This window comes from Geobacillus sp. WSUCF1 (genome assembly GCF_000422025.1).
GTDB lineage: Bacteria > Bacillota > Bacilli > Bacillales > Anoxybacillaceae > Geobacillus > Geobacillus zalihae.
This window is the reverse complement of sequence record NZ_ATCO01000103.1, coordinates 1-44,450: the sequence shown is the minus strand read 5'-3', so window position 1 is coordinate 44,450 and position 44,450 is coordinate 1. Positions and strand designations below refer to the sequence as shown.

General features: G+C 52.8%; 38 protein-coding genes and 6 pseudogenes. 39 read left to right on the top strand and 5 right to left on the bottom strand.

All coding sequences use genetic code 11. From position 1 onward, the window contains the following. From I656_RS19260 to I656_RS05730, 3 genes are all read left to right on the top strand, one after another. The coding region (locus I656_RS19260) for a hypothetical protein (protein ID WP_207563490.1) at positions 1 to 272 on the top strand (272 nt) is incomplete at its 5' end. Positions 273 to 359: 87 nt separating this feature from the next. Next, positions 360 to 773, top strand: coding sequence for a cupin domain-containing protein (locus I656_RS05725; protein WP_020755604.1), 414 nt, complete (start codon positions 360 to 362; stop codon positions 771 to 773). A gap of 10 nt (positions 774 to 783) precedes the next feature. After that, positions 784 to 1,173: a DUF2255 family protein gene (locus I656_RS05730; RefSeq protein WP_235048637.1), complete on the top strand. Its 390-nt coding sequence runs from the start codon at positions 784 to 786 to the stop codon at positions 1,171 to 1,173. Between the two features lie 168 nt (positions 1,174 to 1,341). Here the strand turns inward: I656_RS05730 and I656_RS0115935 are convergent. Together I656_RS0115935 and I656_RS05735 are read right to left on the bottom strand one after the other, a co-directional pair. Next, positions 1,342 to 1,891, bottom strand: a pseudogene (locus tag I656_RS0115935) (TetR/AcrR family transcriptional regulator). Positions 1,892 to 2,157: 266 nt separating this feature from the next. Continuing rightward, a complete protein-coding gene (locus I656_RS05735) occupies positions 2,158 to 3,072 on the bottom strand; it encodes an AraC family transcriptional regulator (protein WP_020755600.1) in 915 nt (304 codons plus the stop codon). 327 nt (positions 3,073 to 3,399) lie between these two features. On the opposite strand from I656_RS05735, the pseudogene I656_RS0115930 reads away from it, so the two are divergent. From I656_RS0115930 to I656_RS05765, 6 genes and pseudogenes are all read left to right on the top strand, one after another. Beyond that, positions 3,400 to 4,142 (top strand): annotated as a pseudogene (locus tag I656_RS0115930) (aldo/keto reductase). Positions 4,143 to 4,164: 22 nt separating this feature from the next. Continuing rightward, a complete protein-coding gene (locus I656_RS05740) occupies positions 4,165 to 5,154 on the top strand; it encodes an aldo/keto reductase (protein ID WP_020755597.1) in 990 nt (329 codons plus the stop codon). A gap of 179 nt (positions 5,155 to 5,333) precedes the next feature. Then, on the top strand, positions 5,334 to 6,314 hold the full coding sequence (locus tag I656_RS05745; RefSeq protein WP_020755596.1) for an aldo/keto reductase: 981 nt from the start codon (positions 5,334 to 5,336) through the stop codon (positions 6,312 to 6,314). A 321-nt stretch (positions 6,315 to 6,635) separates the two neighbouring features. Then, a pseudogene (gene licT / locus I656_RS05750) lies at positions 6,636 to 7,479 on the top strand (BglG family transcription antiterminator LicT). Between the two features lie 180 nt (positions 7,480 to 7,659). After that, a pseudogene (locus I656_RS05755) lies at positions 7,660 to 9,575 on the top strand (beta-glucoside-specific PTS transporter subunit IIABC). A 47-nt stretch (positions 9,576 to 9,622) separates the two neighbouring features. Further along, positions 9,623 to 11,071: a glycoside hydrolase family 1 protein gene (locus I656_RS05765; protein ID WP_033005940.1), complete on the top strand. Its 1,449-nt coding sequence runs from the start codon at positions 9,623 to 9,625 to the stop codon at positions 11,069 to 11,071. Between the two features lie 103 nt (positions 11,072 to 11,174). On the opposite strand, the gene I656_RS05770 is transcribed toward I656_RS05765, so the two are convergent. After that, on the bottom strand, positions 11,175 to 11,528 hold the full coding sequence (locus I656_RS05770) for an Rpn family recombination-promoting nuclease/putative transposase (protein WP_020755588.1): 354 nt from the start codon (positions 11,526 to 11,528) through the stop codon (positions 11,175 to 11,177). 33 nt (positions 11,529 to 11,561) lie between these two features. Further along, positions 11,562 to 12,490, bottom strand: a pseudogene (rnhC, locus tag I656_RS0115925) (ribonuclease HIII). A gap of 111 nt (positions 12,491 to 12,601) precedes the next feature. Between rnhC and zapA the strand changes: the two are divergent. The 27 genes and pseudogenes from zapA (at position 12,602) to uvrC (ending at position 40,262) form a co-directional block, all read left to right on the top strand. Continuing rightward, the gene (zapA, locus tag I656_RS0115920; protein ID WP_015375564.1) at positions 12,602 to 12,877 is read left to right on the top strand and encodes a cell division protein ZapA; all 276 of its coding nucleotides are present in this window, start codon (positions 12,602 to 12,604) and stop codon (positions 12,875 to 12,877) included. Continuing rightward, positions 12,870 to 13,409, top strand: coding sequence for a CvpA family protein (locus tag I656_RS05775; RefSeq protein ID WP_020755584.1), 540 nt, complete (start codon positions 12,870 to 12,872; stop codon positions 13,407 to 13,409). The genes zapA and I656_RS05775 overlap by 8 nt, the downstream gene beginning before the upstream one ends. 42 nt (positions 13,410 to 13,451) lie before the next feature. Next, positions 13,452 to 15,175: pseudogene (gene polX, locus I656_RS0115915) on the top strand (DNA polymerase/3'-5' exonuclease PolX). Positions 15,176 to 15,195: 20 nt separating this feature from the next. Then, the gene (locus tag I656_RS05780) at positions 15,196 to 17,550 is read left to right on the top strand and encodes an endonuclease MutS2 (protein WP_317889383.1); all 2,355 of its coding nucleotides are present in this window, start codon (positions 15,196 to 15,198) and stop codon (positions 17,548 to 17,550) included. Between the two features lie 14 nt (positions 17,551 to 17,564). Then, a complete protein-coding gene (locus tag I656_RS05785; RefSeq protein ID WP_015375560.1) occupies positions 17,565 to 17,972 on the top strand; it encodes a DUF350 domain-containing protein in 408 nt (135 codons plus the stop codon). 13 nt (positions 17,973 to 17,985) lie between these two features. Continuing rightward, the gene (locus tag I656_RS18685) at positions 17,986 to 18,150 is read left to right on the top strand and encodes a hypothetical protein (protein ID WP_013144552.1); all 165 of its coding nucleotides are present in this window, start codon (positions 17,986 to 17,988) and stop codon (positions 18,148 to 18,150) included. 77 nt (positions 18,151 to 18,227) lie between these two features. Further along, positions 18,228 to 19,928, top strand: a complete 1,701-nt coding sequence (locus I656_RS05790; RefSeq protein WP_015375559.1) for a long-chain-fatty-acid--CoA ligase — start codon at positions 18,228 to 18,230, stop codon at positions 19,926 to 19,928. A gap of 59 nt (positions 19,929 to 19,987) precedes the next feature. Next, complete coding sequence (locus I656_RS05795) at positions 19,988 to 20,575, top strand: TetR/AcrR family transcriptional regulator (RefSeq protein WP_011232163.1); 588 nt, start codon at positions 19,988 to 19,990, stop codon at positions 20,573 to 20,575. Positions 20,576 to 20,600: 25 nt separating this feature from the next. Beyond that, positions 20,601 to 21,374 (top strand): enoyl-CoA hydratase, encoded by a 774-nt coding sequence (locus I656_RS05800; protein WP_020755578.1) that lies wholly within the window; start codon positions 20,601 to 20,603, stop codon positions 21,372 to 21,374. 65 nt (positions 21,375 to 21,439) lie between these two features. Then, on the top strand, positions 21,440 to 22,216 hold the full coding sequence (locus I656_RS05805) for an electron transfer flavoprotein subunit beta/FixA family protein (RefSeq protein WP_013144555.1): 777 nt from the start codon (positions 21,440 to 21,442) through the stop codon (positions 22,214 to 22,216). 65 nt (positions 22,217 to 22,281) lie between these two features. After that, positions 22,282 to 23,259: an electron transfer flavoprotein subunit alpha/FixB family protein gene (locus I656_RS05810; RefSeq protein ID WP_015375557.1), complete on the top strand. Its 978-nt coding sequence runs from the start codon at positions 22,282 to 22,284 to the stop codon at positions 23,257 to 23,259. Between the two features lie 151 nt (positions 23,260 to 23,410). Then, positions 23,411 to 23,725 (top strand): thioredoxin, encoded by a 315-nt coding sequence (gene trxA / locus I656_RS05815; protein ID WP_015375556.1) that lies wholly within the window; start codon positions 23,411 to 23,413, stop codon positions 23,723 to 23,725. Positions 23,726 to 23,962: 237 nt separating this feature from the next. Beyond that, a complete protein-coding gene (locus I656_RS05820; RefSeq protein WP_015375555.1) occupies positions 23,963 to 24,964 on the top strand; it encodes a sulfonate ABC transporter substrate-binding protein in 1,002 nt (333 codons plus the stop codon). Between the two features lie 137 nt (positions 24,965 to 25,101). Further along, positions 25,102 to 25,908, top strand: coding sequence for an aliphatic sulfonate ABC transporter permease SsuC (gene ssuC, locus I656_RS05825; RefSeq protein WP_020755574.1), 807 nt, complete (start codon positions 25,102 to 25,104; stop codon positions 25,906 to 25,908). A gap of 77 nt (positions 25,909 to 25,985) precedes the next feature. Then, the gene (locus I656_RS05830) at positions 25,986 to 26,768 is read left to right on the top strand and encodes an ATP-binding cassette domain-containing protein (protein ID WP_015375553.1); all 783 of its coding nucleotides are present in this window, start codon (positions 25,986 to 25,988) and stop codon (positions 26,766 to 26,768) included. Further along, the gene (locus tag I656_RS05835) at positions 26,769 to 27,761 is read left to right on the top strand and encodes an aliphatic sulfonate ABC transporter substrate-binding protein (RefSeq protein WP_020755573.1); all 993 of its coding nucleotides are present in this window, start codon (positions 26,769 to 26,771) and stop codon (positions 27,759 to 27,761) included. A gap of 148 nt (positions 27,762 to 27,909) precedes the next feature. Then, on the top strand, positions 27,910 to 28,452 hold the full coding sequence (gene ssuE / locus I656_RS05840) for an NADPH-dependent FMN reductase (protein ID WP_020755572.1): 543 nt from the start codon (positions 27,910 to 27,912) through the stop codon (positions 28,450 to 28,452). A 13-nt stretch (positions 28,453 to 28,465) separates the two neighbouring features. Further along, complete coding sequence (ssuD, locus tag I656_RS05845; RefSeq protein ID WP_020755571.1) at positions 28,466 to 29,584, top strand: FMNH2-dependent alkanesulfonate monooxygenase; 1,119 nt, start codon at positions 28,466 to 28,468, stop codon at positions 29,582 to 29,584. Between the two features lie 141 nt (positions 29,585 to 29,725). Next, on the top strand, positions 29,726 to 30,931 hold the full coding sequence (locus I656_RS05850) for a hypothetical protein (protein WP_033005938.1): 1,206 nt from the start codon (positions 29,726 to 29,728) through the stop codon (positions 30,929 to 30,931). A gap of 176 nt (positions 30,932 to 31,107) precedes the next feature. Next, complete coding sequence (locus I656_RS05855) at positions 31,108 to 32,052, top strand: NAD-dependent epimerase/dehydratase family protein (protein WP_033005946.1); 945 nt, start codon at positions 31,108 to 31,110, stop codon at positions 32,050 to 32,052. Then, complete coding sequence (locus I656_RS05860; RefSeq protein ID WP_033005937.1) at positions 32,042 to 32,971, top strand: lysylphosphatidylglycerol synthase transmembrane domain-containing protein; 930 nt, start codon at positions 32,042 to 32,044, stop codon at positions 32,969 to 32,971. The genes I656_RS05855 and I656_RS05860 overlap by 11 nt, the downstream gene beginning before the upstream one ends. Then, complete coding sequence (locus I656_RS05865) at positions 32,968 to 34,464, top strand: alkaline phosphatase family protein (protein ID WP_033005943.1); 1,497 nt, start codon at positions 32,968 to 32,970, stop codon at positions 34,462 to 34,464. Before I656_RS05860 ends, I656_RS05865 begins: the two co-directional genes overlap by 4 nt. After that, on the top strand, positions 34,421 to 35,182 hold the full coding sequence (locus I656_RS05870) for a glycosyltransferase family 2 protein (protein WP_020755566.1): 762 nt from the start codon (positions 34,421 to 34,423) through the stop codon (positions 35,180 to 35,182). Before I656_RS05865 ends, I656_RS05870 begins: the two co-directional genes overlap by 44 nt. A gap of 92 nt (positions 35,183 to 35,274) precedes the next feature. Beyond that, a complete protein-coding gene (locus I656_RS05875; RefSeq protein ID WP_015375544.1) occupies positions 35,275 to 36,036 on the top strand; it encodes a hypothetical protein in 762 nt (253 codons plus the stop codon). Between the two features lie 25 nt (positions 36,037 to 36,061). Then, positions 36,062 to 36,988, top strand: coding sequence for an FTR1 family protein (locus I656_RS05880; protein ID WP_015375543.1), 927 nt, complete (start codon positions 36,062 to 36,064; stop codon positions 36,986 to 36,988). A 47-nt stretch (positions 36,989 to 37,035) separates the two neighbouring features. After that, entirely contained in the window at positions 37,036 to 38,478 is a 1,443-nt protein-coding gene (locus I656_RS05885; protein ID WP_015375542.1) for a hypothetical protein, read from the top strand. A gap of 11 nt (positions 38,479 to 38,489) precedes the next feature. Beyond that, complete coding sequence (gene uvrC, locus I656_RS05890) at positions 38,490 to 40,262, top strand: excinuclease ABC subunit UvrC (RefSeq protein ID WP_020755563.1); 1,773 nt, start codon at positions 38,490 to 38,492, stop codon at positions 40,260 to 40,262. Between the two features lie 48 nt (positions 40,263 to 40,310). On the opposite strand, the gene I656_RS05895 is transcribed toward uvrC, so the two are convergent. Continuing rightward, the gene (locus I656_RS05895) at positions 40,311 to 40,763 is read right to left on the bottom strand and encodes a YslB family protein (RefSeq protein ID WP_014196467.1); all 453 of its coding nucleotides are present in this window, start codon (positions 40,761 to 40,763) and stop codon (positions 40,311 to 40,313) included. Positions 40,764 to 41,006: 243 nt separating this feature from the next. Between I656_RS05895 and I656_RS05900 the strand changes: the two genes are divergently transcribed. From I656_RS05900 to sdhB, 3 genes are all read left to right on the top strand, one after another. After that, on the top strand, positions 41,007 to 41,615 hold the full coding sequence (locus I656_RS05900; RefSeq protein WP_011232147.1) for a succinate dehydrogenase cytochrome b558 subunit: 609 nt from the start codon (positions 41,007 to 41,009) through the stop codon (positions 41,613 to 41,615). Positions 41,616 to 41,783: 168 nt separating this feature from the next. Next, positions 41,784 to 43,541, top strand: coding sequence for a succinate dehydrogenase flavoprotein subunit (gene sdhA / locus I656_RS05905; protein ID WP_015375539.1), 1,758 nt, complete (start codon positions 41,784 to 41,786; stop codon positions 43,539 to 43,541). A gap of 1 nt (position 43,542) precedes the next feature. Continuing rightward, positions 43,543 to 44,304 carry a succinate dehydrogenase iron-sulfur subunit gene (gene sdhB / locus I656_RS05910; RefSeq protein ID WP_015375538.1) on the top strand — a complete coding sequence of 254 codons (762 nt, stop codon included), beginning with the start codon at positions 43,543 to 43,545 and terminating at the stop codon, positions 44,302 to 44,304. The last annotated feature ends 146 nt before the right edge of the window (positions 44,305 to 44,450 follow it).

The window sequence follows — 44,450 nt, the reverse complement described above, 5'->3', positions numbered from 1 at the left end:
CCATATTCTATCCTATTCGTTGGCTGACGCCAACCGAAATTCATCTCCCACTTTCACTTCGTTTCAAAGTGGGAGACTTCTTTCGGAAAGATGTTAAAGAGAGACGATTTTGGGGACAGCCTCTTGTTTTTTGGCACGTCCAGAAGACGGGGAGATGGGCAAGGCGGTTTTCGATGATCAAATGGATGCTCGTTGTTCATTATTCAACAAATTGCGTTGATTTAGCTATTGAAGAGAAAGCGAGCTTTGATATCATCATAGACAAATGTTGAATATATGGACTATCGGGCGTCAACATGAAGACGGAGAGGCCATCTCTGCCTTGGCGCCCGAGCGGCCATGGAAAGGAGAAAACGCCAATGGAGGAAACAATCGAAATCGTCCGCAACGGCGCTCAGCCGTCGGCGAAAGGGCAGGAAGCGTATTTCACCGGAAGCGTCCGCGTTGATTCACTCTTCCAAGAAAACGAATTCGCTCCGTACTCGGCGGCATACGTCACGTTTGAACCGGGGGCGCGCACGGCATGGCACACCCATCCGGTTGGACAAAGGTTGATCGTGACATATGGTGTTGGATGGGTGCAGGAATGGGGCGGCCCGATTCGGGAAATTCGGACCGGGGACGTCGTTTGGTTCCCGCCGGGCGTCAAACATTGGCACGGCGCGACGCCGACGACAGCGATGACCCATATCGCTTTAACAGGAGTCGCGAACGGCAAAGCGGTCGAATGGCTGGAAAAAGTGAGCGATGAACAGTATCGCCGGGATGAATAGGAGGAACACGATGGATGGATGGTCGAACGAAGAGCTGCGTCGAATCGCGGAAACGGATGATTTGCACATTTCGCCGTTCCGCGAAGACGGCAAAACGTATGGAACACCGACGTGGATTTGGTCGGTGGTCGTTGGCGACTCCCTTTATGTGCGCGCCTACAACGGACAGCGATCGAGCTGGTATCAGGCGGCCGTCAAACAGAGAGCGGGGCGGATCACAGCAGCCGGCATGACGAAGGAAGTTGTGTTCGAACCGGTCGATGGATCGATCAATGATTGGATCGATGACGCCTACCGGGAAAAGTACAAAGGAAGTCCGTATTTGTCTTCGATGATCAGCCCGCGCCCGTGCAGCGACGGTGAAAATCATGCCGCGATGAACAGCGCCTTCCCAATATAAAAACCGTCACCGATTGCCAGCTTGCAGCCCGGCGTCGGTGGCGGTTTTTGTTGAGCGGCAAATCGATCAGCTCTTGGCCGCGTCCGTTGCCCTTCTTCCAGTCGATGGCGGTTTTGGTTAAGCATCGAAAGGGGATTTCATACGGCTGTCTAGGGGCGGAATGACGCTTTAATCAAAATTGCGGTCCAGCAAGCGCCCGGTCTGCTCGGCGATGACGCGCGCCGGCAGCGGCCTGCCTTGCTTGAACCACCATTCGACAATCCCGACGACGGCGGAGGCGAAAAATTGCAAGACGACGTCCTCATTCAGCCCTTTGTTTTTTCCGCTTGACGTGTCGACATCCGGCTTGAATTCCTCGATCACCAGCCGCAAAAACCGATTGCGGAAAAACGGCGCCCCTTTGCTTGACAGCATCGTCGAAAAAAAACAACTGATGGCGCTCAAAATATTCGTACCAAATGTAGTTTCCTTCCTCAAACGTCAAGTCAGCCGCCTCGCGGCAAAGCTGCCGCAAGTTGTCCATATGTTCTTCAATCAGCTTATCCAATAAATCGTATTTATCGGTGTAGTGAAGATAAACCGTTCCCCGGTTCACATTCGCCCGGTCGGCGATTTCTTGAATCGTGATGTCGTCAAACGGTTTTTCCGCCATCAGCTCGACGACCGCTTTTTTGATCGCTTCTTGGCTTTTCACAATGCGCCGGTCGATTTTCGCCATGGTGAACTCTCCCCTTGAAGGCAATATTATTTGGTTAAATTATAAACATATGTATTTTAATCAATCAATGATGATTTTTGAGAGAAATCATATGGAACCATGCAGGCGCTGGGCGACGCCAACCGGTTGAGAAACATTCCACACGGACCATCCCGTTAGGCGGGACGCATTCGCCAAAGACGATGGGAAGAGAAGAACGGACGGTTCGAATGCAACGGGAGAGCGATGCGCAAAAAAAAGACCAGCATATGAACCGACCTTCGCTTTTAGGCGTTCGCTCGTTCCGTAGACCCAGACCGCAAATGTTTCGCATCTTCCTTCGGCGGCCGCCCGAATAGTCGGGAATATTCACGGCTGAATTGCGACGGGCTTTCATAGCCGACTTGAAAGGCGGCGTCAGCGGCATCGATCGCCTCCGTCAGCAAAAGCCGCCGCGCTTCTTGCAGGCGCAGCTGCTTTTGAAACTGGATCGGGCTCATTCCGGTGACTTCTTTGAAATGGCGATGGAGCGATGCCGGACTCATATGAGACAACTCCGCCAGCTCTTCGATGCGAATCGGTTGACGATAGTGTTTCTTCATATATTCGATGACATGATGAATGTGATGGGTACGGCTGTTTTGGACGGCCATTTGTTTGAGGACGTCGCCATACGGCCCTTGCAGCACGCGGTATAAAATTTCTTTTTGGTACATCGGCGCTAAAATACGGATATCGTTGGGCGCGTCGAGCAAGCGAATGAGCCTCGTGACGGCATCAAGCAAATCCGGTTCCACCGCGCTGACAAACATCGCCCGCTTCGGTTTTTTCGGCGGACGAATATGGTTTTCGGTGCGCTGCAGCAGCTCGATGACTTGCTGGAGCGCTATTTCCATGCGCAAGGCCAAATACGGCGTCTGTTCGCTTGCTTCGACCACTTGGGAGATGACCGGCAAGTCGACGGAAGAGACAAGATAATGGGTTGGGCTGTACGTAAACCGTTCCCCCGCCAGCCATACGTCTTTTCGGCCTTGCACGATCAAGCAAAACGATGGGCGTTGGACGCCGTGCTTCGGTGTTGTTGGATGTGATTCGCGAAACAGAAAAAGCGATGGAATCTCTGTTTCGTAAACCCCGTCTTTTCCGGTATGGCGTTCGATGAGCGACGCCAATTTCTGTTGTTGCTCAATGATCGATTTCAACCGTTTTTCCCCCTTCCACTACAGTTATTTTACCTAACCCTTTTCCGTAACTGGAAGAGGGTTGAGAGAATTAGGCAATGATTTGCGAGAATTGTGATACCGGTTGCGGTGCAAAAGAGAGCATAATGACATTGTGGGTAGCGTTCTTCGTGGCGATGTGCGCTGCCGGTTTGCCATTGTCGCCATGATTAACCGAATCAAGCAAGGAGGTAGAGAACGATGCAAATGGTAGTGTTAAACAACGGCGTCAACATGCCGATCTTAGGCTTCGGCGTCTATCAAATCAACGATCTGGAATTGTGCGAACAATGCGTGTACGATGCGCTCATGACCGGCTATCGGCTCATTGATACGGCTGCGTCGTATCAAAATGAAGAGGCTGTTGGGCGGGCGATCAAACGGAGCGGCATTCCGAGAGAAGACATATTTGTGACGACAAAACTGTGGATTCAAGATGCCGGCTATGAGAGCACGAAAAAAGCCTTTGCGAGATCGTTGGAGCGGCTGCAGCTTGATTACATCGATTTGTATCTCATTCACCAGCCATTTGGGGATGTATACGGCTCTTGGCGCGCATGGAGGAGTTGTATCGCGAAGGGAAAGTTCGCGCGATTGGGGTGAGCAATTTCCACATGGACCGTCTCATCGATTTGATTCTTCATCATGACGTGACCCCGGCGGTCAATCAAATTGAAACGCATCCGTTCTGCCAACAAGTGGAAAGCGCGGAGTTCATGAAACAACATGGCGTCCAAATCGAGTCGTGGGCGCCTTTTGCGGAAGGACGAAACAATATGTTTCAAAATGAAGTGTTGGTCTCGATCGCGAACAAGCACAACAAATCGGTCGCCCAAGTCATTTTGCGCTGGCTGACGCAAAGGGGGATTGTGGCGATTCCGAAATCGGTGCATAAAGAGCGCATCATGGAAAACTTCCAAATCTTTGATTTTGAGCTCGACCAAGAGGATATGAACAACATCGCCGCCCTCGATACGAAGCAAAGCTTGTTCTTTTCCCATCGCGATCCCGAAATCGTGAAGTGGCTTTGCCAGCGCCGATTGGAGATTTAACGGAAAATAAAGGAGGAAGAGGATGCAAAAACGTCAATTAGGCAAAAGCGGCTTAGAAGTGTCCGCGATCGGGCTCGGCTGCATGGGGATGAGCTACGGCTATGGGCCGGCTGCCGACAAAAACGAAATGATCGCTCTCATTCATGCGGCCGTGGAGCGCGGGGTCACGTTTTTTGATACGGCCGAAGTGTACGGGCCATACGTGAATGAGGAATTGGTCGGCGAGGCGCTCGCTCCGTTCAAAGGAGAGGTGGTCATCGCCACGAAATTCGGCATTCAACTGAAAGACGGCAAGCAAGTGCTCGACAGCAAGCCGGAGACGATCCGCCGCTCGGTGGAAGGTTCGCTCAAGCGTCTGAGAGTGGAAGCCATTGACCTGTACTATCAACACCGCGTCGACCCGGACGTGCCGATCGAGGAAGTAGCCGGAGTGATCCAAGACTTGATGAAGGAAGGCAAAATTCGGCATTGGGGGCTTTCGGAAGCTGGGGTGCAAACGATCCGCCGCGCCCATGCGGTAGAGCCGCTTACGGCTGTCCAAAGCGAATACTCGTTATGGTGGAGAAGTCCGGAAGAAGAACTATTGCCTGCGCTTGAGGAGCTCGGCATTGGCTTTGTGCCGTTCAGCCCGCTTGGCAAGGGATTTCTGACCGGAGCGATTGATCGAAACGCAACGTTCGCCGAATCCGATTTCCGCCGCATTGTGCCGCGGTTCCAGCCGGAAAACCTCGAGGCCAATCAAGTGCTGGTCGAGCTCATCAAACGGTTTGCGGCCGAGAAACAAGCGACGCCGGCGCAAATCGCCTTGGCGTGGCTGTTGGCGCAAAAGCCATGGATCGTGCCGATCCCGGGAACGCGCAAATTAGAGCGCCTCGAAGAAAATCTTGGCGCGTTGGAGGTCGTGTTGACGGCAGAGGAATTGCAGCGGTTGAACGATGCCCTCGCCAACATCGACATTGCCGGCGACCGTTATCCGGCTGGTTCGGACTTTGCCAAGCGGGTAAGCAAATAGCGCTGGGGGATAAAGGCTGCTTTTTGGATCGCTCGATTGTAGTTGTGTATTTGGCGATCTTTTTTTTGCCAGGGCAAAAGCCGACGTTCGTTCCAATGATGGTAGACATTGTTGCTCGTTTTGTTCATTTCGCAAACACAGTGTAAAGCAAGCAAAGGGGAAAGAGAGGGTGAACCAACATGAAATATGTGAAACTTGGCAACACCGGTTTGGACGTTTCGCGCCTTTGCCTCGGCGGCATGAGTTTTGGCGTCCCCGGCCGCTGGATTCATCCATGGGTGCTTGATGAAGAGAAAAGCCGTCCGATCATCAAGCGGGCGCTGGAATTAGGCATCAACTTTTTTGATACCGCCAATGTGTATTCCGACGGAACGAGCGAGGAAATATTGGGGCGGGTGTTAAAGGACTACGCCGATCGAGATGAAATTGTCATTGCCACGAAAGTGTATTTCACGGCGCACGAAGGGCCAAACCGGAAAGGGCTGTCTCGAAAGGCCATCATGAGCGAGATTGACAAAAGTTTGAAACGGCTGGGCACCGATTATGTCGATTTGTATCAAATCCACCGCTGGGACTATGATACGCCGATCGAGGAAACGATGGAAGCGTTGCACGATGTGGTGAAAGCGGGAAAAGCACGATACATCGGCGCGTCTTCGATGTATGCTTGGCAGTTTTTGAAGGCCAATTATACAGCGGAAAAACACGGGTGGACGAAATTTGTGTCGATGCAAAATCATTACAATCTCATTTACCGTGAGGAAGAGCGGGAAATGCTGCCGCTTTGCCAAGAGGAGAACATCGCTGTGATCCCGTACAGCCCGCTGGCGTCAGGAAGGCTGGCGCGCGGCGCGTCAGAAACAACGCATCGTTCCGAAACCGATCAAATTCAACGATCAAAATACGACACCACGGCCGAGGCGGATCGAGTGATCATCGAACGGGTCTCTGAGCTCGCCAAAAAACACGGCGTGAAGCGCGCGCAAATCGCCCTTGCCTGGCTGCTGCAGAAAGAACCGGTCACCGCACCGATTGTCGGGGCGACGAAACTGTCCCATCTCGAAGATGCGGTCGGCGCGCTATCCATCTCGTTAACAGCAGAAGAAATCGCCTACCTAGAAGAACCGTACGTGCCGCATCCGATCGTTGGACATCGATAAGGTGAGATACCACGGACAAGCTGCCAAAAGAACCGATTTCATCGGTTTTTATAGGCAGCTTTTTTTGCGGCTTCTGCCTAGAAGGCCGGTGATGTAGTGAAACATCACAGAAAACGGACTCTCTTCTCAAATGGAGAAGCCTTGTCAAATCAATGCTTCTCTGTCAGCTGAAAACAAGGGTTTCAGCGGAATCGGCCGTTTTTCACCAGCCTTCTAGGCAAATTGAAAAAATTCTCATTGACAAACGTTTCAAAATCATCAATCCTTCTAAATAAGGACTTCATTGTTTTATCTGTGTTTTGTAGTGAAGGAGGGATTGGAGTGAAAATTGCGAAAGTCATTAACAACAACGTGATAAGCGTCATTGAAAATGGAAAAGAACTTGTTATTATGGGAAGGGGGATTGCGTTTCAGAAAAGGCCGGGGGATGAAGTGGATGAAACGAAGATTGAAAAAGTATTTAAGCTTGACAACAAAGATTTAATTAGCAAATTCAAAGAATTGCTGTATGAAGTGCCAACTGAATATATCCGCATTGCAGAAGAGATTATCCAGCACGCAAAAGAAGAGCGGAATAAAAAGCTGAATGATATTATTTACATCTCTCTTACCGATCATATTCACTTTGCGATTGAGCGACATCGACAAGGGATACAAATCGTAAATCCATTACTTTGGGAAATTAAACGAATTTATCAAGATGAATTTCAAATCGGCAAGAAAGCGCTGCAAATCATCCAACAGCGTCTTCGGATTGACCTTCCTGAAGATGAAGCAGGATTTATTGCCATGCATATTGTGAATGCTGAACTCAATGAACAAATGGGCGATGTAGCATCGATGACAAAAATGATTCAAGACATTTTAACGATTGTAAAGTATCATTTTAAAATTCAATTAGATGAGGAATCGTTGAACTATTTCCGTTTCCTTACACACCTTAAATTTTTTGTCCACCGTTTGCTGAATCAACATTTATTGAACCACGAGGAACATGATTTGTATGAACTCGTAAAACAAAAATATTGTGAGGCATACGAATGTACGAAAAAAAATTGCCGAGTATATTATGAAAACGATCGGATGCACGCTAACATCCGAAGAAGAAATTTATTTGACGATTCACATTGAACGAGTGACCAGTCGCCGATCCATTTCTGATTGACAAAAATGAAAGCGTATGCTAAAGTGAGGGTAGGAGATGAATATTCAGACAATTAGGGTTGTTACTGGTCATGCAGGCAAAACCTAAATTGTCTCGCCTTTTTATATATTGGCGGGGCAGTTTAGGTTTTTTTATTTTTCTACTGCCTGAAAGCAGATGTGAGAAAGAGGAGGTGCCATAATGGCAAAAAAAGATTACACACCATTATCCAAAAACATTTTAAGATTGGTGGGAGGGAGAGAGAATATTGAAAGCGTTTATCATTGTGTAACAAGGCTTCGCTTCAAATTAAAAGACGAGGCTTTGGCAGATACAGAAGCGATCAAGAATTTAGACGGCGTTGTAACCGTGATGAAAAGCGGGGGACAATATCAAGTAGTTATTGGAAACCATGTCCCCGATGTTTATGCCAACTTTTTAGAGGTTTCTGGGATTCATATGGACACATCAGAAAAGGACGAATCAAAAGAAAACAAAATGAGTTTAGGGGCAAAGTTCATCGACATCATTTCCGGTGTGTTTTCCCCAATTTTAGGGGTTTTAGCGGCCACAGGGATGATCAAAGGATTGGCAGCTTTATTGTTAGCGCTTCATTGGGTGACTGCAGAATCCGGAACATATCAATTGTTGAATATTGCTGGCGATGGATTGTTTACATTTTTGCCGATGTTTTTAGGTTACACGGCCATGAAAAAATTTGGCGGAACCCCGTTTGTCGGCATTGCCATTGCGGCCGCGCTCGTTCATCCGAATGTAAGCGCACTGTCTGCAGGTGAACCGTTGTATACGCTGTTTAATGGAACGATATTTCAGTCCAATATCCATATTACGTTTTTAGGAATCCCGGTCATTTTAATGTCATATGCATCGTCAGTCATTCCGATTATTGTATCAGCCTATTTTGCTGCGAAGTTGGAAAAACGATTAAAGCGAATCATTCCGGATGTTGTCAAAGCATTTGTTGTTCCATTTTTTACGATTATGATCATGGTCCCGCTCACTTTTATTGTGATTGGTCCCATTGCCACTTGGGCGGGCAGCTTGTTAGGTGCGGCGACTGTGTGGGTTTATAAATTAAGCCCGGTCTTGACGGGGATATTATTAGGCGGATTATGGCAAGTATTTGTCATGTTCGGGCTTCACTGGGGTCTTGTCCCGATTGCTATCAACAATTTAGCTACGTTAAAGTATGACCCGATTTTAGCGACTGTCACGTTTGTATGCTTTGCACAAATTGGAGCTGTGCTGGCTGTCATGTTGAAAACGAAAGACAAAAATGTAAAATCGCTTAGTGTGCCAGCCTTTATCTCAGGGGTTTTCGGTGTAACAGAGCCTGCGATCTACGGAGTGACGCTCCCGCTTAAAAAACCATTTATTATGAGCTGCATCGGCGGGGCAGTCGGCGGCGGAATGATTGGGGCGTTTTCAAGCAAGCTATGGATGATTGGAGGATTAGGAATTTTTGCCATACCCACATATATTCAGCCAGGCGGTAAGCTGGATTTGTCTTTCTGGGGAGCCATCATGCATTAGTCGCTTCTTTTATTGTCGGATTTCTGTTGACCTACTTTTTCGGCTTTCAAGGTAAAGAGACAGAAAATAAAGTAGAAACCACGTTGCCAGTAAATACAGAGGAAACAAAAAGGCTTGTTTTCATGAGTCCGTTAACAGGGAATGTCATTCCATTATCTCATATAGAAGATGGCGCGTTTTCAAGTGAAGCGATGGGAAAAGGGGTGGCGATTGAACCGACAGAGGGGAAAGTCGTTTCACCTGTTAACGGTGTTGTGACGGCCCTGTTTCAAACAAAGCATGCCATTTGCATTACATCAGAGGATGGGCTGGACATTTTAATTCATATCGGCATGGATACCGTAAAACTGGAGGGGAAATACTTCACCGCGCATGTGAAGCAAGGGGATGCAGTCAAGGTTGGAGATGTACTTGTTGAATTTGACATCGATCAGATTAAAGAAGCAGGGTATGAAATCGTGACTCCCGTTGTCATCACAAACAGCGATACATTTTCTGAAATCAAAGCGACTTCAAACCGTACAGTTAGACAACTTGAAGCATTGTTAGAAATTTATGCTTAGAAGGGTGTAGGAATGAAACACTATATTTGACCATGGAGGTTGTGGCAATGAATAAAACATACCGCTTTCCAGAAGGATTTTTATGGGGAGGAGCTACCGCAGCCAATCAATTGGAAGGGGCTTATCAAGAAGGAGGGAAAGGGCTCAGCATTGCAGATGTACTGCCTGGGGGGAAAGTGAGGCTGAATGTGCTGGCAGGAAATGAATTTGATTTTGAGATTGACAAGTCAAACTATGTATATCCGAACCATGACGGCATTGACTTCTATCATCGGTATAAAGAAGATATTGCCTTATTTGCGGAAATGGGATTTAAAGCGTATCGGATGAGCATTGCGTGGTCAAGAATTTTTCCAAATGGAGATGAATTAACCCCCAATGAAGAAGGATTGCAATTTTATGATCATGTATTTGACGAGTTAGATAAATATGGTATTGAACCCATTGTAACGATCTCTCATTATGAAATGCCGTTGCATTTAGTGAAAGCTTATGGAGGCTGGAAAAATCGCCAACTCGTTTCATTTTTTGAACGGTATGCAAAGACGTTATTTGAGCGTTATAAAAACAAAGTGAAATATTGGTTAACATTCAACGAAATTAATGGGGCCATTCATTTTCCGATTTTAAGCCTCGGTTTTGTGCCGAAGAGTGAAGACACTCGTTTACAGCATATTTTTCAAGGGTTGCATCATCAATTTGTTGCCAGCAGTTTAGCTGTAAAAGCGGCTCACGAAATTATTCCAGATGCAAAAGTTGGATGCATGCTGATTTATGCGCCGACGTATTCTTTTGATTGTCACCCGGAAAATGTGTGGCATGCTTTGCATGAGAATCGTATATTCAACTATTTATGCGGCGATGTGCAAGTACGGGGAGAGTATCCGGCGTTCGCCAAACGTTTCTTCCAAGAGAATGGGGTTGAACTGGAAATTCATGATGGGGATCTTGAGCTATTGAAACGATATCCTGTTGATTTTATTAGTTTTAGTTACTATATGTCTCGCACAGTCAAAAAGATCCCATCATCTGAGGAAATGACATCCGGAAATATTATTGGCGGAGTCAAAAACCCGTTTTTACAAGCTAGTGACTGGGGTTGGGAAATTGATCCAATCGGTCTTCGTATTGCATTGAATGAGCTTTATGATCGTTATCAAAAACCTTTATTCGTCGTTGAAAATGGGCTTGGGGCATATGACAAAGTCGAGGAAGATGGTTCAATCAACGACGATTACCGCATTGACTATTTGCGTGAACATATTAAGGCAATGGGAGAAGCCATTGAAGATGGAGTGGAGCTCATGGGCTATACGTCATGGGGCTGCATCGATTTAGTTAGTGCATCCACCGGTGAGATGAGCAAACGCTATGGTTACATTTACGTGGATAAGAATGATGATGGCTCTGGAACGTTAGAGCGGAAAAAGAAGAAATCGTTCTTTTGGTATAAACATGTTATTTCGACCAATGGAAGAGAACTTTATCATGAATAAAAAGGAGATTGTGTTCTTCCATCCGTTTGTCGAACTCTCGTTTCCAAATGGTATGCCTATATGGAACCAAACACAAAAGCCAGCGTGTTCAGCGCTGGCTTTTTCATGTTAATCCTTTCAGCCTTTCGTTTACGTCTTCTTCCGTCAGATCGAGTATATGCGCAATGTCCGCGATGCTCATGCCTTTTTCGCTCATTTTTTGGATCGCCTCTTGGATTCCTTCTTCTCTTCCCTTTTTCAACCCTTCTTGACGTCCTTCCTCCCGGCTGCCGCGAATGTTCGATAATTGATCGAGCAGCCATTTGAGCCGCATTTCATAGGCGTAGCAGTTTTCGGGATCCACGCTTAAGCTTTGCCATTCTTCTAATGCTTCTAAAATCTCTTGTTCCGTCATCGCGATTTCCTTCAGTTCGCGCAGCATCTCTTCGTCCGTTCGTTTTGTTCGCGACGGAGCCAACGCTGCCGTTTCCCACAGGTGTGATGGACATCACTACCGGCGCTTGGCGATGGCAAGCGCCTTTTTCGTATTGGCGAAATGAAGCTTGGCGCACGCCGCGAGCGCTTCTTCCCCCCGCGCGCGGATGATCCGGGCGGCGGCTTCGTCAACGATGGCGCCGGCACCTTTTGGAAGCAGGAGGCCGACGGCGTGGGATAATCGCTCCATTTCGTCTAAAAACACGTAGCGGGCGATGATCGAGGCGGCGGCGACTGATACGTGGACACTTTCCGCCTTGGGAAGGCAGTGCACCCGCTCGCGGATAATGCGATCTTCATCGGAAAGGTAACGGAAATACGAATCCCGTTTTAAAAATTCGTCGATGATGATTGCTTCTGGTTCGGCGGGCGCGATGGCGTCAACGAGTTTCACGAGCGTCCGGTTGTGAAGGAGCGCTTTCATTTTCGTCTGCGGCATGCCGCTTCGCTGCCAGCGGTTGTATTCGGCATTGTCCAACACGGTGACCGCATGCGGCACGGTTTCCATGATGGCGGGGGCGATCCGTTTGATTGCCTCATCGTTCAATTGTTTCGAATCTTTCACGCCAAGCGCCGCGATTTTGGCGATATGCGGCCGATCCACGTAGCGGCGGCGACGACGATCGGGCCGAAATAATCGCCGGTGCCGACTTCATCGGAACCGATGGCGGAAAGAGACCCGAGTTGATGAGCTGCCAAAGCGGACGGCTGGTGGTCAGCTGTTTCGTTTGAGGCGCTCGCCCCTGATATCCATTTCGCTGCTTCTTGCTCCGCCGCTTTCCCTTGAAACAGCACTTTGCCTGAGCGGTAGGCGGTGATGACGACATCCGGGCGCTTGACGGCAAACAACGCTCCAGCCGGAAGCCGGTCGGATAAGGCGTCTTGGTAGTGGGCGCGCAAGGCGTCAAGCAGCTGTTGGTCGGCTTGAATCACATAGTTTGACAACGTTCGATCGCTCCTTTATCTTCTCTATCGTTGCTGTGTGTCGCTTCTTTCCATTATACCAGCGTTCATGATATGATAAACAGTAGGATTTGGCGAAATGGGGGAGAAAGCTTGACAGAACAGCCAAAAACGCGGGTGAGCGTCCGCATCTATGGACAAGACTACACGATCGTCGGCGCGGAAAGCCCGGCCCACATCCGGCTCGTGGCGGCGTTCGTTGACGATAAAATGCATGAATTCAGTGAGAAAAATCCGCTCCTTGATGTGCCGAAGCTGGCCGTGTTGACGGCCGTCAACATCGCCAGTGAATATCTCAAACTAAAAGAAGAATATCAACGGCTGGCGGAACAGCTGAAACAGGAAAAGGACGGGAAACAGGATGATTGATGTCGTGCTGTTGTTTGTCCTGCTGCTGGGGGCGATGATCGGGCTGAAGCGCGGCTTTATTCTCCAATTCATTCATATGGCCGGGTTTTTCATTGCCTTTTACGTCGCTTACCGGTATTATGAACGGTTGGTGCCGACATTGCGCCTTTGGATTCCATATCCGACGTTCGGCGATCCGGAGACGATGAAGCTGCTGTTTCAGAGCACCCATTTAGACGATGCCTATTATCGGGCGATTTCCTTTGCACTTTTATTTTTTGTGGTGAAAATCGTGCTTCAAATCGTCGGCTCGATGCTCGATTTCGTCGCCCAGCTGCCGCTGTTGCGCAGCGTCAACCGCTTGGCCGGGGCGGCGCTCGGGTTTGCGGAAGTGTATTTGCTCGTCTTTTTGCTGTTGTATATCGGGGCGCTCGTGCCGATTGACAGCGTGCAAGAACAGCTGCAACGTTCGCTTATGGCGACCGTGATTGTGAAACATACGCCGGTGTTGTCGGAGATGCTTGGCAACTGGTGGATTCATGGCCGCGTCTGACCGAGCGCGGCCGTGGTTTTGCGGGAAAGGGAGGGAACGGGGATGAGCGTCCATAAAAAAGAGGTCATCCGCCTGCTTGAAACGATCGCACTGTATATGGAGATCAAAGGAGAAAATCCATTTAAGGTCAACGCCTTCCGCAAAGCGGCGAACGCCTTGGAAACGGATGAGCGGAGCCTCGCGGAAATTGGCGATTTCACCGCCATTCCCGGCATCGGCAAAAGCACAGCGGCGATCATCACCGAGTTTGTCGAAACCGGTTCATCATCGGTGCTCGAGGAATTAAAGCGCGATATTCCGGAAACGCTTCTTTCCTTGCTTAAGATCCCGGGGCTTGGCGGCAAAAAAATCGCCAAGCTGCATCAGGAGCTTGGCATTGTCGATATGGACGGATTGAAAGAAGCGTGCTTGGCTGGAAAAGTGCGCGCGCTTGCCGGTTTTGGCGCGAAAACGGAAGAAAAGCTGCTTGCGGCCATTGAAAAGGCAGGCAAACGCCCCGAGCGGCTGCCGCTCGCTCGGGTGCTCGCGATCGCGGCGGACATGGAACGCCAGCTCGCTTGTTTGGATGGCGTGATTCGCTTCTCGCGGGCCGGCAGCTTGCGGCGCTTGAATGAAACGGTGAAAGATTTGGATTATGTCATCGCTACCGACCGTCCGGCTGCGGTGCGCGACGGGCTGCTCGGCTTTGAGCGCGTCCGCGGGGTGCTCGCCGCTGGGGAGACGAAAGTGTCGCTTCTTTTCCAGTATGAGGATGAAGTGGCCGTTGACTTTCGGCTGGTCAGCGAGGCGCAATTCGCGACCGCGCTTCATCATTTCACCGGATCGAAGGAGCATAACGTGCGCATGCGCCAACTCGCCAAAGAGCGCGGCGAGAAAATCAGCGAATACGGCGTGGAAGACGAAGCGACAGGCGAAGTGAAAACGTTCCCGAATGAAGCGGCGTTTTACGCCCATTTCGGGCTGCCGCACATTCCACCGGAGCTGCGTGAAGATGGCACGGAAATCGAGCGGTTTTCCGCTGATCGGCCGCTTGTGCGCTTGAAGACATTCAAGGCGATTTGCATATGCATTCGGCGTGGAGCGACGGGTCGTGTTCGCTTGCGGAGCTCGCTGAGGCGTGCCGCCGCCGCGGCTACCGGTATATCGCCATCACCGACCATTCGCACTATTTGAAAGTGGCCAACGGCTTGACCCCGGATCGATTGCGGCGCCAGCGCGAGGAAATCGAACGGCTGAACGCGCGCTATTCGGATTTTACGATTTTGGCCGGCATTGAGATGGATATTTTGCCGGACGGGACGCTCGATTACGACGATGACGTGCTCAAGGAGCTTGATTTTGTCATCGCCGCCATTCACTCTGCGTTCAAACAGCCGCGCGAGACGATCATGAAACGGTTGGAGGCGGCGCTTCGCCACCCGTACGTCGATGTCATTGCCCACCCGACCGGGCGGCTGATCGGCCAGCGCGACGGCTATGACGTCGATATCGAGCGGCTCGTGGAGCTGGCGGCGGAGACGAACACGGTGCTTGAGTTAAACGCCAACCCAAACCGGCTCGACTTGTCGGCGGCCTACGTGAAAAAAGCCGAGGAAGCGGGGGCGTATATTGCCATTAACACGGACGCCCACCATTTGGACATGCTCGAGGATATGGCGATCGGCGTAGCGACGGCAAGAAAAGGTTGGATCCATAAGGAAACGGTCATCAACACATGGCCGCTTGAAAAGCTGCAACAGTTTTTGCGCGACAAACGAAAGAAATGAATCAGCTGGGGGTCAGATACGTGCAACGAAAAGTGCTTCACACCTTGGAGTTCGATAAAGTGAAAGAGCAGTTGGCAGAGCATGCGTCCTCGCCGCTCGGTTTGGAAAAAATCGACGCTCTCATACCGTCTTCTGACTTGGAGGAGGTGGCCGCCTGGCTTGACGAAACGGATGAAGCCGCCGCTGTTTTGCGGCTTGCTGGCTATGCGCCGCTTGACGGAGTAGTCGACATCCGTCCGCATCTCAAGCGGGCGGCGATCGGCGGCACGCTCAGCCCGCAAGAGCTGCTTGAAGTGGCGGCCACCTCGGCCGCAAGCCGGCAAATGAAGCGGCTGATTATGGATCTGCATGAAGAGCACGGGGGATTGGACCGTCTGTCCACTTATGCCGATGAGCTCGTGGAGGTGCCGGCGCTTGAACATGACATTCGCCGCTCGATCGACGACCATGGCGAAGTGTTGGATGCCGCAAGCGACCGCCTCCGCTCGCTGCGCGGGCAAATTCGGTCAGTGGAAGCGCGCATCCGCGAGAAACTCGAGAACATCATCCGCTCGCCGTCGGCGCAAAAGCGGCTGTCGGACGCCATCATTACGATCCGCAATGACCGATATGTCATCCCGGTGAAACAAGAGTATCGCGGCGCCTACGGCGGCATCGTCCACGACCAGTCAGCGTCCGGGGCGACGCTGTTTATTGAACCGCAGGCGGTCGTCGAGTTGAACAACGCGCTCCGCGAAGCGCGGGCGAAAGAAAAGCAAGAAATCGAACGCATTTTGCGCGAACTTTCGGCAAAAGTCGCTGAGCAGGCCGAGCCGCTTGCGCGGGCGGTTGAGTCACTTGCGGCGCTTGATTTTGCGTTCGCCAAGGCGAAATACGCCCGCCGGTTGCAAGCCGCGAAGCCAGCGGTCAATAGCCGAGGCTATCTTCGTTTTTTGCAGGCACGCCATCCGCTGCTGGATCAAGAAAAGGCGGTGCCGAATGACATTGAACTCGGCGGCGACTATACGACGATCGTCATCACCGGGCCGAACACCGGCGGAAAAACGGTGACGTTAAAAACGATCGGCTTGTTGACGCTCATGGCGCAAGCGGGGCTGTTCATCCCGGCGGCCGACGGATCGGAAGCAGCGGTGTTCCGTTCCGTTTTCGCCGATATTGGCGACGAGCAGTCGATCGAACAAAGCTTGAGCACGTTCTCGTCCCATATGGTCAATATCGTTGACATTTTGCGCCATGTCGATGGTGAAAGCCTTGTGCTGTTTGACGAGCTTGGGGCTGGCACCGACCCGCAGGAAGGGGCGGCGCTCGCGATCGCCATCTTGGATGAAGTGCACGGGCGCGGGTCGCGGACGGTGGCGACGACGCATTATCCCGAATTGAAAGCGTACGGCTACAACCGCCCCGGTGTCGTGAATGCGAGCGTCGAGTTTGACACCGAAACGCTCCGCCCGACGTATAAACTGTTGATCGGCATCCCCGGCCGCAGCAACGCCTTTGATATTTCGCGCCGCCTTGGGCTTGATGAACGCATCATCGAGCGGGCGAAAGCGCAAGTGAGCGCGGAAAGCCATAACGTCGAAAACATGATCGCGTCGCTTGAACGGAGCAAAAAGCAAGCGGAGGAAGAGGAAGCGCGGGCGCGGGCGGCGCTGGAGGAGGCTGAGCGTCTGCGCGCCGAATGGGAACAAAAATGGGAAGAGCTCGAAGAAGAAAAAGCGGAGCGGCTGGCGGAAGCAACGCAAAAAGCAGCCGACATCATCCGCGCCGCGGAACGCGAAGCCGAGCGGATCATTCAAGAGCTGCGCCGCTTGCAAAAAGAAAAGCAGGCGGAAGTGAAAGAGCATGAGCTCGTCGAGGCGAAAAAGCGGCTCGCTGCCGCTATGCCGAAAGTGGAGAAGCGGAAAAAGGCGAAAAAGGCTGCTTCACGCCATGTGTTCCAGCCGGGTGATGAAGTGAAGGTGACGAGCCTCAACCAAAAAGGCTACTTGATCGAAAAAGTGTCGGACGACGAATGGCAAGTGCAGCTTGGCATTTTAAAAATGAAAATCCGTGAACGCGATTTGGAGTATATCGGCAGCGCGCCGGCGAAAGAAGTGACGCCGATTGCGACGGTGAAAGGCAAGGACGCCCATGTGAGCCTCGAGCTTGACTTGCGCGGCGAACGGTACGAAGACGCTCTCCTTCGGCTTGAGAAGTACTTGGATGATGCTGTGCTCGCTGGCTATGCGCGTGTTTCGATCATTCACGGCAAAGGAACGGGCGCGCTCCGCCAAGGAGTACAGCAGTTTTTGAAGCAACATCGGGCGGTGAAAAGCTTCCGATTTGGTGAGGCGAATGAAGGCGGCACTGGGGTGACGATCGTGGAACTGAAATGATGGGGGCGATGGCAATGGCGTCGTTTTGGGAGCACGACATGGTGAAAACGGCGGCCAATTTCAGCGTCGCCGTGCTGTGCATCGTCGTCTTTTTAGCCGTATTTGAATTGGTGACGAAGTACAAAAACTGGGAAGAGATTCGCAAAGGCAATGTGGCGGTGGCGATGGCAACCGGCGGAAAGATTTTTGGCATCGCCAACATTTTTCGCTATGCGCTCGCCCGCCATGAATCGCTGCCGTCGATGATCGGCTGGGGGCTGTACGGGTTTTTGCTTCTGCTGGCCGCGTACTTTATTTACGAATTTTTGACGCCGAAATTCAATATTGATGACGAAATTGCCAATGACAACCGGGCCGTCGGCTTGATTTCCATGGTGATTTCCGTCGGTTTGTCGTTTGTCATCGGCGAAGGGATTCAGTAAAGGGGAACAACGAATGAACGCAGTAGTCAAATGGTTGTTGATCGCAGTCGGACTGCTTTTGATCGCCGGCATCGTCTATATGGCGGTGCGCAACCGATCGGTTGATGTGTTGGCGAAAATCTTGTTTGTCATTTGCGCGTGCTTTTTCTTCGTTGGTTTGGTGTACTGGTTTTGGTGACGTCTCGCTCAGGCGAGGCGTTTTTTTGATGAAAAATTAGAAAAAGTAAAATAAAATAGAAGTAAGGGGGGATTGGGATGGAAAAACCGTGGCTCGCTCACTACCCGCCGGAGATTCCGCATACGCTCGACTATCCAAAGAAAACGCTTTCCGACTATTTGCGGGAGACGGCGGAACAATTCGGAGACCATGAGGCGATCGACTTTTTCGGAAAGACGATGACGTTTCGCGAGCTGTACGAGCAAGCATTGACATTCGCGCATTATTTGCGGACGATCGGATTGAAAAAAGGGGATCGGGTGGCGGTGATGCTGCCGAACTGCCCGCAGGCCGTCATCAGCTACTATGGGACGCTCCTAGCCGGCGGCATCGTCGTGCAGACGAATCCGCTTTACACCGAGTATGAGCTTGAATACCAGCTGAACGACAGCGGCGCCTCGGTGCTCGTGACGATGGATCTTCTGTATCCAAAGGCGGAAAAGGTGAAAGGGAGGACGCCAGTCAAACATTGGATTGTCACGAGAATGCAAGATTATTTGCCCACGGTGAAGAAATGGCTGTATCCGCTTGTGCAGCGGAAGCAAAACATGCCGATTGTCCGCATCGCGGAAAGCGAAACTGTTCATCTGTTCCGCACGATCATGAGCTGCAAAGAGACGGCGCCGATCGGGGAGGACATTGATCCGGTGGAAGATGTGGCGCTGCTGCAATATACAGGCGGCACGACGGGGCATCCGAAAGCGGCCATGTTGACGCATCGCAATTTGATCGCCAATACGCTCATGTGCGCTCATTGGGTGTATAAATGCGAAAAAGGAAAAGAAACGGTGCTCGGTGTGCTTCCGTTTTTCCACGTGTACGGCATGACGACGGTGATGAATTTGTCCGTGATGATGGCGAGCAAAATGGTGCTGCTCCCGCGCTTTGATGTCAAGCAAACATTAAAAGCAATCGAGCGCACCCGGCCGACGATGTTCCCAGGCGCGCCGACGATGTATATCGCTTTGTTGAATGAGCCCGACTTGGCCAAATATGATTTATCCTCGATCAACGTCTGCATCAGCGGCTCCGCTCCGTTGCCGGTTGAGGTGCAGGAGCAGTTTGAACGGGTGACGGGCGGAAAATTGATTGAAGGCTATGGGTTGACCGAGGCGTCCCCTGTCACCCACAGCAACTTCCTTTGGGATGGGGAGCGGGTGAAAGGAAGCATCGGCGTTCCGTGGCCGGATACGGACGCGAAAATCATTTCCTTGGAAACGGGTGAGGAAGCAAAGCCGGGCGAGCGTGGAGAACTCGTCGTGCGCGGGCCGCAAGTGATGAAAGGCTATTGGAACCGTCCGGAGGAGACCGAGCAAGTGCTGCGCGACGGTTGGCTGTACACCGGCGACATCGGCTATATGGATGAGCGGGGGTATTTTTATATCGTCGACCGCAAGAAAGATGTCATTATCGCCGGCGGTTACAACATTTACCCGCGCGAAGTCGAAGAAGCGCTGTACGAGCACCCGAAAGTGCAGGAAGCGGCCGTGATCGGCGTTCCGGATCCGTACCGCGGCGAGACGGTGAAAGCGTTCGTCGTGTTAAAGCCGGGGGAGATGTGCAGCGAACAGGAGCTTGACGCGTTTATGCGCCAGCGCCTGGCTGCTTACAAAGTGCCGCGCATCTACGAGTTCCGCAGCGAATTGCCGAAGACGGCGGTCGGCAAAATTTTGCGCCGCGTGTTGGTGGAAGAGGAGAAAAAGAAGCTTGACAAATCGGCAGAATTGCCCGTAAAATGAAAATATGAATGATGGTTCATTCATTTGGCGGATGGAAAGTGAGAAAAGGAGAATCCATATTGCGGAGGGAAAAGCCGAAATTTAAGCAAATCATTGACGCTGCCGTCGTCGTCATCGCCGAGCACGGCTACCATCAAGCACAGGTGTCGAAAATCGCCAAGCAGGCCGGTGTCGCCGACGGCACGATCTACCTTTATTTTAAAAACAAAGAGGATATTTTAATTTCGCTTTTTCAGGAAAAGATGGGGGCGTTCATCGAGAAAATTGAACAAGAGACAGAAGGAATTTCAAGCCCCCTAGAGAAATTGTATGTATTGGTGAAAACTCATTTTTCCGCCCTCGCCGCTGATCCGCATATGGCGGTCGTGACGCAGCTTGAGCTGCGCCAGTCGAACAAAGAGCTGCGCCATCGCATCAATGAGGTGCTGAAAGGATATTTGCGGCTCATCGACCGCATCATCATGGAGGGGATGGAAAAAGGGGAGTTTCGCCAAGATTTAGACGTCCGGCTCACTCGGCAAATGATCTTTGGCACCCTTGATGAAACGGTGACGACGTGGGTGATGAACGAGCAAAAGTATGACTTGGCCGCCCTCGCCGATCCGGTGTACGAACTGCTCGTCAAAGGGTGCGCCGCCGGGCGTTAGGAAAGGCAGAAAGGGGAGAGGCTTCATGGAGCATTTTCGCATAGCGAAAGAGGAGTTCGTCGCCGTCGTGACGTTTTCGCGGCCGCCGGCGAACGCCCTTTCATCAGCGGTTTTGAAAGAGTTTTCAACCGTGTTGGACGAGCTCGAGACCGATCCGGAAGTACGCGTCGTGCTGCTTCATGGCGAAGGAAGATTTTTCTCAGCCGGCGCCGATATTAAAGAATTCACGTCCATCGCTTCCGCTGAGGAGGCATCCGGCTTGTCGCGCAACGGCCAACTCGTGATGGAGCGGATCGAACGCTTTTCCAAACCAGTCATTGCGGCGATTCACGGCGCCGCATTAGGCGGTGGGTTGGAGCTGGCTATGAGCTGCCACATTCGCGTGGTGGCGGAAAACGCCAAACTCGGCCTTCCGGAGCTGCAGCTTGGCATCATCCCTGGATTTGCTGGCACGCAGCGGCTTGTGCGCTACGTCGGCTTTGGCAAAGCGGCGGAAATGATGTGGACGAGCGAGCCGATCACCGGACTCGAAGCGGTTGAATGGGGGCTTGCCAACAAGGCGGTGCCGGAAGAGCGGCTTCTTGATGAAGCAAAAGCGTTGGCGAAAAAGATCGCCGCCAAAAGTCCGCTTTCCGTCCGTGCGACGATTGAACTGCTCAACGCCGCGAAGGAAAAATCGTTTGCCGAGGCAGTGCGCGAGGAAGCGGAATGGTTTGGCCGCGTGTTTGGATCCGAGGATGCAAAAGAAGGCGTGCAGGCGTTTTTGGAAAAACGGCCGCCTGTCTTTAAAGGGAAATGATCCCTGTAAATATCTGAATGTTGGAACATGAAACAATGTTCGACCAAACCGAGGAGGGGAACGACATGAACATTTTTGTGTTGATGAAACGCACCTTTGACACGGAAGAAAAAATCTCCATCGTCAATGGCAAGATCAACGAGGAAGGCGCTGAATTCATCATCAACCCGTACGACGAATACGCCATTGAAGAAGCCATTCAAGTCCGCGACAAACACGGCGGTGAAGTGACGGTCGTCACCGTCGGCAGCGAGGAAGCGGAAAAAGAGCTGCGCACGGCGCTCGCCATGGGCTGCGATAAAGCGGTGCTCATCAACATTGACGATGATGTCGAAGAACAAGACCAATATACGACGGCGAAAGTGCTCGCTGAATACTTAAAAGACAAAAACCCGGACTTGATTTTAGCCGGCAACGTCGCTATTGACGGCGGTTCCGGGCAAGTCGGCCCGCGCGTTGCGGAATTGCTCGGCATTCCGTATGTGACGACGATCACGAAGCTCGACATTGCCGACGGCGGCAAAGTGACCGTTGTGCGCGACGTCGAGGGGGATGAGGAAATCATCGAAACGTCGCTGCCGCTCCTTGTCACCGCTCAACAAGGGCTGAATGAACCGCGCTATCCGTCGTTGCCGGGCATTATGAAGGCGAAGAAAAAGCCGCTTGACGAGTTGGAGCTTGACGACCTGGATCTTGATGAAGAGGATGTCGAAGCAAAAACGAAAACGATCGAAGTGTTCTTGCCGCCGAAGCGCGAAGCGGGCAAAATTTTGCAAGGCGAGATCGCTGATCAAGTGAAGGAACTCGTTCAGCTGCTCCGCTCCGAAGCGAAAGTGGTATAAGCGGAAACCGCTGTCGGCGTTCGGATGAAGCACAACGGGGAATCAAAGGATAGGGGGACTGAAACATGGCACGTAAAGTATTGACCTTAGCAGAAGTGCGGGATGGATCGCTGCGGAACGTTTCGTTTGAAGCCATTGCAGCGGCCAAAACGATCGCCGAAGGCGGGGAAGTCGTCTCGGTGCTCGTCGGCGACCAAGTGCAGGCGCATGCGAACGAACTCATTTACCGCGGTGCCGACCGCGTCGTCGTCATCGAACATCCGAATTTGAAATTTTATACATCAGATGGCTATTCGCAAGCGTTAAAAGCCGTGATTGACAAAGAGCAGCCGGAAGGCATCGTCTTCGGCCATACGGCGCTCGGCAAAGACTTGTCGCCGAAATTGGCCATCAAGCTCGACGCCGGCCTCGTTTCCGACGTCATCGCCGTCGAAGAGGCAGGCGGCAACATCGTCTTTACCCGTCCGATCTACTCCGGCAAGGCGTTTGAAAAGAAAATTGTCACCGATGGCATCATCTTCGCGACCGTGCGTCCGAACAACATCGCGCCGCTTGAGCGCGACGAGTCGCGCACAGGCAGCGTGGAAGCGCTCGCCGTCGAGATTAAAGACTTGCGCGCGATTGTCAAAGAAGTCGTCCGCAAAACGGCGGAAGGCGTCGACTTGACCGAGGCGAAAGTGATCGTCGCCGGCGGCCGCGGCGTCAAAAGCGCCGAAGGCTTCAAGCCGCTCAAAGAGCTCGCCGAAGTGTTGGGCGGCGCGGTCGGCGCTTCGCGCGGGGCGTGCGATGCCGGCTATTGCGACTACTCGCTGCAAATCGGACAAACGGGAAAAGTCGTCACGCCGGACCTTTACATCGCCTGCGGCATCTCAGGCGCCATCCAGCATTTAGCGGGGATGTCCAACTCGAAAGTCATCGTCGCCATTAACAAAGACCCGGAAGCCAACATCTTTAAAGTCGCGGACTACGGCATTGTCGGCGATTTGTTCGAAGTCGTTCCGCTCCTCACCGAAGAGTTCAAAAAACTGAAAGTGCATTCGTAATGAACAACACGGGCGGCTGCAGCCGTCCGTTTTTTGACGGATAAATTCCGCGGCAAAAGCGAATAGTAGAAACGAAGCAAAACATTCGCGCAGACTTGCATTCCATGGTATACTTTGCTTGCAGCATTCAAGAAGATGGGAGGGAATCCATATGGCGATTGTCAACGCCACTGACCAAACGTTCGCCGCAGAAACGAAAGACGGCCTCACGCTCGTTGACTTTTGGGCGCCATGGTGCGGACCGTGCCGCATGATCGCTCCGGTGCTGGAAGAGCTTGACCGCGAAATGGGCGACAAAGTGAAAATCGTCAAAGTGAATGTCGATGAAAACCAAGAAACAGCGTCGAAGTTCGGCGTCATGAGCATCCCGACGCTGCTTCTGTTCAAAGATGGCCAACTTGTCGACAAAGCGATCGGCTATCAGCCGAAAGAGGCGCTTGTGGAGTTTGTGAGCAAGCATGCGTAATGTCGATGACCAAAAATCCAGAGGGAGGGACCTCTGGATTTTTTTGATGGCCTCAAAAAATGATTGACAACAGGAAGCATTTTCTTTATATTAATAACCAACAATTCATATTGGTTATATAGGAATTATACATTTTTTATTCATAGTTTTTCTATAGTTATAGTTTATTTTTGGGAGGTGATGCCGCTTCGCTTTATTCCGTTGCGAATTAGATGAGGAAAACGAGGAGGGACAATGATGGATCAATGGTTAAAACAGAAGAAAGCACTATGGATGCTGGCCATCGTCTTTTTGTTATGGATGGGCTCCGGATGCGACGCACATAGCGGGAAGGAAGACAAAGGATCTGCTTCGTCGCAAAAAGGGGAAGCAAGCGAGGTCATTCGGATCGGCTATCAAAAATATGGCACGCTCAATATGCTAAAAGCGCGCGGGGATTTGGAAAAACGATTGAAAAAGTTGGGGTATACGGTGCAATGGTCGCTGTTTCCCGGTGGGCCCCAACTGCTTGAGGCGATGAACGCGGGCAGCTTGGATTTTGGCCATACAGGTGAAGCGCCGCCTGTATTTGCCCAAGCAGCTGGAACACCGCTTTTATACGTGGCGACCACGCCGCCGAATCCGGCTGCTGAAGCGATTTTAGTCCCCAAAAATTCGCCAATTCGCACGATCGCGGACTTGAAAGGGAAAAAAGTGGCGTTGAACAAAGGATCGAACGTTCACTATTTGCTTGTCCAGGCGTTGGAAAAAGCAGGATTGAAACTTTCTGACATCCAGCCCGTTTATTTGCCTCCCGCAGACGCGCGCGCTGCTTTTGAGCAAGGAAGCGTCGATGCGTGGGTCATTTGGGATCCGTTCTACGCCGCGGCGGAGCAAGGCGGAAAAGCGCGTGTCATAGCAGACGGGCAAGGATTAGCAGCCAACCGGGAGTTTTTCTTTGCTTCTCGATCGTTTGCGGAAAAGCATGCGGATGTTGTCAACATCATTTTGGAAGAGCTGAAGAAGGTCGATCGCTGGGCAAGCAATGATCCGAAAGGAGTAGCCGCGTTTTTGGCTCCGGAGCTCGGCATTGATGAACAGGCGCTGGAGACGGCAGCCAAACGGCGCACATACAACATTGAGCCGGTCACCGATGAAGTCGTGGCTCAACAGCAGCAAATCGCCGACCAGTTTTTTCAGTTAGGGCTGCTGCCAAAGAAAATAGACGTGAAAGAGGCGGTTTGGCGTGAGGGGAAATGAAGAAATGCGCACAAGAGTGATGAGAGGCTGAATGTATGATAGAAAGCCGGTCTGCCTCCTTGACAACATGATCGTGGTTAGGTTCGAATGCGTCATCCAACAGGCTGAAAGGGCAGACAACTTTTGGACGAGAATCGATGGAAAGGAGTGGAAATGAAGTGAAATTATCAAGGTGGACGGGATGGGCTGGGGGGAAGGCTGTGCCGTGGGCGTTGCCGATCGGTCTACTCGCTGCATGGCAAGCGGCAGCAGCAGCTGGTTGGCTGTCTTCGCGAGTGCTGCCGGCGCCGACTGATGTGATTGTTGCGGCGTGGAATCTTGCTTCGAACGGAGAATTATGGAAACATTTGTCCGTCAGTTTTTGGAGAGCGCTGACTGGCTTTGCCATCGGCGGATCGATCGGATTTCTTCTCGGCTTGCTCAATGGAGTGTTTCGTCCGGCTGAGCGATTGTTGGACACATCGATCCAAATGATTCGCAATATTCCGCATTTAGCATTGATCCCGCTCGTTATCTTATGGTTTGGCATTGGAGAGGAGGCGAAAGTGTTTCTTGTCGCGTTAGGCGTGCTGTTCCCGATGTATGTCAACACCTTGCACGGCATCCGCAATGTCGACGCCGGCTTGCTGGAAATGGGGCGCGTCTATGGGCTTGGACCATGGCAGCTGTTTTGGCGCATTTGGCTGCCTGGTGCGTTGCCTTCGATTTTAGTTGGATTGCGCTATGCCCTTGGCATTATGTGGTTGACGCTCATCGTCGCGGAAACGATCGCGGCCGACCGCGGCATTGGATATTTGGCCATGAATGCGCGCGAGTTTATGCAGACCGATGTCGTTGTTTTCAGCATTTTGCTTTACGCGCTGTTCGGCAAGCTGGCCGACAGCATCGCCCGTTTTCTAGAAAGAAGATGGCTTCGTTGGAACGTCAATTATCAGCATATATGAAAATCGCCAAACAATGTCAGGCGCTTCAACAAATGTCCATAAGGCTTGGAAACGAATGTTGGAAGGAGGATCAATGAATGGGACCGGGACGAGGGGCGGAGTTGATTTTGGAACAAGTGGGAAAACAGTTTGGGGACAAACACGCGTTGCGCCGCGTCAATTTGGTGGTGAAGAGGGGAGAGTTTGTCGCCATCATTGGCCGCAGCGGATGCGGCAAAAGCACTCTGTTGCGCTTGGCCGCCGGATTGGAGGAGCCGACGTCCGGCCGGATCCTGGTGGATGGGGAGGAGCTGCGTGGGCTCAATGAGAAGGCACGTGTCATGTTTCAGGACGCCCGCTTGCTGCCGTGGCGGCGCGTCATGGATAACGTCGGGCTCGGATTGAAAGGGGAATGGGAGCCGAAAGCGCTGGAGGTGCTCGAGCAAGTGGGGCTGGCTGACCGTGCGGACGATTGGCCGACCGTGCTGTCAGGAGGACAGCGCCAGCGCGTGGCCCTTGCCCGCGCCCTCATCAGCCATCCGCAGCTACTGTTGCTCGATGAACCACTTGGAGCTCTTGATGCGCTCACTCGGATTGACATGCAGCGTCTCATTGAACGGCTTTGGCTTGAACAGAAGTTTACGGCTTTGCTTGTTACGCACGATGTTGATGAAGCGGTGATGCTGGCGGATCGAGTAATCCTCATCGAAGACGGGGTGTGCACACTTGATGTGCCTGTGCGTCTGCCGCGGCCGCGCCAGCGCGGCGATGCGGCGTTCGCCGATTTGGTGGATACGATTTTGCGTCGCATTTTAGGCACAAAGCCGGAGGAGAGAGCGATCGCTTCAGTTTCCATCGGTGAGAAAAGGAGGGCGTTGTAGATGAAAAAACGGTTGGTTTGGCTATCTGTGTTAAGCGCATGCTTATGCCTGCTGCTGGCGGCTTGCGGGCAAGAACGAGGCGCCTCCCCCGCCTCGTCCAAGGATTCGGCGTCAGCCGATTCATGGCCGAAAGAGCTGCATATTGGCTATCAAAAATCATCGTTTTCACTATTTTTGAAAGAAAAAGGATACTTGGAAAAACAATTACAAAAGCATGGTGTTCAAGTCAAATGGTTTGAATTCCAATCCGGTCCCCCCCTTCTGGAAGCGTTGAATGCCGGACAAATCGACATCGGTTATGTCGGCGGGGCTCCCGCGGTGTTGGCGCAGGCGAACCCGGATTCACAGTTGGTGTATCTTGCCTACGAACCGGAAGTTGCGCGGGCGATCATTGTGCCCAAAACATCGTCGATTCAAACCGTTGCTGATTTGAAAGGAAAAAAAGTGGCTTTCGGCAAAGGATCAAGCGCCCATTATACACTATTGACGGCATTAGAGACAGCTGGATTGACACTTAACGACATTACTCCGGTGTATTTGCAGCCGTCTGAAGCGCGAACTGCGTTTGAGCGTGGTGATGTGGACGCCTGGGTCATTTGGGATCCGTTCTTGGCCGATGCCGAAGTGAACGGCGGTGCGCGCATTTTGATGGATGCGAAAGGACTTCCCAAACAATATGGATTTATCGTAGGACGGAATGGGTATGTGAAGCAGTATGCAGATGTAGCGAAGACGGTCATTGCACAACTGAATAAAGTTCATCAAGAAATCCACTCCTCTCCCGATGAAGCCGCCAAACTATTGGCTAAAGAAACGAAAATTGGCGAAGAGATTTGGAAACGGACGTTGAGCCGAAGAGAATATGGGGTGTTTCCGCTGACGAAGGAGGTGGTCGACGCCCAGCAACGCATTGCGGATCGTTTTTATGAGGCCGGGGTGATTCCAAAACGGGTCAAAGTGGAAGACGCTGTGGTCGTCATAAAGGGACAATAAGGAAATCCTGTAACATTCACACTTCATCAATACAAGCTGTTCCACTGAAAATGATAGGGCATTGTGAAAAGCCGAATTCCCCTTGAACAACGCTCTTCCAAGGGGATGTTAAGGACAGCGGGGCATAAAAGAATGTGGGGGGAAACAAATGACAACGGTGGCCATTATTTCTGGAAGTCCGTCGCGCGCCTCGAAAACGAATCGAGTGGCCAAATGGGTGAGCGAGCAATTGCAACGGATCGGCCATACGGTATATTTCATCCGATTGCGCGATTTGCCGGCGGAAGATTTGCTTTATGCGCATTCATCAAGCGATTCGATTGTGAAAACACATGATTGGATCCGCCAGTCACGAGTGGTGGTTGTACTAAGTCCAGTGTATAAGGGAAGTTACACCGGCATTTTAAAAGCGTATTTGGATTTGCTGCCGGAAAAGGCGTTTGCTGGGAAGCTAGTTGTGCCGATTGTTACGGGGGGGACCATTGCTCATCTGTTGGCTCTCGAATACGCGCTCAAACCCATTTTCTCCATTTTGGGAGCGCGGGAAATCTTGCATGGCGTCTTTATTTTGGATTGGACATTGGGGCATGATGACGAAGGCCGCCTCGTGTTTTCGGACGACTTGTTGTCGAGGATGGAAGAGGTGATTCATTCCATTTCCCATGGCTCTGAAAAAACGATCATGAGATAAGGAGGAAAACAATATGAAAGTCCTTTGGTTTATTCCTTCTCATGGCGACGGACGGTATTTAGGGACGGCAAAAGGCGGCCGCTCGCCGGAATACAGCTATTTCAAACAAGTGGCCCAAGCGGCTGATCGATTGGGATACGAAGGGGTGCTCATTCCAACGGGGAAATCGTGCGAAGATCCATGGCTGTTGGCGGCAGCGCTGGCAGCGGAAACGAGGCGATTGCGTTTTCTTGTCGCTGTTCGCCCAGGATTGATGACGCCAACATTGGCGGCGCGCATGGCCTCCACGTTCGATCGCATTTCCGATGGCCGGCTGCTTGTAAATGTCGTCACCGGCGGCGACCCCGTTGAGTTGGCGGGGGATGGGCTGTTTTTGTCGCATGACGAACGGTATGAAGCGACGGACGAGTTTTTGACGATTTGGCGCCGATTGCTGGAAGGAGAAGAAGTGACGTTTGCAGGAAAGCACGTGTCAGTCAAAGGGGCGAAATTGTTGTTCCCGGCTGTGCAAAAACCGTATCCGCGCCTCTTTTTCGGCGGATCGTCGGATGCCGGCCAACAGGTTGCCGCCCGCCATGCGGACGTCTACTTGACTTGGGGGGAGCCGCCTAGACAGGTGAAAGAAAAAATAGAACGGGTAAGGGAACTCGCTCGCCAAGAAGGGAGAGAAATCGAATTTGGCATTCGTCTCCACATCATTGTTCGCGAAACAGAAAAAGAAGCGTGGGAAGCGGCAGAGCGATTGATTCAGTATGTAGATGACCGGACGATTGAAGAGGCGCAGCGGGTGTTTTCCCGTTATGACTCTGTCGGGCAGCAACGGATGCGCGAGCTGCACAGGGGGAGGAAAGAGTCGTTGGAGATCAGCCCAAACCTTTGGGCGGGGATTGGGCTCGTTCGCGGCGGCGCGGGCACCGCGCTTGTCGGTGATCCGGAAACAGTGGCTGAACGTCTCCGTGAATACGAGCAACTCGGCATCCGTTACTTCATTTTATCAGGTTATCCGCATTTGGAAGAGGCGTATCGCGTGGCGGAATTGTTATTCCCGTTGTTGTCATTGGATGTTCCTTCTTCTTCCATTCGCGGCGAGGTAGTGGGTCACGAGTTTTTTCCAAATGTGATTAAGGTGTGATCGGTTCTAAAAAAGGGGGATGCGCTGCAAAAGAGCATCCATCCTTTTTTATTTTTGATTGACTTTGAAATTCATGTTCTTTTATAATCGTGCTTGTGTGATATTGATTATCATTTTTAATGGTCTATGGGGGGATCGATCATGTCATGGAAATGGAAGTGGCTCGCCGTGTTCGCCGCCGCGGCGTTGGCGCTTGGCGCGTGCGGCCAGAGCAAACAGACGGCGGGAACAGAAAAAGAAAGCAGCAACCAAACGGCTGTGGAAAAACAAGAAAAGCCGAAAGAGGAAGAGAAGACGGAGAACGAGAAGGAAGAAGCGGAAGTCGATTATGCGGGAGCGTTCAGCGAAGCGCTCGCGGAGCTTGAGAAGGCGAAGCAAGGCGGGGCGGTCGACTTCGGCAAAGTGGAGAGCATCTACAAAGAAAAGCTGCAGCCGCTTGTACAAAAACGTGACGCGGAATTTGAAGATACGCTTGACCAACATATTACCAACGCACTGGCCGCCGGCAAAGACGGGTCGCTTGAGCCGTTGGTTGTCAAGCAAATTTTTGACAAGCTGATGCAAAAAGTGTTTTACACGACGATCAAACATGAGTTTACCGAAGCAGAAGAGCATTGGGCCAATAAGGAAGAAGTAAAGGAAGAGCTTGAGGAAGCGAAGGCATTTTACGCGATTTTGCAGTCGACCGTGGAAAAGCGCGATGTGGCTTACGGAACGAAGTTGGTTGACGCGATCAACGGGGCGTTTGCCCAAATGGAGCAAGCGGTGCAAAACGATGATGCGCTCTCATTTGCCCTCGGCAAGCAAGTCGTGGACAAAACATTGATGAAAACATTCTATTTAGCGAGCGGAGCGTTGCCGCACGGCTATGCGGCGAAGGCGGCGGCTGCGGCCAAGGAAAACGCCGAAGAAGCCAAAGTGGAGCAGGCGGAAGGCTGGGCGTTTTATCAGTCCGTCTATCCGTATATGAAACGGCATGCCGCGGAGGAGGCGGACTACATTTTGAAACAGTTTGACCTGCAAACCGATGTCAAAACGCTCGATCCGAAAGCGGTGAACCATGCGTTCGTGCGCGGATGGGCGAAAGTGGCGCTTCACGAATATGAAGAAAGCAAAGAAAATTGGGGGCAAGACAAGTCGGTGATCACCGCCTTAGAAGGCGCGCTCTTTATTAACATGATCGAAAATGATATCAAAACGCTGCTCGGCGACAAGGCGTACAGCACGTTGAACGATCAGGCGGCGCGCTACTTGGAAGCAGCAAAGGCGAAAAACAAAGCCGAAGCTGACAAATGGCTGCCGCAAATTGAAGCTGCGCTGCAGCAAGTAGTGGAAAAGGCGAAATAATGACGAAGGAGGGTGTCCCCAAGGACGCCCTTTTTTCACAAACGCCCTTTCGGCTTGTCCCGGCTGAGAATGCGCTTTGGCGGATGCTTTTCGCTTTTGCCTGCAATCCGCGACTTTTGCCGGCCGCTATGGTAAGATGCTTAATGGACAGTGAATTTGATAATGGGGTGACGACTGTGAAAGTAGTGGTGACCGGGGGAGCGGGGTTTATCGGCAGCCACCTCGCGGCCCATCTCAGCAAGCAAGGATATGACGTAATAGCCGTCGACTGCTTTCATCCGTACTATTCGGCTGAACGGAAAGAGCGGCAGTTTCAGACACTCACCGGCGGTCGGGTGCCGCTTGTCCGCTTGGATTTGCTTGATGGGGAGCGAACGAAAAGGTGGCTGGTCGAGTTTCGCCCCGATGTCGTCTACCATTTGGCGGCGCTGCCGGGCGTGCCGTATTCCCTCGAGGAGCCGTTCGCGTATATCGATTATGACATCAAAGCGACGGTCAATGTGTTGGCGGCGGCGGGGGAAGCGGGAGTCAGCCATGTGCTGTTTGCTTCGTCGTCATCCGTCTATGGCGACCGCGGCAACGTGCCGCTGAAAGAAGAAATGGCTGATGGCCGCGTCGTGTCGCCGTATGCGGCGGCGAAATACGGAGCGGAATCGTTTTGTCATGCCTATGCCCATTTGTATGGCTACCAAATGACGATTTTCCGCTATTTCACCGTTTACGGGCCGTGGGGTCGTCCGGATATGGCGATCGGCACGTTTTTGCGCCGATTGTTGGTGGGCGAGGAGATTGTCGTGTATGGCAAGGGGACGGCGCGCGATTATACGTACATCGATGATATTGTCGCCGGCATGGCCGCGGCGCTTCACCGCAGCGGCGGGCGAAGCGAAGTGTTCAACTTGGGCGCCGGGGCGCCCGTCACCATGGAGCAGCTGCTCGCTGAGTTGCGGAAGCACTTTCCCGATATGAAAATCGTGCACGCGCCGGAGCGGAAAGGCGATGTGAAAGCGACATGGGCGGACATCACAAAGGCGGAGCGGGCGTTTGGTTACAAGCCGAAGGTGGCGTTTGCCGAAGGGCTCGCCCGCACGGTGGCGTGGGCGCGCGAATATGAGCGGTAGGGCGGCCAAGGCGGGGCTGCAGGCCGCCGGGGTGGCCATGGTTGTTCTGTTTGGTTGGATGACGTATCGCTATTTTGACGGCCGTGCGTTGCTTCGGCATCTCGCCGGGCTGGCCCGCCATCCGGCGGATATGGCTGCCGCCGTTTTCGTGTATGGCGCGTCCTTTTGGCTGCGGGCATGGGCATGGAAGCAATATGTCGGGAAACCGATCGCCTTTGCCGTCTATTGGCGTGGGGTGTTGCTCAGCTTGTTGATCAATCATCTCGTCCCCGTCAAAATGGGCGATGCCGCCCGCGTCGCTGTGCTTGCCCGCCAGCCGGGTGTTTCCGCCGCTGAGGCGATCGAGTCGGTTGCGGTCATGCGGTTATTGGACATGGCGGTGCTGGGCGGTTTTGCGGCAGCGGGGGTGTATGTGTACATGCATCGGATTCCCGGCCTTCCGCTGGTGGGGGCGGCCGCTGCCGCAGGGGGGGCGCTTGTGCTCGTGATGTTTCGCCGTCCGCTCCGCCTCGAACGGTTATGGCGCCGATGGCGGACGGTGTTGCAGGGCCGCCGCGGCGCGGAGATCGCTGCGGCTGTGGCGGCGAGCTGGTTGTGTGAAGCGGCCGTCATTGGCGTGATCGCCAAAGCAGTCGGCATCCCGCTTTCCTTTGGACAGGCGGTGTGGGCAAACAGCGCGGCCGTTTCCGGCCAGATCGCCCAAGTCGTCCCCGGCGGGATCGGAACGTATGAGGCGGTGATGGCGTTTGCGTTGACCCGGCTCGGCGCACCATGGGAGAAAGCGTATGCGGCGGCAGTGTTGACCCATGCGTTTAAGTTTTTGTTTTCTTACGCCGCCGGGGCCATGGTATTGTTGCTTTGGCGGTCCGATTGGCAGATGGTGCGGGGTGTATGGAAAAAGGAAAGGGAGAGGCGATGAAAGAAGCGTCACGATTCGAAAAAATGGCGGCGCGCTGCTGGAATTTGCTGAATGAAGGAAAGCCGTTTACGCCGATTTTTGTCGCGGGAACGATGACGATCTACCATGCCGCTGATTGGATGGGCGGCTCATGGGGATGGATGCTTGGTCTGGCGGCGGCGCTGCCGCTGTTTGTCATCTACTATGTCTATGATTATCCGCTGTTTTTGCGCAATTATTTATGGATTCCTTACGTTGTGTTTCTCATCGTTTGGTCGTTTGCTGATGCGGCGCTGCTGCTGTTGGCGTCGGGGCTTTACTTTTTCTTTACCGTCTTTTTTTGGGGAACGCTCTATTACCATTTGCGCATCGGCACGTCATGGTGGAATTTCACCCGCTTTTGGAAGCTCGTGCTGAAAAACAGCGATTCGACGAGCGGCAACGCTCAAGAGCAGCTGCCGAAAGTCTTTCTCCTTTTATCTGTTTGGGAATATGCGTCGATCCAAGTGGAACGAGGGGCGGATTTGGCGCCGCTGTGCGGGGCGCTTTGGCTGTTTGCTGCTTTGGTGTGGCTGTTTTCATGGATTTTGCATCGGAATTTGTTCGACTGGCAGCCCGAGATCATTCCGACTTATACGAACAATGTGCCGAGTCCAACCGTGCCGATCAGTGACAAAGTGTATGTCATCGTGATTGATGGGATGCGCAAAGACCGGTTTGAAGCGGCCAACGCCCCGTTTTTGAAACGGCTGCGCGCGCAAGGGACGGAATTTGCGCAAATGGAGACCGTGTACCCGGCGCGTACGGTCGTTTGCTTTACATCGATGTTGACGGGCACGTATCCGTTTGAGCACGGGATTCGCTCGAATATGGTATGGAAGCTCGGAGCGAAAGTGGAAACGATCTTTGACTCGCTCCGCAAAGTAGGGAAAACAGGCCGCTTGCTTGGCATCGCTCATTTGGTCGATTCGTTCGGAGATGATGTCGAAACGGTGACGGCCGTCATGCCTAACGAACTAGCTGACCGCTATATTATCGAGCGGGCGAAACGCATTGTGGAAGAGCAGCACCCGGACTTGCTTGTCGTACAATTGATCGCCACCGACCAGACCGGCCATAGCCGCGGGGTGCTGTATGACGAGTATATTGAAAAAATTGAAGAAGCCGATGCGCTGATCGCCGAGTTTGTCGCCTGGCTTGAGGAGCGAGGCGAGCTTGAGCGCGCGACGCTGATCGTCTGCGCCGACCATGGCCAAGCGGATGGCATCGGCGGCCACGGCCATCTCGATGAAGGGGAGCGGTATGTGCCGTTTTTCATGTACGGTCCGGCGATTGAGGCAGGGAAACGGGTTGATGAGAAAAGAAGCCTCGTCTCGCTGGCGCCGACGATCGCCTATTTGCTTGGCGCGCCGTATCCAAGCCATAGCCGCGGCCCTGTTTTGATCGAAGCAATGCGGAAGGAGGAGAGCGATGAAACAGCAGCACGTCATCGTTTTTTTGCCGGCGCACAATGAGGAAGGGGCGATTGGGGACGTGATTCGCCGCATTCCGCGTCATTTCCATCCCGATGTAGAGGTCAGCGTCTTGGTCATTGATGACGGGTCGACCGACCGGACTGCTGAAGCGGCGCAAGAAGCGGGAGCCGATTACATTTGCCGCTGGCCGGAAAACCGCGGCCTCGGGGCGGCGGTGCGGCGAGGGCTTGAAGAGTGTGTCCGTCTTGGCGCGGATATCGGCGTGATGATCGATGCCGATAACGAATATCCGCCGGAACAAATTCCTGACCTTTTGGCGCCGATTTTCGCCGGTGAGGCCGACTATACGATCGGCTCGCGCTTCCTTGGCACGATTCGCGGCATGAAATGGCACCGCCGCCTCGGCAACTATGCCTTTACGTGGCTGCAGTCGCTCCTGCTCGGCCAGCGGCTGTACGACGGGCAATCCGGCATGCGCGCGTTTTCCCGCCAAGCGATGGAAGAGGCGGAAATCATCCACGATTACAATTACGCCCAAGTGTTGACGCTCAACTTAGTGCGCAAAGGGTTTCGACTAAAGGAAGTGCCGATCCGCTACCAAGTGCGGACGACCGGCCGTTCGTTCATCAAGTTCACCGCCTATATGACCGCGGTCATCCCGGCCATCTGGAAGGAAATGCGCCGCCCGGTAACAAAAGCGGTCATTGACCGAAAAGCGCATCTGCTTTCTTTGGAGCGGGAGCGCTATTGTTCGTGAGGCGGCCGCCTTGGGCCGCCGGCCATTTTTCCAATATTGACAATGATGGTGATAATGATTATCATTGATCTTGATGGAGGGGGATCAGAAACGTGAAAACATCCCGTTTCTTTTTTTACATAGCAGTGATCATTATTCTCAATCTCATTCCGCTGAAAGCGTTCGCCTATTCGTATGGAGATCCGAACAAAGAAGCGGTTGCTGAGGCGTATAAAGAGATGAAAGAAAAGTTGAACGAGCAGCCGCCGAACTTTGCCGCAGCGAAGGAAATTTTCGGAACCATAAAAGAAGAAATCGACATGCACATGGGGCCTGAGCCGTCCAAGGCGGTGCTTGCAGCCATCGAAGCGAAGGACCGCCAGGCGGTGATCAAAGACATGGAAAAAATTTTAGTGCTCAATATCGCCCGACGTTTGGACAATATTGAGGCGAACTTTGATCAGTACGACACGAGCAAGCGGCTGTTGGCGAAGGCGTTTGCGACGTATGAGGCGCTGTCGCCGATCATCCAAGGGAAAGACCCTGCGCTTGACAAACAGCTGCGCACCGAGTTTGACAAGGCGCTTCAGTCGCTTGGCAACCCGGGGCTGTTTGGCGTCGGCGAGAAAAAATCAGACATCGAAACGTTCAAGAAAAGCAAGGAAACCATTTTATCGGCGTTGCAAAAGCAATTTGGCCTCAAAAGCCTAAAAGTCGGCCATTTTTCGGAAAGCGCCACGGAAAAGCCGGATGCAGTGCAAAAGAAAGAGTGGACCGATTTGTCCGAGGCCAAAAACTGGATTCCGCTCATCGTCATCGCTGTGGTGATCATCGGGACTGTCTTGATTTACGCACGTCGCCGGAAGCGTGCTTAGTCTAAACTGAATGGGAGGCGGGGGCATGGAAGTTCAAGCGCTGCTTATCACGTTTCGTGAAGCGCTGGAAGCGCTGCTGATTGTCGGCATCATTACATCGTATTTGAAACGGGTCGGTCACCGTGAATACACGAAATATGTATGGCTTGGCGCCGCTCTTGCTGTGGCGGCGAGCGTCGGCGTCGCCATGTTGTTTCAGCTCGTCTTTACCGGTTTTGCGGCAATGGGAAGCGAGACGTATTTGAAAATCGGCATCATGGTCATTTCCGCGTTGCTCTTGACGCAAATGGTGTTCTGGATGGCCGAACATAGTCGGGACATGAAAAAAAGCGTGGAAGGGAAAATGGATCAGTTTGTCACCGCCGGCAATGTCGCCGGCATGGTCATCCACTCGTTTTTGGTCGTGCTGCGCGAAGGAGTGGAAACGGTCTTCTTCTTCGCCGCCATTACGCACGGCAACATCGGCGCGGCGATGCAAGGCTGGGGAGCGGCGACCGGGGTCGTCATTGCCGCTTTTGTCAGCTACTTCTTCTTTAAAGGGACGATGCGCATTCCGTTGAAGACGTTCTTTAAAGTGACTGGCGCGTTTATCGTCCTAATTGCCGCCGGACTGCTCGTGCAAGCCATTTCGATGATGCAGGACATCGGCCTCATCGGCAGCGTCATGCCGCACGTATACGATTTGACGTGGCTGCTTCCGGAACATCCGATCGATTACGAACATTACGTGCGCGACCATGGCGTCGCCCCTGTCTTTTCCGGCGAAGTCGGCGTCTTTTTAAAAGCGCTGTTCGGTTATTCTTCAATGCCGTCGCTTGAAGAAGTGTTGGCCTATATCGGCTACTTCGTCGTCGTGTATTTGTTGGTGGCGAGCCGCCGCGGTCAAAAGAAGGCCGTGGTTGAGAAGCCGGCGGTTGCCTCGTTGGAGGAACAAGCCAAAAACGTCATGTAACGTACAAGGACGCTGCGCCTTGTACGTTTTCTTTGGAGGGAAACACGGTGGACAAACGGTTGGGCGATGATCGCTTTTGGATGAGCTTTGGTGTCGGAATGGCTGCTTTGTTGGCCGGCGCCGGTTTGTATGGGGCGAACCCGTATGCGGCCTCGTGGGACGAAGTTGACTTTGCGCGGGCGTTGGAACGCTATGATTTATTGGCCATGCAGCCGCATTTCCCGGGCTATCCGTATTTGATTCTTGGCGGCATGGCAGTGCACGCTCTGGTCGCCAATCCGGCCAAAGCGCTTTCGATCTTGAATGTGCTCGTGTTGTTTTCCGCCGCCTTTCCCATCGTTTGGCTGCTCGCTCGCCATATGCCGCGTTCAGCGGCGCTATGGGCGGCGCTTTCGGTGCTTTCTTCAAGCTACGTGCTCCTTGCCGCCGCCAGACCGATGTCGGACGGCGCGGCGCTTGGCGTGCTTTGGTGGTACATATGGGCGGTGGAATGGGCGCGGCGGCGAACAACATGGATGGCGCAGCTTTGGCCGGCCGCGTTGTTCAGCATCCTCATGGGCATCCGTTTGTCTTATGCCCCGTTTGCCGCTGCGTTGTTGATCCTTTGGCATGAAGACTGGAAAACGCACCGCCGCCTCGGCCGCGTGGCGGCATCGCTGTTGGCGGCGGCCGCCTTTCAATTTGTTTGGGTGGCGGCGGTCGCGGCGACGGAAGGCGGCCTTTGGCCGTTTTTCAAGCTTGGCTGGGCGTTTGTCGTCGGTCATTTCAGCGACTGGGGGGGAACGGCGGCGGCGAGCCCGCTTCCATTTTGGGAGCGGGTGCGCCGCTTTGTCCTTGACAACTTTCTTTGGACCGGCATGGCCAGCCGAAATGCTTGGCTGCTGGCTGCCTATGCAGTGGTCGGCGCCATCGCCTGGCGCACTGGGCCGTTTCGGCTGCCGCGCCCGCTTGTCGTTTCCGCGTTGCTGTATGCTTTGTGGGCGCTTTTCGGACAAAACATTGACAAGCCGCGTCATCTCCTTCCGCTCGTTCACATTGCGCTCGTTTTCGTGTGGGGGCGCGTATTGGCTGCACCGCGATCATGGAAGCATGTGTTGGCGGCGGCGGTTGTGCTGCTGCAGGCTGCAATCGGCATCGGGCAGCTGTGCGAGCAGGCAAAGACGCCGCCGGCAGTGTATCAGCTTGCGGACGATTTGCGTGACAAACGGCAGCCGTTTGTGGTATATACGTGGGAAGAGACGCGCGTCCTAGACTATTTGAACGTGCCCTTTCCACATAAAGACGTGCTCCATTTTTCCTTCTTTTTGCAAGACAAAGAAAACTACCGCCATGCTGCGATATATATGACCAATCACGTTGTCCAAGGGTTCGAGGCTCAAGGGATCGATGTTTCCCGCCATGTGCGCAAAGTGAAAACGTATCGTTCCAGTCTGCTTGCTGATCCGGTGTATGGGACGATTACGCTGTACGAATGGGTGGATGGAGAGTGAGGTGATGGCCAATGAACGAGCGGCTGAAAGAAAAGCTGGCCGTGCTGCCGGAACAGCCGGGTTGCTATTTGATGAAAGACAAACACGGAACGGTCATTTACGTCGGCAAAGCGAAGTCGCTGAAAGCGCGCGTCCGCTCGTATTTCACCGGGACGCATGACGGCAAGACGCAGCGGCTTGTTGAGGAGATCGCTGATTTCGAATACATCGTCACCTCGTCAAACGCCGAGGCGCTCATTTTGGAGATGAATTTGATCAAAAAGCATGATCCGAAATACAACGTCATGCTGAAAGATGATAAAAGCTACCCGTTTATTAAAATCACCGCGGAAAAGCATCCGCGCCTGCTGATCACCCGCAAAGTGAAAAAAGACGGGGGCAAATATTTCGGCCCGTATCCAAACGTGCAGGCGGCGAACGAAACGAAAAAGCTGCTCGACCGCTTATATCCGCTCCGCAAATGTTCGACGCTGCCTTCGCGCGCCTGTTTGTATTACCATATGGGCCAATGCCTCGCCCCGTGCGTCCACCCGGTGTCGGACGAACAAAATAAGGCGATGGTTGAACAAATCGTCCGCTTTTTAAACGGCGGGTATGAAGACGTGAAGCGGGAGTTGGCCGAGAAAATGCACGAGGCGGCGGAAGCGCTCGAGTTTGAACGGGCGAAAGAATACCGCGATCAAATCGCAGCGATTGAGATGACGATGGAAAAGCAAAAAATGATGCTCAACGACTTCATCGACCGCGATGTATTCGGCTATGCGTACGACAAAGGCTGGATGTGCGTGCAAGTGTTTTTCCTCCGCCAAGGAAAGCTGATCGAGCGCGACGTGTCGATCTTCCCGCTTTACCAAGACCCGGATGAGGAAATGCTTACGTTTTTGGGTCAGTTTTATGCGAAAGCGCATCATTTGAAGCCAAAAGAAGTCGTCCTCCCGTCCGACATTGACGGCGAGCTCGCCCGCGAATTGCTCGGCGTTGCCGTCGTCCAGCCGAAAAAAGGGAAGAAAAAAGAGCTTGTTGAGCTGGCGAGCAAAAACGCGGCCATTGCTCTGAAAGAAAAATTTTATTTCATCGAGCGGGACGAAGAACGGACGATCAAAGCGGTCGAACGTCTCGGAGAGCGTCTTGGCATTCCGGCGCCGCGCCGCATCGAGGCGTTTGACAACTCGAACATTTACGGGGCCGATCCGGTCTCGGCGCTTGTCGTTTTCCTCGATGGCAAGCCGGCGAAAAAAGAATATCGGAAATATAAGGTGAAAACGGTCGCGGGGCCGAACGATTATGAAACGATGCGCGAAGTCGTGCGCCGCCGCTATACGCGCGTGTTGAAAGAAGGATTGCCGCTTCCCGATTTGATCATCATCGACGGCGGCAAAGGACACTTGTCGGCGGTGCGGGATGTGCTCGAAAACGAACTTGGACTGGATGTGCCGCTGGCTGGATTGGCGAAAGACGAAAAACATCGCACATCAGAGCTTTTGGCCGGCGACCCGCCGGATGTCGTGCCGCTTGACCGGCAAAGTCAAGAGTTTTATTTATTGCAGCGCATCCAGGATGAAGTGCATCGGTTTGCCGTTATGTTTCACCGAAAGACGCGGCAGAAAACGATGTTCCATTCCGTGCTTGATGACATTCCCGGCGTCGGGGAAAAGCGGAAAAAAGCGCTGTTAAACTATTTCGGATCAGTCAAAAAGATGAAAGAGGCGACCGTTGATGAGCTGCAACGGGCGAACATTCCACGGGCGGTGGCGGAGAAAATCTATGAAAAACTGCATGAATAATGGCTGAACGGACGCCCGTTTTGCGAGCGGACGCCCGTTCTTTGCATGTCATTCGATCGCCTGCTTCCGATCCCATTTCACCAAAATGCGCGCTTTGCCGTCCCGCTTTGGCGGCAGTTCGACCGCTTCGGTGACGAACCGCTTTTGTTGTTCGATTTGCTGGGCGAGAAATCCAGCCTCAAGCTGGAACGAGCAGCTGCCGTACAAGGAAAAGCGGGCGGCGATGATGGGGCCCGACAGCTCGATATAGAGTTCGTCGTTTCGCTCTTCGCCGGTTGATAGCTCCCCCCAGCCCGCCCGTTCAAAAAATACGGCGACGTCATCGAGCGTTCCGAGCGGGTAGCGCCGCGCCAGCTGTTTGCCGGCCCAGTACAGCAGCGAAGCGGCATCTTTGCCAAGCAGCTCGGGAAGAAGCGAATGGCGAAGCAGCTCAGTCCCGAAGGCGGAAAGCGCAATTGACCCAAACATTTGATATTGGTCCTCTAATGGTGGCTGTTTCATCGTTTTCCCCTCTTTCTATCCATTTCCCCATTATAGCTGAATTGCTGCCGGAGTGCATCCTCTTTCCTAAGGTGGCGCAACTATGAGAATGTTTGAACATTTTGTGTCAGTGTTTTCTTGACGCTTGTACAATGTGGGAGTACAATGAATGTGACAAGCGAATAGGGGAATGGAAGACGTTTCCGTTTCCGCATGGCGAGCGAGAGGGACATATTTTTTATTCAATTGAAGGGGGTTTACATAATGGCAGGGAATCGCGAGTTTTACTATCGCCGGCTCCATTCGCTGCTGGGGGTTGTTCCCGTCGGCATCTTTTTAGTGCAGCACTTGGTCGTCAACCATTTTGCGACCCGTGGGCCGGAAGCGTTTAACCGGGCGGCGGCGTTTATGGAAAACTTGCCGTTCCGCTATTTTCTTGAAATTTTTGTTATTTTTCTTCCATTGTTGTTCCACGCTGTATACGGCATTTATATCGCGTTTACAGCCAAATTCAACACTCGCCAGTACGGCTATTTCCGCAACTGGATGTTCATGCTTCAGCGGATCACCGGCATCATTACATTGATTTTTGTCGTCTGGCATGTGTATGAAACGCGGGTGCAGGCTGCATTCGGCGCCGAAGTGAACTACGACATGATGGCCAACATTGTCGACAATCCGTTTATGCTCGGATTTTATATTGTTGGAATCTTGTCCACGGTCTTTCACTTCGCCAACGGCTTATGGTCGTTCTGCGTCAGCTGGGGGTTGACGGTGTCCCCTCGTTCGCAGCAAGTATTTACGTACATTACGATGATCATTTTCATCGCGCTTTCCATTGTCGGCATTCGCGCCATCTTGGCGTTTGCGTAAGACAAGCGTTCCATTCCTAAGGAATGATTCAACGATGAACTGCTGCGTTGGCTCGTGACAAACGTGCTCTAGCCGTTCGCCGAACGATCGCTTGGTCGATGGCGGGCCGGCAAGGCAAAACGTGCGGCATGCAAGCAAAAGCAGCAATCTATTAGGGAGTGAGTAGCTATGAAAAAAGGGAAAATCATCGTTGTTGGCGGTGGGTTGGCCGGTTTGATGGCCACGATTAAAATCGCCGAAGCAGGAGTGCCTGTCGAACTGTTTTCGCTCGTTCCGGTAAAGCGTTCTCATTCCGTCTGTGCCCAAGGCGGCATTAACGGAGCGGTCAACACGAAAGGGGAAGGCGACTCGCCGTGGGAGCATTTTGACGACACCGTCTATGGCGGGGACTTCTTGGCGAACCAGCCTCCGGTCAAAGCGATGTGTGAAGCGGCGCCGGGGATCATTTACATGCTCGATCGGATGGGCGTCATGTTCAACCGGACGCCGGAAGGGTTGCTTGATTTCCGTCGTTTCGGGGGGACGCAGCATCACCGGACCGCCTATGCTGGAGCCACGACCGGGCAGCAAATTTTGTATGCACTTGATGAACAGGTGCGCCGCCATGAAGTGGCCGGGCTCGTCACGAAGTACGAGCATTGGGAGTTTTTAGGCGTCGTTTTGGATGACGAGCAAATTTGCCGCGGCATCGTCGCACAAGATTTGCGGTCCATGGAAATCAAAGCGTTTCCAGCCGATGCCGTCATTTTGGCGACCGGCGGCCCGGGGATCATTTTTGGGAAATCGACGAACTCGGTCATCAACACTGGTTCAGCGGCTTCGATCGCCTATCAGCAAGGCGTTTACTACGCGAACGGCGAGTTCATCCAAATTCACCCGACCGCGATCCCAGGCGATGACAAGCTTCGGTTGATGAGCGAATCGGCGCGCGGGGAAGGCGGACGCATTTGGACGTATAAGGACGGGAAACCGTGGTACTTCCTTGAGGAAAAATATCCGGCTTACGGAAACTTGGTGCCGCGCGACATCGCCGCCCGGGAAATTTTCCACGTCTGCGTCGATTTGAAGCTCGGCATCAACGGCGAAAACATGGTGTATTTGGATTTGTCACATAAAGATCCGAAAGAGTTGGATGTCAAGCTCGGCGGCATTATCGAAATTTACGAGAAGTTCATGGGCGAAGACCCGCGCAAAGTGCCAATGAAGGTGTTCCCGGCCGTTCACTACTCGATGGGCGGCTTATGGGTCGACTATGACCAAATGACGAACATCAAAGGGTTGTTTGCTGCCGGCGAGTGCGATTATTCGATTCACGGCGCGAACCGCCTCGGGGCAAACTCGCTTCTGTCGGCGATTTACGGCGGAATGGTCGCCGGCCCGAACGCCGTCCGCTACATCCGCGGTCTCGAGAAATCGGCCGATGCGATGCCGTCGACGTTATACGACAGCTATGTGAAACGGGAGCAAGAAAAGTGGGAAAACATTTTGGCGATGGACGGCACGGAAAACGCCTACGTGCTGCATAAAGAGCTCGGTGAATGGATGACGGCAAACGTGACGATCGTCCGCTACAACGACCGGCTGCTGAAGACCGATGAGAAAATTCAAGAGCTGATGGAGCGGTATAAAAACATCAGCGTCACCGATACGTCGAGATGGAGCAACCAAGGAGCGACGTTTATCCGCCAGCTGTACAACATGCTGCAGCTCGCCCGCGTCATTACGCTTGGCGCTTACTATCGCAATGAAAGCCGCGGCGCGCACTACAAGCCGGAGTTTCCGGAGCGCAACGACGAAGAATGGCTGAAAACGACGATGGCCCGCTACACGCCAGACGGTCCGGCGTTCCATTATGAAGACGTTGACGTCTCGTTGATTAAACCGCGCAAGCGCGACTACAGCAAAAAGAAAGAGGAAGTGAAGTAAGATGAGCGAGAACAAAACGGTTCGATTCATCATCACCCGTCAAGATCGTCCGGATTCTGCTCCGTATGAAGAGGAGTTTGTCATTCCGTACCGCCCGAACATGAACGTCATTTCGGCGCTCATGGAAATTCGCCGCAATCCGGTCAACGCCAAAGGGGAAAAAACGACGCCGGTCGCTTGGGAAATGAACTGTCTGGAAGAAGTATGCGGAGCCTGTTCGATGGTCATTAACGGCAAACCGCGCCAGGCGTGCGCCGCACTCATTGACAAACTCGAGCAGCCGATCCGCCTTGAGCCGATGCGCACATTCCCTGTCATCCGCGACTTGGTCATCGACCGGAGCCGGATGTTTGATGCGTTGAAGCGAGTGAAAGCATGGATTCCGATCGACGGAACGTACGACTTGGGCCCGGGGCCGCGCATGCCGGAGCGGAAGCGGCAATGGGCGTACGAGCTGTCCAAATGCATGACGTGCGGCGTCTGCCTGGAAGCGTGCCCGAACGTCAACAGCAAGTCGAACTTTATCGGCCCGGCGCCGCTGTCGCAAGTGCGGCTGTTTAACGCCCATCCGACCGGGGCGATGCATAAAGCCGAACGGTTGCGGGCGATTATGGGCGACGGCGGACTGGCCAACTGCGGCAACTCGCAAAACTGCGTGCAATCGTGCCCGAAGGGCATTCCGTTGACGACATCGATCGCGGCGTTAAACCGCGAAACGACGATTCAAATGTTCCGCGATTTCTTTGGCAGCGACGAAGTGTAGCGGCAGAATCAAAATCCCCTTCATTCGAACAGACATGAGGGGGATTTTTTGTTTTGCTGGACAAGCGGCAGCCAACCGTCTCCGGCGAATCGAAAGATAAAGAAGAAAAGGCTCTTCATCACAAAGTGTACTTGAAAAAGAAAGAC

Bases quoted from the DNA above. Each gene is read 5' to 3' on its own strand.
- I656_RS05725 (WP_020755604.1), top strand. From the start codon at position 360: ATGGAGGAAACAATCGAAATCGTCCGCAACGGCGCTCAGCCGTCGGCG.
- I656_RS05730 (WP_235048637.1), top strand. From the start codon at position 784: ATGGATGGATGGTCGAACGAAGAGCTGCGTCGAATCGCGGAAACGGAT.
- I656_RS05740 (WP_020755597.1), top strand. From the start codon at position 4,165: ATGCAAAAACGTCAATTAGGCAAAAGCGGCTTAGAAGTGTCCGCGATC.
- I656_RS05745 (WP_020755596.1), top strand. From the start codon at position 5,334: ATGAAATATGTGAAACTTGGCAACACCGGTTTGGACGTTTCGCGCCTT.
- I656_RS05765 (WP_033005940.1), top strand. From the start codon at position 9,623: ATGAATAAAACATACCGCTTTCCAGAAGGATTTTTATGGGGAGGAGCT.
- I656_RS05775 (WP_020755584.1), top strand. From the start codon at position 12,870: ATGATTGATGTCGTGCTGTTGTTTGTCCTGCTGCTGGGGGCGATGATC.
- I656_RS05785 (WP_015375560.1), top strand. From the start codon at position 17,565: ATGGCGTCGTTTTGGGAGCACGACATGGTGAAAACGGCGGCCAATTTC.
- I656_RS18685 (WP_013144552.1), top strand. From the start codon at position 17,986: ATGAACGCAGTAGTCAAATGGTTGTTGATCGCAGTCGGACTGCTTTTG.
- I656_RS05790 (WP_015375559.1), top strand. From the start codon at position 18,228: ATGGAAAAACCGTGGCTCGCTCACTACCCGCCGGAGATTCCGCATACG.
- I656_RS05800 (WP_020755578.1), top strand. From the start codon at position 20,601: ATGGAGCATTTTCGCATAGCGAAAGAGGAGTTCGTCGCCGTCGTGACG.
- I656_RS05805 (WP_013144555.1), top strand. From the start codon at position 21,440: ATGAACATTTTTGTGTTGATGAAACGCACCTTTGACACGGAAGAAAAA.
- I656_RS05810 (WP_015375557.1), top strand. From the start codon at position 22,282: ATGGCACGTAAAGTATTGACCTTAGCAGAAGTGCGGGATGGATCGCTG.
- trxA (WP_015375556.1), top strand. From the start codon at position 23,411: ATGGCGATTGTCAACGCCACTGACCAAACGTTCGCCGCAGAAACGAAA.
- I656_RS05820 (WP_015375555.1), top strand. From the start codon at position 23,963: ATGGATCAATGGTTAAAACAGAAGAAAGCACTATGGATGCTGGCCATC.
- ssuC (WP_020755574.1), top strand. From the start codon at position 25,102: ATGGAAAGGAGTGGAAATGAAGTGAAATTATCAAGGTGGACGGGATGG.
- I656_RS05830 (WP_015375553.1), top strand. From the start codon at position 25,986: ATGGGACCGGGACGAGGGGCGGAGTTGATTTTGGAACAAGTGGGAAAA.
- I656_RS05835 (WP_020755573.1), top strand. From the start codon at position 26,769: ATGAAAAAACGGTTGGTTTGGCTATCTGTGTTAAGCGCATGCTTATGC.
- ssuE (WP_020755572.1), top strand. From the start codon at position 27,910: ATGACAACGGTGGCCATTATTTCTGGAAGTCCGTCGCGCGCCTCGAAA.
- ssuD (WP_020755571.1), top strand. From the start codon at position 28,466: ATGAAAGTCCTTTGGTTTATTCCTTCTCATGGCGACGGACGGTATTTA.
- I656_RS05850 (WP_033005938.1), top strand. From the start codon at position 29,726: ATGTCATGGAAATGGAAGTGGCTCGCCGTGTTCGCCGCCGCGGCGTTG.
- I656_RS05860 (WP_033005937.1), top strand. From the start codon at position 32,042: ATGAGCGGTAGGGCGGCCAAGGCGGGGCTGCAGGCCGCCGGGGTGGCC.
- I656_RS05865 (WP_033005943.1), top strand. From the start codon at position 32,968: ATGAAAGAAGCGTCACGATTCGAAAAAATGGCGGCGCGCTGCTGGAAT.
- I656_RS05870 (WP_020755566.1), top strand. From the start codon at position 34,421: ATGAAACAGCAGCACGTCATCGTTTTTTTGCCGGCGCACAATGAGGAA.
- I656_RS05880 (WP_015375543.1), top strand. From the start codon at position 36,062: ATGGAAGTTCAAGCGCTGCTTATCACGTTTCGTGAAGCGCTGGAAGCG.
- uvrC (WP_020755563.1), top strand. From the start codon at position 38,490: ATGAACGAGCGGCTGAAAGAAAAGCTGGCCGTGCTGCCGGAACAGCCG.
- I656_RS05895 (WP_014196467.1), bottom strand. From the start codon at position 40,763: ATGAAACAGCCACCATTAGAGGACCAATATCAAATGTTTGGGTCAATT.
- I656_RS05900 (WP_011232147.1), top strand. From the start codon at position 41,007: ATGGCAGGGAATCGCGAGTTTTACTATCGCCGGCTCCATTCGCTGCTG.
- sdhA (WP_015375539.1), top strand. From the start codon at position 41,784: ATGAAAAAAGGGAAAATCATCGTTGTTGGCGGTGGGTTGGCCGGTTTG.
- sdhB (WP_015375538.1), top strand. From the start codon at position 43,543: ATGAGCGAGAACAAAACGGTTCGATTCATCATCACCCGTCAAGATCGT.